The organism is Pseudomonas sp. TH07 (genome assembly GCF_016651285.1).
Classification (GTDB): domain Bacteria; phylum Pseudomonadota; class Gammaproteobacteria; order Pseudomonadales; family Pseudomonadaceae; genus Aquipseudomonas.
Genome location: NZ_JAEKED010000001.1, coordinates 3,457,084 through 3,513,543 on the forward strand (window position 1 = coordinate 3,457,084; position 56,460 = coordinate 3,513,543).

A 56,460-nucleotide genomic window follows, 5' to 3' on the forward strand; every position below is an offset into this window, starting at 1 on the left:
AGACGCCTGGTGCCTTCGAGTATCGAGAGTGCGATGTGCGTGAGACTGCTGCCGTGACGGCGTTGTTGGCCGAGATCGCCGAGCGCCATGGTCGTTTCGATATTCTGGTCAATGCGGCAGGCATCACCTTGCCAAGTGGCGTGGAAGGCGATGCGATGACCAGCTTCCAACGCACCTTGGAACTGAACCTGACAGCGGCCTACGGCTGTTGTCTCGCTGCTGTGCCGCATCTGCAACGCAACGGGCAAGGCTCGATCATCAATGTCACCAGCATCGGCGCTGGGCTGGGTTTTCCCGGCAACCCCGGCTACGTCGCCTCCAAGGGCGGTCTAGCGGCAATGACGCGTGCGCTGGCGCTCGACCTTGGCGGCCAGGGTATTAGGGTCAATAACATCGTGCCTGGCTACGTGCATACCGCGATGACTCAGGGCAGCTACAACAATCCTGAGCTGAATGCGGCCCGCGCCGGGCGCACGATGCTCGGTCGTTGGGGCCAGGCCGAGGAGTTGGCTGGTGCGGCGGTATTCCTCGCCTCGCGGGCCGGTAGTTATGTCACTGGCACAGACCTGCATGTCGATGGCGGCTGGTCCGCGAAGGGGTTGTGATGGACATCGGATTCATGCAAGGCCGCCTTTGCGATCGGGTGGATGGAAAGATCCAGGCATTTCCGTGGCGCGACTGGGCGTTGGAGTTCGAGGCTGCGCAACGCCTCGACGTACGGTTGATGGAATGGACTCTGGACCAGGAGCGGTTATACGAAAATCCGCTGATGACCAAGGCCGGGCGCGAGCGTATCGGCCAACTGAGCCAGACACACGGTGTGCGTATCCTGTCGCTGACCGGCGATTGCTTCATGCAGGCGCCTTTCTACAAGGCCGAGGGTGCAGAACGTGCCAGCCTGTTGAAAGACCTGAACGCGATTCTTGATGCTGCCCAGAACGTTGGCATCGGCTATGTGCTGATTCCTCTGGTCGACAATGGTTCGCTGACCAGTCCGGACGAAGAGGCTGCATTACTCGAAGGCCTGTTGCCCCTGCGCAAGCGCCTTGTCGAGGGTGGTTTGAAAATCGTCTTCGAGTCCGACTTTCCTGCCGAGCGCCTGGCGCAATTCATTGCCCGCTTTCCCGAAGATGCCTTCGGTATCAACTACGACATCGGCAACAGTGCTGCTCTGGGCTACCGCGCGGCGGAAGAAATCGCCGCTTATGGCTCGCGGATCGACAACGTGCACGTCAAGGATCGCCTGCTTGGCGGCACCACCGTGCCGCTAGGTTCGGGCAATGCCGACTTTGCGCAGGTGTTCGCGGCACTGCACAAGGCGGGCTATGCCGGACACTTCATTCTGCAGACGGCGCGCGCCGAAGACGACAACCATGCGGGTGCGGTCGCTCGATATCGAGATATGACCCTGGCGTGGTGGAACACCCATGAATCTTGAGCTTGGTGGCAAGGTTGCGCTGGTCACCGGTTCTTCTGCAGGGATTGGTCTGGCGATTGCCCGGCAGCTGGCTGACGAAGGCTGCAAGGTAGTCCTCAATGGCCGTGATCCAGAGCGCTTGCGCGCCGCTCAGGCGCAGTTGGCCGGTACACATTCGGTGCTGGCCGACGCCCGCGATCCGGTAGCCTGTCAGGCCATGATCGCGGAAGTCATCGCGGTTCACGGCCGGCTCGACATCCTGGTGTGCAATGTCGGCAGCGGTACTTCCGTACCTCCCGGTCAGGAACATCCGAGTGAATGGCAGCGCGTGATCGACATCAATCTGCATTCAACGACCAACGCTGTTTGGGCGGCTACCGAGGCACTGGTGGCCAGTCGAGGCAATGTCATCTGCATTTCTTCCATCTGTGGCATCGAGGCACTCGGCTGCCCTGTCCCATACGCCGCTGCCAAGGCCGCGCTGGAAAGCTACGTGCGTAATTCGGCGCGGGTGTTCGGGCGCCAGGGTGTGCGCATCAACAGCATCGCGCCGGGAAACATTCTCTTCGAAGGCTCCGTGTGGGATCGCAAGCTCAAGCAGGACCGTGCTGCGGTCGAGTCGATGCTGGCGAGAGATGTCGCCTTGGGTTGCCTGGGCACACCAGGTGACGTCGCACGGCTGGCAGCCTATCTGGCGTCGCCGCTAGCGAACTTCATTACAGGGGCCACGCACGTGGTCGACGGAGGACAACTGAGATCATGAATAACACAACGGCCAACCTGTTCGACCTGAAGGGCCGAGTAGCCATCATTACCGGTGGTGGTGGAATGCTGGGCTATCAGCATGCAGTGACGATCGCTGATCTCGGTGGAATTGCTGTGTTGTTGGACATCAATGCTCAGGCCCTGGAAAGCAACAAAGCGCGGCTACAGGATGAAGTCGGTGTCGAGCCGCTCTGCCTGACGGTCGACATCACCGATGTGGACGCGGTGAGTGCCGCCTGCAGCGCAGTGCTGGCGAAGCATGGCAGGGTCGACATTCTGATCAACAACGCGGCGCGTAACCCGAAAGTCGAGGGCAATGACGGCAAGGAGTTCTCGCGGCTGGAAAATTTTCCGTGGGAACAGTGGCGCCTCGACCTTGATGTGGGTCTTGGTGGTGCTTTCAATTGCGCGAAGGTCTTCGGTCCACACATGGCTGCGCAGGGCCATGGCGTGATCATCAATATCGCTTCGGACCTGGGGGTCATTGCGCCTGATCAGCGGCTGTATCAAGTAGAGGGCAAGGCTGCGGATGAGCAGCCGGTCAAGCCGGTGACTTACTCGGTGGTTAAGCATGGCCTGATCGGGCTGACCAAGTACTTGGCGACCTACTGGTGCGAGCAAGGCGTTCGCTGCAACGCGCTGTCGCCGGGTGGTGTGTACGCCGGGCAGAACGATGTTTTCCTCGGCAAGCTGACCCAATTGATCCCATTGGGGCGCATGGCCAAGGTCGATGAATATCGCGGTGCGCTGGCGTTTCTCTGTTCTGACGCATCAAGTTATATGAATGGTGCCAACCTTATTGCCGATGGCGGGCGCAGCACCTGGTGACGCCCAACCTTCAAGCTGGAGAGTCTGATGAATTTTGAATTGCGATCGACAAGCGAATTGGTGGCAGGACGTACCGCTGCATATGTGCTGTCCTCAGGAGTGTCTGTCCCCGTGTGCTTGAGCCAGGCGCCCTTGGCAGAGGCGATTGACGCTGTGTTGCTGCGCAGGCCGGAAGATTTGGAGGTGCTGGCTAGGTTGCCGGAGTTTGCTGCGTTGCACCGGCTGCTGGAGAGCCATGATGAGGCCGTGCGCCTGGCTGAGCGCAAGGGTGATTTGCTGGCCGCGATGAGCAAGGGTATCCATGTGTTCGGTGCCCATCGGATTGGGCAGTCGGTCGTCAACGATGCCCGACGCGTCGGTATTACCGTGTCGGGCCTGCTAGACAACGATCCGGCCAAGTCCGGGCAGCGCCTGGACGGCATTGAGGTGTTCAATCCTGCTGCTATCGATCTGTCTGACTCAGTGGTGGTAGTTGCCAGTGGCCGCCACAGTAATGAGATCATCCGGCAAATAAAGGGCCGTTGCGGTCGGGTGATTAATTTCCATGAATTCCTTTATGCAACGGATTCGGCGCATGGCCCGGAATCTACTTTCGCTAATCTGACCAAGGATATTCTGGCTGGGCCTTACCGGTACTTATCGGCGTTCTTGCGGCTGAATGATGAGCAGTCCAGGTGGGCGTTCAACGGGTTGATCGATATGCGCATGTCGCTGTCGATCGAGCCTGCTGATGTTCACAAATCACCTTTCGCTGATGAGTACTTCGACAAGGCGTTTGTCAGCGCCGAGCGGGCTCGCCACTTTGTGGATGCCGGTGCATTCAATGGCGACACCTTGGCTTCTCTGGAGCGTCACTTCGGTCCGGTCGAGCGTGCGTACCTGTTCGAGCCGGAGATGGCACCTTATTACGCGGCCCTCAAACGCTTTTCAGAACGGCCCGAAGTGCTGTTGTTCAATATGGGGTTGGACAGCGACTACAGTCGTTTCGAATACGACCCGGTGCTGTCATGTAACCTCGCCGGTGAGGTCACCGGACCGATTCCAAGCAATATCACTTCTTATATTCAGGGCGTGCCATTGGAACAACTGGTGGCTGGCAAAGTAGGGTTGTTCAAGCTAGACATCGAGGGCATGGAAGAGAAAGCGTTGCTTGGCGCCACGGCCGTCATTCGGCGTGAAAAACCGGTATTAGCCGTATGTGCTTACCATCGTGCAGATGACTATTGGAAGTTGATTGATACAGTGACTGCGATTCGCCCGGATTATCGCGTGGCGATTCGGCACTACGCAGATATTCTTCACGATATTACTCTATATTTTTATTGAAGCTTATAGACATCCTGTTCAGGTTGTAGATTTCGAAGACGGTATTTTACGTAGTATCCAGCATTGGGTGTCTCCATGATTCGTTCGTTATATGCTCCTCGGCCTAACCCTTATTATGTTCTTGCTCCGGATTACCGCCGGAACTCCGCGGGTATCAGGGTGATGCACATGCTGTGCGATGCGTTAAATCGCTCTGGGCAGGAAGCTTATATGGTGGCAAATGTCCTGAACCCAGAACTGATGACACCACTGCTGACGAATAATGTAATCGCTCTGCATAAACAACAGGGGATGGAACCTATTGTTGTTTATCCCGAGGTCACCAGTGGTAACCCGTTACGCGGTGAGGTTGTCGCCCGTTATCTATTGAATACACCTGGGTTTCTCGACGGTGGCAAAGATTATGGTGAAGACGACATCTTGTTCGCATTCACGAAGGGTTTGTTATTGCCAGGTATGCCCGAAGAGAACGTAATGTTTCTTCAGCCTATCGATCTCAATGTATTCAAACTACCAGATAATCCGGCTCGGCGTATACCGGGCAAGATTTGTTACTATCAGGGGCGAACAGGCACTGGTCTTGATAGAAATATGTTGCCTGTCGATGCCGTCGAGATTACAGGCAGTTATCCGGCTACATGGGAAGGCCTGGTTGATATTTTTCAAACTTGCGAGTTTTTTTACTCATCGGCGACGACTGCGTTATCGGCTGAAGCTGCACTGTGTGGATGCATAGGTGTTGTTGTTCCCGGTGATGGTGCTCCGTTGAATTTTTCAGCTGAAGAAACTGGAAATTACGGGGTTGCTTGGGGGACGTCACCGCAAGAGATAGAGCGTGCCCGTCGAACGTTACCCTTGCTAAGGGAGAGCCTTGAGGCACAAGAGGTTTCGTTCTGGAGCTCGCTAGACTTGTTTATCAATACTACGCAGGGCGCTGCGTCGAAAATCAGATCGACTAAGCTTGAACTCGGCGTAGCCAAACGGCTCGAAACGCGAAACTTGGCGGCTCGCCAATTACAGGCTGGTTCATCCGCCGTTCAATGCTATATCCCCGCCATTGGGGTCGTTATTCTGGATCTGCATGGGAATAGCGATCAGTTAACTCGAACGCTTGATAGTCTGGCGGCTTGCGAGGGTGCGGGGGTTTCAGTCATTCCACTGATTGTGTCTCACTCGTCTGTACCGCATTTTGGAAATCCTGCTATTCGTGATGGTGATAATTTCGTAGAGGCGATTAACCAGGCTGTCCGTGCAAGCGCTTGCGAGTGGTTAATTGTCGTTCGTGCCGGAGACGAATTCACGCCTTCCGGTTTATTGATGACGTCGTTGAAGCTGGCGGAAATGGGTGACCATCAGGGCGTTTACACCGATGAAGTCGCGAGATTCGGAAATAACAGCGTCGAGGCATTACTCCGTCCTGATATAAATCTGGATCTTTTGCTCAGCTTCCCAGCAGGTTTTTCACGGCACTGGTTATTGCGTCGCGATCTTTGGCAGCAGATGGGCGGTTTTGCCACGGATCTTCATGAGGCATTCGAACTTCAGTTTGTTTTACGCCTGGTCGAATCGTTCGGTCTTCACGGCCTTGGGCATATCAGCGAACCGCTTCTGATTAGTGATGCTATATCACCTCAGGATATAGCCCAAGAACGAAATGTTATCGGGCATTATTTACAGCGCCGTGGCTACGATAATGCTCAAGTTAGCTCCTCTCGACCTGGTAACTATCAAATTGACTACGGTCATTCGCAAATTCCATTAGTCAGTGTTTTTGTTGTTGTTGATGGACAACTTCCTCAGGCGCAACTTTGTATGGATAGCCTGTTGGAAAATACGACTTATAGTCGCTTCGAAGTTTTGCTGCTGGATCGCGGTAACGAAGACTCATTGGTCGCAGATTGGCTCTTCGGTATCGAGCAGTTGGGTATTACCCAGTTACGCGTTCTGAGATTTACAAATGAGGCATCGCCGGCTGCGATTCGTAACCATGCGTGCACAGAAGCCAGTGGTGACTTTTTGTTGTTCCTCGACTCTTCTATTGGCGTAGTCGGTAAGGATTGGCTGCAGCAATTGCTCAATCATGCCATGCGCCCTGAAGTCGGGTGCGTGGGGGCCAAGTTGGTAGGCGGTGACGGCAGAATTCGCCACGCAATATCGTTGTTGGGGATGAACGCCATGGTAGGCGAACCATTCAAGAACAGCCCCGACGAGGCGGGTTACATGCAGCGCTTGCAGGTTGATCAAAGTTGCTCTGCCGTGGGTGAGCATTGTTTGATGGTCCATCGAGAACTGTTCATGTCAGTTGGCGGTTTCGATGAGTGTCTGTCGCCTTGGGCGGCCGCAGACTTTTGTCTGAAACTTTCTCAAGCGGGTTACATTAATATCTGGACGCCGAGGGTGAGGCTATTCATTAGTAATACGCAAGACTCTCCGTCGAGCACCGCTCAGGAAGATCTGATGTATGAGCGTTGGCTTCCGGTTTTGGCTCATGACCCTGCCTACAATACGAACCTGTCTCTGGCGGGCGATACTGCTTTCAACTTGGCTGATACAGCATGGCCCTTGCCGGTCTCAGTGGTTGAATCATCAACACCCAGGATCCTGGCGTATCCGGCGAGAAAAGCCGTTGATGGTCAGTCGAGGATTATTCAACCGTTTAATGCCTTGTGTAGAGGGGGGGTGATTGACGGCGCCCTTGCACGTGAGCTCATGTCGGTCACTGAACTGGCTCGCTTCGCCCCCGACAGCGTTCTATTTCAGCGGCAAATTGATAACTCACATATTGAGTCCATGCGACGCATGAAGAGTTTCTCCCAAGCCTTCAAGGTTTATGAGCTGGATCGATATCTGCCCGATACGCCAATACCCGGTTTTAACAGGGGGAATTATGGCTCGCAGGTGCTTGACACTATGCGGCAAGGTCTCGGACTTATGGATCGGCTGGTCGTTTCCTCAGAAATGCTTGCCGAGGTTTTTGAGGGCTTCAATCCCGATGTTCGGGTTCTCCAGAGTCGTCTCGACCCGAAAAGTTGGAGTGGATTGAGCAGTAAACGCCAAATTTGCGGCAAGCCTCGTATAGGACTGGTGGCACGTGGAACTCTGGCAAGTGACATTGAGCTGATCGCTGATGTTGTAGAGGTGCTGACGAATGAGGTTCATTGGGTGTTGATCGGCAGTTGTCCGGTACACCTGCGCGGTTTCGTCCATGAGGTACATGGGGAAGCTGACGAGGGATATCCGGCACGGCTTGCCTCCCTCAATCTCGATTTGGCCCTGGCTCCGCTGCAAAATACATTGTTGAATCGCTGTCGAAGTAATGAACGTTTATTGGAACTCGGATTTCTGGGCATCTCGGTGATTGGAAGTGACCTTGAGCCGCATCACGGTGATTTGCCGGTGACGCTGGTCAAAGATGGATTCGCGCCCTGGATGGAGGCGGTTCGCTCCTGCATGGCTGATCTGGATGCAGCACAACGCATGGGCGATACACTACAAGCCTGCGTTCGTAACAATTGGATGCTGGACGAACCGCATCTCAAGGTTTGGCGGGACATTTGGCTGCCCCGTTGAATTGCACCATCTTTGCGAGTCCGTAGGATATTGTCGCGGCGCGTGAGTCTGGAGCTACGCATATCAATCTTTTTCAATGCGAAGCCCGCATTCAGTCTGGAAGGGATGTACAAAGTATGAAAGTAACGTTGGACTCTCCGGTTGTTCTCCGCGATCTGCAACGGCTCAGCAAGCATCTGGATGCGTGCCGAGAGTTGGCTGGGAAGCATTTGCTGATTACCGGGAGCACGGGTTTTTTTGGAAAGTGGCTTCTGGCGTTGATTGCTTTCTTGAACAGTGAAGGTGCGGGCATTGAAGTCACGGCGGTTTCCAGATCGCCTGAGCGCTTTCTCGACGACTATCCGCAATACCGCCGATGCGGCTGGGTCACATGGTTGCAAGGCGATGTTCAGGCGTTGCATAACTTGCCTGAGCTGCGGCCGGTGGATATGGTTATTCACGCTGCTACCGATACCTTGGCGGGGGCTCATGGCGACCCATTGTGCATCTTCGATACGATACTTAACGGGGCGCGTAACGTACTGGACCTGGCGCTTGCTACAGGTGCCAAACGCGTGCTTTTCACTGGGACGGGCGCGCAGTACGGTGTTATTAGTCCTTCGCAGCCAGTCCCAGAAACACATACGTCGTCATGCAATAGCCTTCTAGCCAGCAGCGGTTATGCCGAAGCCAAGCGAGCTCAGGAAACGCTGGCTGCGTTATATGCAGATCGGCACGGACTGGAATCTATCCTGACACGGTGCTTTGCCTTTTCGGGGCCGGGTATTCCTTTGAATGCTCACTTTGCAATTGGTAATTTCATTAGGGATGCCATCGGTCATGAAGCGCTGGTGATGCAATCCACTGGTCAATCGGTACGCAGCTACCTGCATGGTGCCGATCTCGCAGTGTGGTTGTTGACGTTGCTGGTTCGAGGGCAGAGTGGGCAAGCTTATAACGTTGGGTCGGATCAGGGCCTGAGCATCGCTGAATTGGCCCAACGAGTGGTAGCCCGGGTGGCACCCGAAACACCCATCATAATGCCGAGGGCGCACGATGGGGAGGCTGCGGCTTCTTACTATGTACCTGATATTCAAAAGGCCCGCGCGTTGGGGTTGGATGACTGGACAACGCTGGACGAATCCATCGACAGCATGGTGGACTGGTACCTTGACCGCCCGTTGAGGTGATGAGTCTGTCAAGAAAGTATGGAGTTCGAAGGCCAAATTTCATCGAAATGCTGCGACTGCTGTAGCTTTGAAGGTTCGGTCTTGGTACCGAATCTGGCAGATCATCTGCACCGTCACTGAGCGGCAGCGCTGAGCTTGAGCACTTAACTCGAAGTGAAAAGTTGTACTCATATGCTTAGAGGCGTGACGCATAGGTCATAAAGTGCATCTTCACTGTATTGTGTTCCTCGTTGCGGGCGGTGAGTCTGCAGCGAGGATTCAACCATTTTGATGCGCCCTGACCTTTTCGGGGTGAACCTAGTAGCTGTTTATGATTGGGAAGCCATGATGATTGGCATAAAAAGCATAGCGAGTTACGTGCCGACCGCCGGTGTTGATAACTACGCTCAGGGTGCCAAATTCGCCAAGGATGAAGAGTTCATCCTGGGCAAGATCGGTTCGGCGTTCCTGCCGCGCAAAGATGCCGAGCAGGAGACTTCCGACCTGTGTGTTGAAGCAGTCAATGCCTTGTTCGCCAATAATCCGGATCTCAAGCGCGAGTCGATCGACGCGCTGATCGTGGTGACACAGAACGGTGATGAAGAGGGATTGCCCCACACCGCGGCGATCGTTCAGGACAAACTCGGCTTGCCGACGCACGTTGCCGCCTTCGATATTTCCCTGGGCTGTTCTGGGTATGTCTACGGTATCTATGCCCTCAAAGGCTTCATGGAGGCAGCAGGCCTGAAGAACGGCCTGTTGGTGACCGCCGATCCGTATTCGAAAATCGTCGATCCGGAAGATCGCAATACCACCATGCTCTTTGGTGATGCGGCCACCGCCACCTGGATGGCCGACGATGCGCCCTGGCAGTTGGGCAAGGCCAAGTTCGGAACTGATGGTTCCGGTGCGCCGCACCTGAAGGTCAGTGACGGGGTGTTCTTTATGAACGGCCGTCAGGTGTTCAACTTCGCCTTGTTGAAGGTGCCAGCGCACTTGCACGAGCTGCTGGATGAGTCGTCGCTGACAACCAGCGATATCGATGCCTTCTGTATTCACCAGGGCAGTGCTGCGATTGTCGACGCCGTAGCCCGTCGTTTTGAAGGCGAGCCTGAGAAGTTCATCAAGGATATGGTCGAGACTGGCAACACTGTCTCTTCCAGCATTCCTCTGCTGCTGGAAAAACACGTATTGCCCTCAAGCTGGAAACGCGTAGCCCTTAGTGGGTTCGGTGTCGGCTTGTCGTGGGGCTCGGCAATCATCTATCGCGCCTGATTTCAAAACGGTTTGTAAAGCGCTGCTGGCACCGCCAGTGGCGCTTTTTTTTGCATCAGACTTTTTACAGAAGCTTTTTTGACGTCATTTTTCAGCGTGACCCTGTGCCTAACCCCTTGTTTTATTGGGGATGGCCGTGTGCTAGTAATTTTTTTCAAAAAAGCCCTCAAGCAACCTGCTATGGCGACGATAACTATTACGAAGGTTCTCTAGGCCACACCCGGCGGTTGCCAGGGCCGGAAGCCGCAGTACCCAACCAACGAGGAATTCGTCATGGCTTTAACAGTAAACACTAACGTCACATCGTTGAACGTTCAGAAAAACCTGAACAAGGCTTCCGATGCTCTGTCGACTTCGATGACTCGTCTGTCTTCCGGCCTGAAAATCAACAGCGCCAAAGACGACGCCGCCGGCCTGCAAATTGCTACCCGTATGACTTCGCAGATCCGCGGTCAGACCATGGCGATCAAAAACGCCAACGACGGTATCTCCATCGCCCAGACTGCTGAAGGCGCGATGCAGGAACAAACCAACATTCTGCAACGTATGCGTGAACTGGCCGTCCAGTCGCGAAACGACAGCAACAGCTCCGACGACCGTGATGCTCTGAACAAAGAGTTCTCGCAGATGAGCGCTGAGCTGACTCGTATCTCTGCTTCCACCAACCTGAACGGCAAAAACCTGCTCGACGGTTCCGCCAGCACCATGACTTTCCAGGTTGGCTCCAACACTGGTAGCTCGAACCAGATTACTCTGGACCTGACTGGCAAGTTCGACGCCACCACTCTGGGTGTCGGTTCGGCAATCACCATCGCTGGTTCCGACAGTGCTACTGCCGAAACTAACTTCTCTGCCGCGGTTGTTGCGATCGACGCTGCACTGAAGACCATCAACACCAGCCGTGCTGACTTGGGTGCTGCCCAAAACCGTCTGACCAGCACCATCTCCAACCTGCAGAACATCAACGAAAACGCCAGTGCTGCACTGGGTCGCGTACAAGATACCGACTTCGCTGCTGAAACTGCACAGCTGACCAAGCAACAAACTCTGCAACAAGCTTCCACCGCAGTTCTGGCTCAGGCCAACCAACTGCCATCCGCTGTACTGAAACTGCTTCAGTAATAGCTGATGTGTTTTTGGCGGGGGAGTGCGCTAGTCGCACTCTCTCGCTTTTTCAATTCAAGAGGTGATGGACATGGATATGAGCGTTAAGCTGAACTTGTCTTATCCAGCTGCTAAGCCTGCAACGCCTGTTGCCGAGCCTGTGGCGGAGAAGCCTCAAGCCGCTGCTGCGGTTGCGGCGACGGTCAAGGATGAAGCAAAAGACACGACTAGCGAGCGAGACAAGCTTAAAATGGCCGTTCAGGAAATTGAAAAGTTTGTGCAGTCGGTCAAGCGAAACCTGGAGTTCTCGATTGATGAACCCTCAGGCAAAGTCGTCGTCAAAGTTATAGCCAGTGACTCCGGTGAGGTGATCCGTCAGATCCCCAACGAGGAAGTCCTGAAGTTGGCTAATAGTTTGAATGACGCAAGCAGTCTGCTGTTCAGCGCTCGAGTCTGACAGCTGGCACAAATTTTGTTGCTATGTTCTTTTGGGCGTTGTAGTGGTCAAAAGACCGGCGAGACACTAAAAGGGAGTTCCTCATGGCAAGTCCAATTCTACCAGGCACGGGTTTAGGCTCTGGTCTGGACACCGGTGCAATCGTCAAGGCTCTGGTCAATGCTGATAAAGCGGCCAAACAAGGGCAGATTGACCGTGGCACCACCGCCAATACCGCATCCATTTCCGGTATCGGTACTCTCAAGTCGCTGATGGCGACGTTCCAGACGACCTTGACGGCGCTGGGTAACACCTCTGAGCCTCAGTTCACTGGTTTTGTTGCGACTCCTTCCGATCCTAAAGTTCTTTCTGCCACGGCCAATAACTCGGCGATCAACGGTGTTTACAACATCAAGGTCGATCAGATTGCCACTGGCTCGAAAATTGCCTCGGCGGCATTCAAGGACGGTCCAAAGAGTACGATCACAGCTGGCACAATGGTGATCACTACGGGGGCTTCGAGTGCTAATACGGCCAAGACCTATAACTTGGAAATTCCGGATGGCGCGACTCTGGAGTCGGTCGCCAAGTCGATCAACGACAAGTATCAGTTCAGTGGCCTGAGTGCCAACATCGTGACCGACAGCTTTGGTTCGCGCCTGGTGGTCAGTTCGTCTAACACGGGTGCCGGTTCTGATATTTCGCTCAGTGGGATTCCTGAGCTGAAAGTCGATGGCACGAAGGTGATGGCGGGTACCGGTGGGAAAGATGATACCTCGGTGGCTTCGGCTGCATCGTCGGGCGCCGTCGGGGCTATAGCTCAGGACGCGAAGTTCAGCATCGATGGCATGCCGATTACCAGTGCGAACAACAAACTCGACAACACTGTTTCCGGGTTGTCGATGACTCTGTTTGCAGTGGGTGAGTCGCGGGTTGTGGTCAGTCCGAACAACGATGGCCTGAAGGCTTCGGTGCAGAAGTTCGTCGATGCGTACAATGCGGTAGTTAACGCCATTACTTCGCTGACCAAGCCTTCTCTGGATGACGATGGCAATCCGACCATTGCTGCTGCACTCACCGGCGACGCATTGCCGCGTTCGATCCTGGCAGCCATGCGGGGCCCCTTGGCCGAGACTGGTAATGGCGACAAGTTGACCGTGCTTTCACAGTTGGGTATCACTACCGACCAGAAAACCGGCGCATTGAACTTCAATACCACCAAGTTCGACGCCGCGATGAACGACAAGAAGCTGGGTGGTGAAGTGCAGACGCTGTTCTCGGGTGATAATGGCCTGATGAGTCGCATGACCAAGGCTATCAAGCCTTACACTGATACCGGTGGCATTCTGGCAACGCGCAGTGATGCGCTGACCAAGACCAAGACGAAGCTCGCCAACGATCAATTGGCGCTGGATCGTCGCATCGAATCCCTGACGGCCGTACTGACCAAAAAGTACAACGACATGGATACTCTGGTCGGCAAGCTCAAAGCCACTGCGAGCAACATCACCTCGATGTTTGAAGCGATGAACGCCCAGCAGAAAAGCTGATAGCCGCTAGTGCCAAAAGCCCGGCGGCGCCTTTTGGTGTTCCGGGCTTTTGTGTTTCAGGCCTAAAGATTTTTGACGCGTTGTCGATACACTGGTTATACGAACCACAGAATTTGCATGAGGTAGAGCATGAATCCAATGTTAGCCCTTCGCCAATATCAGAAAATTGGTGCCCAGGCGCAGACCTCCGAAGCCAGCCCGCACCGTCTGGTACAGATGCTGATGCAGGGTGGTCTGGACCGTATCGCTCAGGCCAAAGGCGCCCTGGAACGCAAGGACATTCCCAACAAAGGCATTCTGATCGGCAAGGCCATCGGCATTGTCGGTGGTCTGCGCGAGGGGCTGGATCTGGAAAACTCGCTCGACACCCTGGGCGAGCTGGATAGCCTCTACACCTACATGATGAAGCGTCTGGCAGAAGCCAACGTGAAAAGCGATCCCCGGATTCTCGATGAGGTCGCAGGTTTGCTCCGCACGGTCAAAGATGGCTGGGATGCCATCGCCGAGCCTGGTCCGCAGTTTTAAGGAGATCGCCATGAGTCTTGTATTGCAGCGAATCGAACACACCCGTGATGCCCTGGTCGGAGCCCTGGCCGAGCGTAATTGGGAAGCCATTGGTGAGTTGGACCTGGCGTGCCGTTCCTGCATGGAAGACGTCTTGAGTGAAGCTTCGGTGGACGAGGCGGCGTTGCGCAATAATCTTGAGGAGTTGCTTGGGGTCTACAAGCAATTACTGGAGGCGGCGAGTGGTGAGCGTCAGGCGATTGTCGACGAGATGTCGCAGATCCATCAAGCACAGAGCGCGGCAAAGGTTTACCATCTGTTCGGTTAATGTTGAGTTAATCCGAACCTGGCGCGCCATAAATTTGACTGTGCACGCTTTTTTGACTTAACTAGTGCTGTTTTCAGATTTCAGACGTCTATAAGGCAGATAATGCCTACAAGCGTCTAGCTTGCCCCTCATTCTGGGCATTGAGTTGACTAGGGAAGTTGCTATTGCATGTGGCGTGAAACCAAAATTCTGCTGATCGATGACGATAGCGTCCGCCGCCGCGACCTGGCGGTAATTTTAAATTTTCTCGGCGAAGAAAATTTACCCTGCGGCAGCCATGACTGGCAGCAGGCGGTCGGCTCTTTGTCATCAAGTCGTGAAGTCATTTGCGTACTGATCGGGACGGTGAGTGCTCCTGGCGCGCTTTTGGGCTTGTTAAAGACACTCTCAACCTGGGATGAGTTCCTTCCAGTTTTGTTAATGGGCGATAATTCTTCCATTGACCTGCCCGAAGACCAGCGTCGGCGAGTGCTTTCGACCCTGGAAATGCCCCCCAGCTACAGCAAACTGCTCGACTCCCTGCACCGTGCCCAGGTCTATCGTGAAATGTACGATCAGGCCCGCGAGCGCGGTCGTCATCGCGAGCCGAACCTGTTCCGCAGCCTGGTAGGCACTAGTCGCGCGATCCAGCATGTGCGGCAGATGATGCAGCAGGTGGCCGATACCGACGCCAGTGTGCTGATCCTTGGCGAGTCCGGCACGGGCAAGGAAGTGGTGGCGCGCAACCTGCACTATCATTCCAAACGCCGCGACGCGCCATTTGTGCCGGTCAACTGTGGGGCGATTCCTGCGGAACTGCTTGAAAGCGAATTGTTCGGCCATGAGAAGGGCGCCTTTACCGGGGCGATCACCAGCCGGGCTGGCCGTTTCGAGTTGGCTAACGGTGGCACCCTGTTCCTCGACGAAATCGGCGATATGCCTCTGCCGATGCAGGTCAAGCTGCTGCGGGTCTTGCAGGAACGTACCTTTGAGCGTGTGGGCAGCAACAAGACCCAGAGCGTCGACGTGCGGATCATTGCGGCGACCCACAAGAACCTTGAAAGCATGATCGAGGTCGGCAGCTTCCGCGAAGACCTGTACTACCGCCTGAACGTATTCCCGATCGAGATGGCCCCGCTGCGCGAGCGCGTCGAGGACATCCCGTTGCTGATGAACGAGCTCATCTCGCGCATGGAGCACGAGAAGCGCGGGTCGATACGCTTCAACTCCGCCGCCATCATGTCGCTGTGCCGCCATGGCTGGCCGGGCAACGTCCGCGAGCTGGCCAACCTGGTGGAGCGCATGGCGATCATGCATCCCTATGGGGTTATCGGCGTGGTCGAGTTGCCGAAGAAATTCCGCTATGTCGATGACGAAGACGAACAACTGGTCGACAGCCTGCGCAGTGAGCTGGAAGAGCGCGTGGCGATCAATGGCCATGCGCCGGACTTCGCGTCCACCGCCATGTTGCCGCCTGAAGGCCTGGATCTGAAGGACTACCTGGGCAGCCTTGAGCAGGGCTTGATTCAGCAGGCGCTGGACGATGCCAATGGCATTGTTGCGCGTGCAGCGGAGCGCTTGCGTATTCGTCGCACCACCCTGGTGGAGAAGATGCGCAAGTACGGCATGAGTCGTCGTGAGGGTGATGAACAGGCGGATGATTGACGCCTGTTTTTCAACTCGTTGAAATGGCTGTGGTTTTTTTTAGGCACGGGTATTGCTAAGTCTCTTGCAACGTTCCGTTTAACTGACGGTCAGCCAAGCGAGAGAGCACGATGCCCCAAGCCGCCCAGATGTCTCATGTCCCTGACGCTCCGGGGCAATCGTCGTCCGTAGAGCAGGCAAGCCGGCTTGGCCTTGAGCAGGCGTTTGCCTTGTTCAACCAGATGTCGAGCCAACTTACCGACTCCTACAGCATGCTTGAAGCGCGGGTCACCGAGCTCAAGGGTGAGTTGGCGGTGGTCAGCGCACAGCGCATGCAGGAATTGGCGGAAAAAGAACGCCTGGCCAATCGCCTGCAAAACCTCCTTGATCTGTTGCCGGGTGGCGTCATCGTCATCGACGGCCAGGGCATGGTCCGTGAGGCCAACCCGGCGGCCTGCGAATTGCTCGGTCTGCCGCTCGAAGGGCAACTGTGGCGCCAGGTCATTGCCCGCTGCTTTGCGCCTCGTGAAGACGATGGTCATGAAATCTCCCTCAAGGACGGGCGCCGCCTGTCGATTGCCACGCGCTCGCTGGATGCCGAGCCGGGGCAATTGGTGCTGCTTAACGACCTGACTGAAACCCGACACCTGCAAGACCAGCTGGCGCGCCACGAGCGCCTGTCCTCCCTCGGGCGCATGGTTGCCTCCCTGGCCCACCAGATTCGTACGCCGTTATCGGCGGCTTTGCTGTACGCCAGTCATTTGACTGAGCAGGAGTTGCCGCTGGCAACCCAGCAGCGTTTCGCCGGGCGCCTGAAGGAGCGTTTGCACGAGTTGGAGCATCAGGTGCGCGACATGTTGGTGTTCGCCCGGGGCGAGCTGCCGCTGACCGATCGCATCACCCCCAAATCCTTGTTGCAGTCGCTGCAGGCGGCCGCCTCGACCCAGGTCCAGGACGTGCCAGTCCGTTGGCAGTGCGACAGCCATGCCGGCGAGTTGCTGTGCAATCGCGACACCCTGGTCGGCGCAGTACTCAATCTGATTGAAAATGCGATCCAGGCCAGTGCCGGCCAGGCACGGCTCAAGGTGCACCTCTACACCCGCGATAACACCTTGCGCCTGTGCGTCAGTGACAGTGGCAGTGGAATCGAAGAAGCGGTGCTGGCGCGCCTTGGCGAGCCGTTTTTTACCACCAAGGCCAATGGAACCGGCCTTGGCCTGACGGTGGTCAAGGCGGTGGCCCGTGCCCATCAGGGAGAATTGCAGCTGCGCTCGCGTTCGGGGCGTGGAACCTGTGCGCTGGTGACCTTGCCGTTGTTCTCCAGCGCTCACGCAACGGAGTGAAAGTAATGGCGATCAAGGTGTTACTGGTTGAAGACGATCGTGCCCTGCGCGAGGCCCTGGCGGACACGCTGCTCCTGGCGGGTCATGACTACAAGGCGGTCGGCAGTGCCGAAGACGCTCTGGACGCGGTGGCCAGCGAATCGTTCAATCTGGTGGTCAGTGACGTCAACATGCCGGGTATGGACGGTCATCAGTTGCTCAATGTGTTGCGCTCGCGCCAACCGCAATTGCCGGTGTTGTTGATGACCGCCCACGGCGCCGTCGAGCGCGCGGTGGATGCCATGCGTCAAGGCGCCGCCGATTACCTGGTCAAGCCCTTCGAGCCCAAGGCTCTGCTCGACCTGGTGGCGCGTCATGCCCTGGGTTGTCTGGGCGCTGCGGAAGGCGAGGGGCCAGTGGCGTTCGAGCCGGCCAGTGCTCAGTTGCTGGAATTGGCGGCGCGGGTCGCCAGAAGTGACTCCACGGTGTTGATTTCCGGCGAGTCGGGCACGGGCAAGGAGGTGCTGGCGCGTTACATCCACCAGCATTCCGGCCGTGCCAGCCAGCCGTTTATCGCCATCAACTGTGCGGCGATTCCCGACAACATGCTCGAAGCAACTTTGTTCGGTCACGAGAAGGGCTCGTTTACCGGCGCCATCTCGGCCCAGGCCGGCAAGTTCGAGCAGGCCGATGGCGGCACGATCCTGCTCGATGAGATTTCCGAAATGCCCCTGGGCCTGCAGGCCAAGTTACTGCGTGTGCTGCAGGAGCGGGAAGTGGAGAGGGTCGGGGCGCGCAAGCCCATCACCCTGGATATCCGCGTGGTGGCCACCACCAACCGGGATCTGGCCGCTGAAGTGGCTGCCGGGCGTTTCCGTGAGGACCTGTACTATCGGTTGTCGGTCTTTCCTCTGGCCTGGCGCCCACTGCGCGAGCGCACCGCCGATATCCTGCCACTGGCCGAGCGTCTGCTGGCCAAGCACGTCAATAAAATGAAACACGCCGCGGCGCGGCTATCGCCCGAGGCCCAGGCCTGCCTGATCGGCTACCCGTGGCCGGGCAACGTGCGTGAGTTGGACAACGCCATTCAGCGTGCGCTGATCCTGCAGCAGGGCGGCCTGATTCAACCCCAGGACTTCTGTCTTGCCGGTCCTGTGGCCTGCGCTCCGCTGCCGTCACTGGCGCCCCGGACCCCGGTTGCGGAGCGGGCGCAGGTGAAAGAGGTCGAGGCGGGAGTGGGTGAATCGGCGGGTGCGCTGGGGGATGACCTGCGGCGGCGCGAGTTCCAGATGATCATCGATACCTTGCGCTCCGAGCGCGGGCGCCGCAAAGAAGCGGCCGAGCGCCTGGGCATCAGCCCGCGCACGCTGCGCTACAAGTTGGCGCAGATGCGTGATGCGGGAATGGATGTCGAGGCCTATCTGTTTGCAACATGAATCGTTTCACACTAGGCCCGGGATGGGCTTTTGTTCGGCGTGGCCATGGAGCTGGCACCCTTGTTGCTAACACCTCACTAACCGCTGAGTGAGTGTCAAAAAATTGCGGGTCGTCAGAGAGAGTAGAGCATGAGCCAGGGTATTGAATTTAATCGATTGATGTTGGATATGCGGGCCATGCAAATGGACGCCATGTCTCAGCCAAAATCGGCCGCCGTGCCACAAATCAGCGGCAGCAGCTTCTCCGACATGCTCGGGCAGGCAGTGAACAAGGTCAGCGATACCCAGCAGGCTTCCAACCAGTTGGCCAGCGCCTTCGAGATTGGCAAAAGCGGCGTGGATCTGACGGATGTGATGATTTCCTCACAGAAAGCCAGTGTGTCGTTCCAGGCGTTGACCCAGGTGCGCAACAAGCTGGTTCAGGCGTACCAAGACATCATGCAGATGCCGGTTTAAGGACGAGATTGAGTCATGGCAGAAGCAGTCGCCGATAACGTACCGGCCAAGGCCACCCCGATAGACGGCAAACCGCCGCTGTTCGGGCTGTCCTTCCTGGAAAACCTCTCCGAGATGACCATGCTGCGTCAGGTAGGCCTTCTGGTCGGTCTGGCGGCGAGCGTGGCGATTGGTTTTGCCGTGGTGCTGTGGTCTCAGCAGCCCGATTACCGTCCGTTGTACGGCAGCCTTGCCGGCATGGATGCCAAGCAGGTGATGGACACCCTGGCCTCCGCTGACATTCCCTACACCGTCGAGCCCAACTCCGGGGCTCTGCTGGTCAAGTCCGAAGACCTGTCCCGTGCGCGCCTGAAGCTGGCCGCTGCCGGCGTGGCTCCGGGTGACGGCAATATCGGCTTTGAAATCCTCGATAAGGAACAGGGCCTGGGTACCAGCCAGTTCATGGAAGCGACCCGTTATCGTCGCGGCCTGGAAGGCGAACTGGCGCGGACCATTTCCAGCCTGAACAACGTCAAGGGCGCCCGCGTGCACCTGGCGATTCCGAAAAGCTCGGTGTTTGTGCGCGACGAGCGCAAGCCCAGCGCCTCGGTATTGGTCGAGCTGTATTCCGGTCGCTCCCTGGAGCCCGGCCAGGTGCTGGCGATCATCAACCTGGTGGCCACCAGTGTTCCCGAGCTGAGCAAGTCGCAGATCACCGTGGTCGACCAGAAGGGCAATCTGCTCTCCGATCTCGCGGAAAACTCCGAACTGACCATGGCCGGCAAGCAATTCGATTACAGCCGCCGCATGGAAAGCATGCTGACGCAGCGGGTGCACAACATCCTGCAACCGGTGCTGGGTAACGATCGCTACAAGGCTGAAGTGTCCGCCGACGTGGACTTCAGTGCGGTCGAATCGACTTCCGAGCAGTTCAACCCTGATCAGCCTGCGTTGCGCAGCGAGCAGTCGGTCAACGAACAACGTACCGCCAGCAATGGCCCGCAAGGTGTGCCGGGTGCCTTGAGCAACCAGCCGCCGGCGCCCGCTTCGGCGCCGCAAACCACCGGCGGCGCCACCGCTTCGGCCGGCATGGTGCAGCCAGGCCAGCCACTGCTCGACGCCAACGGTCAACAGATCATGGATCCGGCCACCGGCCAGCCGATGCTGGCACCGTACCCGGCCGACAAGCGTCAACAATCGACCAAGAATTTCGAGCTCGACCGTTCCATCAGCCACACCAAGCAGCAGCAGGGTCGCCTCAATCGCCTGTCGGTCGCCGTCGTGGTCGACGATCAGGTCAAGGTCAACGCTGCCAACGGCGAAACCAGCCGTGCGCCGTGGAGCGCCGATGAATTGGCGCGCTTCACGCGCCTGGTGCAGGACGCGGTGGGCTTCGATGCCAGTCGTGGTGACAGTGTCAGCGTGATCAACGTGCCGTTCTCGGCTGAACGCGCTGAAGTGATTGCCGATATTCCGTTCTATTCGCAGCCGTGGTTCTGGGACATTGTCAAACAGGTGTTGGGCGTACTCTTCATCCTGCTGTTGGTGTTCGGTGTCCTGCGTCCGGTGCTCAACAACATCACCGGCGGCGGCAAAGGCAAGCAATTGGCAGGCCTGGGCAGCGATGTCGAGCTGGGTGGCATGGGCGGTCTGGATGGCGAGTTGGCCAACGACCGTGTCAGCCTCGGTGGTCCGCAAAGCATCCTGCTGCCTAGCCCGAGCGAAGGCTATGACGCTCAATTGAACGCGATCAAGAGTCTGGTGGCTGAAGACCCGGGTCGTGTGGCTCAGGTCGTGAAAGAGTGGATTAACGCAGATGAGTGATAACCGAGTCGCTACCGCCAAACTGACCCGGGTCGACAAAGCCGCGATTCTGCTGCTGTCCCTGGGGTCCACCGATGCTGCGCAAGTGCTGCGCCATATGGGGCCCAAGGAGGTCCAGCGGGTGGGTGTGGCCATGGCCCAGATGGGCAACGTGCACCGTGAGCAGGTCGAACAGGTGATGAGCGAGTTTGTCGACATCGTCGGCGATCAGACCAGCCTCGGCGTCGGTTCCGATGACTACGTGCGCAAAATGCTCACCCAGGCACTGGGCGAAGACAAGGCCAACGGCCTGATCGACCGCATCCTCCTGGGCGGCAACACCAGCGGCCTGGACAGTCTGAAGTGGATGGAGCCGCGTGCCGTGGCGGACGTGATCCGTTACGAGCACCCGCAGATCCAGGCCATCGTCGTGGCGTACCTCGACCCCGACCAGGCCGGTGAAGTGCTGGGCAACTTCGACCATAAGGCGCGCCTGGACATCATTTTGCGGGTTTCCTCGCTCAATACCGTGCAGCCTGCCGCCCTGAAAGAGCTGAACCAGATTCTCGAGAAGCAGTTCTCCGGCAACTCCAATGCCTCGCGCACCACACTGGGTGGCATCAAGCGCGCGGCCGACATCATGAACTTCCTCGACAGCTCGATCGAAGGTCAGTTGATGGATTCGATTCGCGAAGTCGACGAAGACCTGTCCGGTCAGATCGAAGACCTCATGTTCGTCTTCAACAACCTGTCCGATGTCGACGACCGTGGAATCCAGGCGCTGTTGCGCGAAGTTTCTTCCGATGTGTTGGTGCTGGCCCTCAAGGGGTCGGACGAAGGCGTCAAGGAAAAGATCTTCAAGAACATGTCCAAGCGGGCTGCCGAACTGTTGCGCGACGACCTCGAGGCCAAGGGCCCGGTGCGCGTCAGCGATGTGGAAACCGCGCAGAAGGAAATCCTCACCATTGCCCGCCGTATGGCCGAAGCCGGAGAAATCGTTCTCGGCGGGAAGGGCGGCGAAGAAATGATCTAAGGTCGCTTTATGTCGTCCAGCAGTGATGAATCCCCCAGCGACCTGATTCGCGCCCGGGACGTCGGAGGTTTCGACGTCTGGTCGCTGCCCAGCTTCGACCCGCATCAACCTGAGCCCGAGCCTGAGCCGGAGGAAGAACTGCCGGCGCAGATGGAAGAAGTGCCGCTGGATGAAGTCCAGCCACTGACCCTGGAAGAGCTCGAAAGCATTCGTCAGGAAGCCTACAACGAAGGTTTTGCCACCGGCGAAAAAGAGGGCTTTCACAGCACCACGCTGAAAGTCCGCCAGGAAGCCGACACGGCTCTGGGCGCCAAGCTGCAAAGCCTTGAGCTGCTGATGAGCAACCTGTTCGAGCCTATCGCCGAGCAGGACGCGCAGATCGAGAAGTCCCTGGTGGGCCTGGTCAAGCATGTCGCCCGGCAAGTGATCCAGCGTGAGCTGGCGATGGACTCGACGCAGATCGAACACGTCATGCGCGAAGCCCTCAAGCTGCTGCCCCTGGGTGTGGGCAATGTGCGCCTGTATATCAACCCGCAGGATTTCGAGCAGGTCAAAAGCCTGCGCGAGCGCCATGAGGAAACCTGGCGCATCGTCGAGGACGAAGCGATGTTGCCGGGCGGGTGCCGGGTCGAGACCGAGCACAGCCGGATCGATGCGACCATTGAGACGCGTATTTCCAAAATCATGGACCAGCTCGATGACCAGTTGCACGAGCAGGTCCTGCATCCGGCGCCGGCCGACCTGAGCCTTGAGCTGGGGGCGGCCGCAACGCGGGTCCCTGAGGCCGAGCCGGCCACCGAGGGCGCGCCAGAGGCGCCGTCGGAGCCAGGCTCGGAGCCGGATTCGGAGCCTGCCAATGCGCCTTGAGCGCACCAGCTTCGGCAAGCGCCTCGGCAGTTATGCCGAGGCCAGCGAATTGCCTGGCCAACCCATTCTCGAAGGGCGCCTGTTGCGCATGGTGGGCCTGACCCTCGAAGCCGAGGGCCTGCGCGCCGCCATGGGCACCCGCTGCCTGGTGATCAACGACGACAGCTACCACCCGGTGCAGGTCGAGGCCGAGGTCATGGGCTTCTCCGGCGCGAAGGTGTTCCTGATGCCGGTGGGCAGCGTCGCTGGCATCGCCCCGGGAGCCCGCGTGGTGCCCCTGGCGGATACCGGGCGCCTGCCGATGGGCATGAGCATGCTCGGGCGGGTGCTTGACGGTGCCGGTCGCGCCCTGGATGGCAAGGGCGGGATGAAGGCCGAAGACTGGGTGCCCATGGATGGCCCGACCATCAACCCACTCAAGCGCGACCCCATCAGCCAGCCCCTTGACGTTGGCATTCGTTCGATCAACGGTTTATTGACGGTCGGCCGCGGCCAGCGCCTGGGTCTGTTCGCCGGTACCGGCGTGGGCAAGAGTGTGCTGCTGGGCATGATGACCCGCTTCACCGAGGCCGACATTATCGTGGTCGGTTTGATCGGCGAGCGGGGTCGTGAGGTCAAGGAGTTCATCGAGCACATCCTCGGTGAAGAAGGGCTCAAGCGTTCGGTGGTAGTGGCTTCGCCCGCCGACGATGCGCCGCTGATGCGCCTGCGTGCCGCCATGTACTGCACGCGGATCGCCGAATATTTTCGCGACAAGGGCAAGAATGTCCTGTTGCTGATGGACTCCCTGACCCGTTTCGCCCAGGCCCAGCGGGAAATCGCCCTGGCCATCGGCGAGCCGCCGGCGACCAAGGGTTATCCGCCTTCGGTGTTCGCCAAGCTGCCGAAGTTGGTGGAACGCGCCGGTAATGCCGAGGCCGGAGGCGGTTCGATCACCGCGTTCTATACCGTGCTGTCCGAAGGCGATGACCAGCAGGACCCGATCGCCGACGCGGCGCGGGGCGTGCTCGACGGCCATATCGTGCTGTCGCGGCGCCTGGCCGAAGAAGGTCATTACCCGGCAATCGATATCGAGGCCTCTATCAGCCGGGTCATGCCAGCGGTGGTGACCCCCGAGCACATGAATCGGGCCCAGTACTTCAAGCAGTTGTGGTCGCGCTACCAGCAGGCGCGCGACCTGATCAGCGTCGGCGCCTATGTGCCGGGCGGCGATCGGGAAACCGATACCGCGATCGCCTTGCAGCCGTCGATGGTGGTGTACCTGCGCCAGGGCCTGAACGACAGCATCAGCCTGGGCGAAAGCGAGGCCCATCTGGAGATGGTCTTCGCTCCCGCGCCCGGGGGTTGATAGGCCATGGCTAACAGTCGCGCCGCGCGCCTGGCGCCGGTGGTCGACATGGCGCAAAGCGCCGAACGCACCGCCGCCCAGCGCCTGGGGCACTTCCAGGGCCAGGTGCGCCTGGCGGAAAGCAAGCTCGGCGACCTTGAGCGCTTCCGTGGCGAATATCAGCAGCAATGGATTGACCGTGGCAGCCACGGTGTGTCCGGGCAGTGGCTGATGAACTACCAGCACTTCCTCAACCAGCTGGAAACAGCCGTGGCCCAGCAGCGCCAGAGCCTGGTCTGGCACCAGACCAACCTCAATCGTGCGCGGGAGACCTGGCAGCAGGCCTATGCCCGGGTCGAAGGGCTGCGCAAGCTGGTGCAGCGCTATGTCGATGAGGCCAGGCAGTTGGAAGACAAGCGTGAGCAGAAGCTGCTCGATGAACTTTCCCAGCGCCTGCCCCGTCAAGATCAGTACTGATCCGCGCATTTTGCTACTGCGGGTTGTCCATGTGCCGTGGGGGTGCTAAACCTTCTGCACGTTGCCAATGACAAGGAAGCAGTCTTATGTCAGTCGTTACTGAAGTGTCCCCGGATGGGCAAACGCTTACGATCTCGATCAAGGGCCGGTTCGATTTCGGTCGGCATCAAGAGTTTCGCGAGTCCTACGAACGCCTGAATCAGAAGCCCGACTCCATCGTGGTCGACCTCAAGGACGCCACCTACCTCGACAGCTCGGCCCTGGGCATGTTGTTGCTGCTGCGCGATCACGCCGGGGGCGACGATTCCGATGTACGGGTGATCAACAGCAATTCGGATGTACGCAAGATCCTGGCAATTTCCAACTTCGACAAACTCTTCGATATCAGTTGATCGATATGCGTTCGATGGCGCGGCCGTTGTGTGTCTTGATTGCCGAGGACGGCGCTGCCGATCGCCTGTTGCTATCGAGCATCGTCCGCCGCCAGGGGCATGAAGTGCTGACCGCCGCCAATGGCGCCGAAGCGGTGGCGCTGTTCGAGCGCGAGCGGCCGCAGTTGGTGCTGATGGACGCGATCATGCCGGTGATGGACGGTTTCGAAGCGGCCCGGCAGATCAAGCAGTTGGCAGGCGAAGCGCTGGTGCCGATTATTTTCCTGACCTCGATGACCGAGAGTGAAGGCCTGGCCCGCTGCCTGGAGGCGGGCGGCGACGACTTTCTGGCAAAGCCCTACAACCCGGTAATCCTGGCGGCCAAGATCAAGGCCATGGATCGCCTGCGCCGTTTGCAGGACACGGTGCTGCAGCAGCGCGACCAGATCATCCGTCACCACGACTACCTGCTCAACGAGCAGCGGGTGGCCAAGGCAGTGTTCGACAAGGTGGCGCACTCCGGCTGCCTCGACGCGCCGAATATCCGCTATCTGCAATCGCCCTACGCGCTATTCAATGGCGACCTGCTGCTGGCGGCGTTCACCCCGGCCGGCGACATGCATATCCTGCTCGGGGATTTCACCGGGCACGGCTTGCCCGCGGCGGTTGGCGCCATGCCCCTGGCCGAAGTGTTCTATGGCATGACGGCCAAGGGCTATGGCCTGGCGGAAACCCTGCGCGAGATGAATGCCAAGCTCAAGCGCATCCTGCCGGTGGACATGTTCTGTTGCGCGACCCTGCTCAGCCTGAGTTTTCAGCGGCGCGCAGTGGAGGTCTGGAACGGCGGCATGCCCGATGGCTACCTGCACTGCCTGGAAAGCGGGGTGCGCACGCCGCTGGTGTCCCGGCATCTACCCCTGGGCGTACTCGGGGCGGAAGCCTTTGACGATCGCACCGAGGTCTGGCCCATGGCTCGGGGGGATCGGGTGTTCCTGTTGTCCGACGGGGTCATCGATACCGGCGATGCCGACGATCAATTATTTGGCGCCGAGCGCTTGCAGCAGGTGTTTGCCGCCAACCGGCACGTCGACAGCCTGTTCGAGGAAATCCAGCAGGCCCTGGCCGATTTTGGCGGCCAGGTGCGTGATGATGTGAGCATGGTCGAAGTCGGCCTGCTGGAGTCGACGCAACTGCGGCCGCCGAGCCTGGTGTATTCCGACAGCGGCCAGTCGTGTCCCCTGGACTGGTCGCTGAGTTTCGAATTTCGCGCGGCCACTCTCAAGCGCTACAACCCGTTGCCGTACCTGTTGCAATTGCTGTTGGAGGTGCATGGGCTGCGGGCCCAGAGCGGGGCGCTCTACAGTGTGCTGGCCGAGTTGTATTCCAATGCCCTGGAGCACGGGGTACTGGGCCTGGACTCGAGCCTCAAGCGAGACGCCCAGGGGTTTGCCCATTACTACCGTGAGCGTGGCGCGCGTCTGGCCGAGTTGCAGGAAGGCTTTGTCCGGGTGCATCTGCAAGTGGTTCCACAAGCGACCGGCGGTTGCCTGACCATCCGGGTCGAGGACAGTGGCAAGGGGTTTGATATCGAACGGGTCATGGCCAGGCCTCACGACACCGACCGGCTTTCCGGGCGTGGGGTGAGCCTGGTCCGGCAACTGAGCCGCCGGGCCAGTTGGTCAGACGATGGTCGCAGTGCCTGCGTGGAGTTTTCCTGGGAGGCTCAGGCATAATTCGTCGATTCTTGATCAAGGAGTGAACAAGTGGCTGAGATTCATCTGGACCACAACGTATTGAGCGCCTTGCAGGAGGTCATGGAGGAGGAGTATCCGGTGCTGCTGGAGACCTTCCTGTGTGATTCCGAGGAGCGCCTGCGCGTGCTGCGCCACGCCGACGATGCCGGCGAACTGGTCGCCACCGCCCACAGCTTCAAGGGCAGCAGCAGCAATATGGGCGCGATTCGCCTGGCGCGGTTGTGCCATGAGCTGGAGCAGCGCGCCAAACAGCCGTCGCTTTCCGGGATCGAAAAACTGGTCGGCGAAATCGACGGTGAGTTCGCCATTGTCCGCAGCCTGTGCGAGCAGGAGCGGCAGCGCTTTCACTGCTGAAGGCTTCGTGGCTGGGGAATTTATCGGGGTAAGGCAAAAGCTGGCTCGACCTTTGCAGTCTTGTCTTCTACCTGTACCTACGATCCCAGTGCAGCGGAGACCGTGTTATGCCACTTGCCCCCAATCTGCTTCTTCAGGCCGCTACGCAGGCCAAGACTCAAGCCGCGTCCGCCAATACTGTGGCGAATGCTCCTGAGCCCGGGGATAAGGCCTCAAGCTTCGCCCAGGTGTACGCCAACCAGTCCCCAAGCAAGGCCCAGAGCGCCAGTGATGGCCCGCTCAAGTCGGCGCGCGACAAGGGCGCGGACACCAGCGCCAAGAAGGATGTCGCCAGCGACAAGGCTGCCGCCCCCGAGCCTGCGGTTGCCGATAGCGGCAAATCCTTGCCTGCCGACAAGGCTGCCAGCAGTGACGACAAAACCGCCAGCGACGATTCGAGCGCCAGCGATACGCCGGTGGCCGATGCGCTGCCCGTGGATCCGACCCTCGACCCGGCCCTGCTGCAAGCCGCGCAAGCCGTGCCTCCGGTAGTGGTGGCTGAAGCGGCGCCGGCTCCGGTGGCCACACCGCCAGAGGTTGAAGTGACGCCTCTGGTGGCGGCGACGGTGAACAATGCCGCGCCCGCGGTGGCGGCCGAGCCTGCGTTCGATCCCGAAGCCGATCCGCTCGATGCCTTGCCGGCCGTGCGCCTGGCCATGGAGCAGGGTGGGCATGTGTCGGCGAGCAGCCAGGCGCAACCTAAAAACGCACCGGCGACGCCTACCGATGCCGAGCCGACTTCGGCACAGAACTTCGCCAATGGCATGGCGGGCATGCTTGACCTGCAGTCGGCCAAGGACAGTACCGAGCAAGGCGGCGACAAGGCCTTCAGCGGCCTGATCGACGATGGCCTGAAAGACCTGAAAAGCGCCTCCAGCGACACCCGGGTCGACGATTTCGCCAACCGCCTGGCGGCACTGACTCAGGCGGCCACGCCCAAGACTGCCAATGCCATCCCGGTGAATCAACCATTGGCCATGCACCAGAGCGGCTGGACCGAAGAAGTGGTGAACCGGGTCATGTACCTCTCCGCCACCAACCTCAAGTCGGCGGAGATTCAGTTGCAACCGGCTGAGTTGGGGCGCCTGGACATCCGGGTCAACATGATTCCGGACCAGCAGACTCAGGTCAGCTTCATGAGTGCCCATGCCGGTGTGCGTGAGGCTCTGGAAGGGCAGATGCACCGCCTGCGGGATATGTTCAGCCAGCAGGGCATGGGGCAGGTTGACGTCAACGTGTCTGATCAGTCCCGTGGCTGGCAGGGTCAGGAGCAGCAGGCCCAGCAAGGCCAGAACCGCAGCAGTGGCAGCAGTGCCAATGGTGGGCGCCTGGACGCCATGGATGATGAAACGCCCCAGGGCATCGCGGAAATCGCCGCCAGCACCACGTCGGTGGTTGGCTCCAGTGCCGTGGACTATTACGCCTGACGCCCAGCGCGCCACCTTGTTCGCCGTGCGGGTCGCCCTGACCCGCGCGAGCGGCGTTGCCTCCCGAATATCACGACCGTTGTAGCCGCTGCCGAAGGCTGCGCTGTCCGCCCAAGGCGCCATCTCCCCCCGGGGCACACCGTCTTTCATCACGGCTATCGCCAGCTACTGGCGGCCGCGACGGCCTGGCGTGTAGCGGGGCAATGACCGTTCAGACAAATCTGGCATAACACTTGCTCTTGCCTAGGCGTGCAACTGTGAAAACCCGAATAGTGACGGATTATTGGCATGGCGAAGAGCGAAGCAGCAGAGAAACCCCCCGCAGGGAAAAGCAAACTCAAGCTTATCCTCTTGATTGTTGTCGCTTTGTTGTTGGCGATCGGCTTGTCCGTCGGGGCAACCTGGTACTTCATGCACAGTGCCCAGAGCAAGCCTGCACCGACCCCGGAAGCGGCCAGCAACGTCAAGCCGGCGGCGATCTACGAGCCCATGGCGCCAGCCTTTGTGGCCAACTACAACCAGAACGGTCGGCAGCGTTACATGCAGGTGAGCATTACCCTGCTGGCGCGTAACCAGGCCGATCTGGATGCGCTCAAAGTCCACATGCCGGTGATCCGCAATAATTTAGTGATGCTGTTCTCTGGGCAGAGCTTTGACACCCTTGCGACCCCGGTCGGCCAGGAAATGCTGCGCCAGAAGGCCACCGCCAGCGTGCAGGAAGTGGCGCAGAAAGAGGTCGGCAAAGTGGTGGTCGAACAGTTGCTCTTCACTAACTTCGTACTGCAGTAGGAACTCGACATGGCCGTGCAGGACCTGCTGTCCCAGGATGAGATCGATGCGCTGTTGCATGGTGTCGATGATGGTCTGGTACAGACCGATAGTGCTGCCGAGCCCGGCAGCATCAAAAGCTACGACCTGACCAGCCAGGATCGCATCGTCCGTGGACGCATGCCGACCCTGGAAATGATCAACGAGCGTTTTGCCCGTTACACCCGTATCAGCATGTTCAACATGCTGCGCCGTTCGGCGGATGTGGCGGTAGGCGGTGTGCAGGTGATGAAGTTCGGCGAGTACGTGCATTCGCTGTACGTGCCTACCAGCCTCAACCTGGTGAAGATCAAGCCCTTGCGCGGCACCGCCTTGTTCATCCTTGACGCCAAGCTGGTGTTCAAGCTGGTGGACAACTTCTTCGGCGGTGACGGCCGTCACGCCAAGATCGAAGGTCGCGAGTTCACCCCGACCGAGTTGCGTGTGGTGCGGATGGTGCTGGAGCAGGCCTTCATCGACTTGAAGGAGGCCTGGCAGGCGATCATGGAAGTCAATTTCGAGTACATCAACTCGGAAGTGAACCCGGCCATGGCCAACATCGTCGGCCCGAGTGAAGCCATTGTGGTTTCGACCTTCCATATCGAACTCGACGGCGGTGGCGGCGACCTGCACGTGACCATGCCGTACTCGATGATCGAGCCGGTGCGCGAGATGCTCGACGCCGGCTTCCAGTCCGACCTCGATGACCAGGACGAGCGCTGGAGCAAGGCGCTGCGTGAAGACGTGCTGGATGTCGATGTGCCGCTGAGCGCTACCGTGGCCCGCCGCCAATTGCGCCTGCGGGACATTCTGCACATGCAGCCGGGTGATGTGATCCCGGTTGAATTGCCGGACGAAATGATCATGCGCGCCAATGGCGTGCCGGCCTTCAAGGTCAAGCTGGGCTCCCACAAGGGCAATCTGGCCTTGCAAGTGGTCGAGCCGATCGGGCGCCGTTAATCGGCGCCTCACTCTTTTGCTTTTAAACGACTGCTTCTGATTGAAGAGTTGCCCGCCGAGGACAAATGATGGCTAACGATATGAATTCCCAAGACGACCAGGCCCTGGCCGATGAGTGGGCTGCGGCCCTGGAAGAAACCGGTGACGCTGGCCAGGACGATATCGATGCCTTGCTGGCCGCCGATGCCGGCAACGCGTCGGCCCCCGGTCGCCTGCCAATGGAAGAGTTCGGCAGCGTGCCGAAGAACCACGAGCCCGTGACCCTGGAAGGCCCGAACCTGGACGTGATCCTGGATATTCCAGTGTCGATCTCCATGGAAGTGGGCAGCACCGATATCAATATTCGCAACCTGTTGCAGCTCAACCAGGGGTCGGTGATCGAGCTCGATCGTCTGGCCGGCGAGCCGCTGGATGTGCTGGTCAATGGCACCCTGATCGCCCATGGCGAAGTGGTCGTGGTCAACGAGAAGTTCGGCATCCGCCTGACCGACGTGATCAGCCCCAGCGAACGCATCAAGAAGCTGCGCTAAGTGAAAAGGTTTCTCGGTGTGTTGCTGGCCCTGCCGGCCATGGTCATGGCGGCTGAGCCCGTAGCGTCGACCGCGGCGCCTTTGCCTGTCGGCAGTGGCAGCGTGGCCGGGCAATTGAGTCAGCTGGTGCTGGGTCTATTGCTGGTGCTGGGGCTGATTTTCTTCCTGGCCTGGTTGCTGCGCCGTGTGCAACGGGCTGGGCCTGCGGGCAAGGGCCAGGTGATCGACCTGATCGGCTCCCGAGCCCTGGGGCCACGTGATCGGCTGCTGCTGGTGCAGATCGGCAACGAGCAGATCCTGCTTGGCCTGACGCCGGGCAGCATCACCGCCTTGCACGTGATGAAAGAGCCGGTGCAGGTGCCCAGTACCGAGCAGGCGACACCCGAGTTTGCCCAGCGCCTGATGGAGCTGTTGGGCAAGGATCAGAAGGATAGGAAGTAATGGCATTGTCAGGCCCCGTGATAACTACTCCAGGCTGCGCTCCTTCGTCGCACGTGCGAAATTCTGCGTTAAAAACAGGCTCGGACTGCTCATTTACCGCCTGTAAACTCCGCGTGCTCGCCTGTTTTTGCCTTGTCTTTCCTTCGCTCGCTACGTTCTCACGCGGCCTGCCGCGCATCCTCTTGACCCTGGCGCTGATGCTGGCCGCGCCGTTGGTGTTTGCGGCCGACCCGCTGTCGATTCCGGCCATTACCCTGGGTACCGGGGCCAACGGCCAGCAGGAGTACTCGGTCAGCCTGCAGATCCTGCTGATCATGACCGCGCTGAGTTTTATCCCGGCGTTCGTCATGCTGATGACCAGTTTCACCCGGATCATCATCGTCTTCTCGATTCTGCGTCAGGCCCTGGGCTTGCAGCAGACGCCGTCGAACCAGATTCTCACCGGCATGGCGCTGTTCTTGACCATGTTCATCATGGCCCCGGTATTTGACCGGGTGAACCAGGATGCGCTGCAGCCTTACCTCGCGGAAAAGCTCTCGGCTCAGGATGCGGTGGCCAAGGCCCAGGTGCCGATCAAGGACTTCATGCTGGCGCAGACCCGTAGCAGCGACCTGGAGCTGTTCATGCGCCTGTCCAAGCGCACGGACATTGCATCCCCCGATCAGGCGCCGCTGACCATCCTGGTGCCGGCCTTTGTCACCTCGGAGCTGAAGACCGCGTTCCAGATCGGTTTCATGATTTTCATCCCGTTCCTGATCATCGACCTGGTGGTGGCCAGTGTGCTGATGGCCATGGGCATGATGATGCTGTCGCCGCTGATCATTTCCCTGCCGTTCAAGATCATGCTGTTCGTCCTGGTGGATGGCTGGGCCCTGATCATCGGCACCTTGGCGGGCAGTTTCGGTGGTGTCTAAACCTTGTTTTCGGGTAATGCACAATGACTCCTGAAGTTGCGGTAGACCTGTTTCGCGAAGCGCTGTGGCTGACCACCATGATGGTTGCGGTGCTGGTGATCCCCAGTCTGCTGGTGGGGCTGGTGGTGGCGATGTTCCAGGCTGCGACCCAGATCAACGAGCAGACCTTGAGCTTTCTGCCGCGCCTGATCGTGATGCTGATCACGCTGATCGTCGCCGGCCCCTGGCTGGTGCAGACTTTCATGGAATACATCCTGCAGCTGTACGGCAGTATTCCGCAGTTGATCGGCTGACCCATGTCCTTGCTGGCGTTGACCGACACCCAGATCAGTACCTGGGTCGCGACCTTCATGCTGCCGCTGTTTCGCATCACGGCGGTGCTGATGACCATGCCGATCTTCGGTACGACTCTGGTGCCGCGGCGGGTGCGCCTGTATTTCGCGGTGGCAATCACTGTGGTGTTGGTGCCTGGCTTGCCGCCGATGCCCGAGGTCCGCGCGCTGGACTTGAGCGCGCTGTTGTTGATCGGCGAACAGGTGATTATCGGCGCGCTGCTGGGTTTTTCCCTGCAGCTGTTCTTCCAGGCCTTTGTGGTGGCCGGGCAGATCATTTCGATTCAGATGGGTATGGGTTTCGCCTCGATGGTCGACCCTACCAACGGCGTCTCGGCGGCGGTGATCGGACAGTTCCTGACCATGCTCGTGACCTTGCTGTTCCTGGGCATGAACGGCCATCTGGTGGTGTTCGAGGTGTTGACCGAAAGCTTCACCACCTTGCCGGTGGGCAGCGGCATGCTGGTCAATCATTTCTGGGAGCTGGCAGGCAAGCTCGGCTGGGTGCTGGGAGCGGCGATGTTGCTGGTATTACCGGCGATCACCGCACTACTGGTGGTAAACATCGCCTTTGGCATCATGACCCGCGCCGCGCCGCAACTGAACATCTTCTCTATCGGCTTTCCCTTGACCCTGGTGCTGGGGTTGGTGATTTTCTGGGTCACCCTTGGCGATATCCTCAATCAGTACCAGCCGCTGGCCGTTGAAGCCTTGCAGCTGTTACGCAGTCTGGCTCAGGCGCGTTAGCCATGGCGGAAAGCGAGAGCGGTCAGGACAAGACAGAAGACCCCACGGATAAGCGCAAGAAGGACTCCCGTGAGAAGGGGGAGATTGCCCGTTCCAAGGAGCTCAACACCCTCGCGATCATGCTCGCGGGAACTGGTGCGCTGCTGGTCTACGGCGGCGGCCTGGCGTTGGATCTGCAAGAAATCATGCGCCTGAATTTTTCCCTGCCGCGCGAAGTGGTACTCGACACCGGAGCCATGGCTCGCTACCTGCTGCATTCGGGCAAGATCGCGATTCTGGCGGTGCAGCCGGTGCTGCTGACCTTGGTTCTGGCGGCGGTGATCGGTCCGATTTCCCTCGGCGGCTGGTTGTTTGCCGGCAAGAGCCTGGCACCGAAGTTCAGTCGCATGAATCCTGCCAGTGGCCTGAAGCGGATGTTCTCCTCGACGGCGCTGATCGAGTTGCTCAAGGCCTTGGCCAAATTTCTGCTGGTGCTGTTTGTGGCGTTGTCAGTGCTCTCGTCGGACATCGACGACCTGCTGCAAATTGCTCACGAGCCTTTGGAGCGGGCGTTGGTCCACAGCCTGCAACTGGTGGGCTGGAGCGCGTTGTGGATGGCCTGCGGGCTGATCCTGATTGCCGCGGTCGATGTGCCGGTGCAGCTCTACCAGAGCCACAAGAAACTGCTGATGACCAAGCAGGAAGTGCGCGACGAACACAAGGACAACGAGGGGCGGCCGGAGGTCAAGCAGCGCATTCGCCAGTTGCAGCGCGAGATGTCTCAGCGGCGGATGATGGCGGCGATTCCCGACGCCGACGTGGTCATTACCAACCCGACTCACTACGCCGTGGCGCTCAAGTACGACGCCGAGAAGGGCGGGGCGCCGGTGCTGCTGGCCAAGGGCAGCGATTTCCTGGCGCTGAAGATCCGCGAGATTGCGGTGGCCAACGAGGTGCTGCTGTTGGAGTCGCCGGCTCTTGCGCGTTCGATCTTCTATTCCACCGAGCTTGAGGAAGAGATCCCGGCCGGCCTGTACCTGGCGGTGGCTCAGGTACTGGCGTACGTCTACCAGATCCGCCAGCACCGCGCGGGCAAGGGCAAGCGCCCGGATCCGCTCAAGGATCTGCCGATTCCGCCGGATTTGCGGCGCGACTCCTGACGTCAGAGGTGATTGGCGGCACGGCCCGCCAAATGGCATATGGCCTGTATCTGCCCCTTCGCCGTTCCCGGCGCCCTTCATTAGCTCTTCGGCCCGCGACTTAGCGGGCCTTTTGTCGCATGGGCAAAAGTTGGAAGGCTTCTTGCAATACCCGTCCTGCGGCGCTTTCAGGCGTCAAAAGTTTGCTTAAGGAACGGGGAAAACCGGTGGATCGTACTCAGTTATTCAACAGCGCTCGCAGCAACCTGACTGACCTCGGACGGGGCAATCTGGGTGTGCCGGTGTTGCTGTTGGTCATGCTGGCGATGATGATGTTGCCCGTCCCGCCGTTTCTGCTGGACGTGTTCTTCACCTTCAACATCGCGCTGTCGATTGTGGTCCTGCTGGTCTGCGTGTACGCCCTGCGTCCGCTGGACTTCGCCGTGTTCCCGACCATCCTGCTGGTGGCCACGCTGCTGCGCCTGGCGCTCAACGTGGCGTCGACCCGGGTGGTGATGCTCCACGGCCAGGACGGCCATGCCGCGGCCGGCAAGGTGATCCAGGCCTTCGGTGAGGTGGTGATCGGCGGTAACTACGTGGTCGGTATCGTGGTGTTCGCGATCCTGATGATCATCAACTTCGTCGTGGTGACCAAGGGTGCCGGGCGGATTTCCGAGGTGAGCGCACGCTTCACCCTCGATGCGATGCCCGGCAAGCAGATGGCGATCGACGCCGACCTCAACGCCGGCCTGATCGACCAGCCCCAGGCCAAGCTGCGCCGCCAGGAAGTGGCGCAAGAGGCCGAGTTCTACGGTTCGATGGACGGTGCCAGCAAATTCGTGCGCGGCGACGCCATTGCCGGCCTGCTGATTCTGTTTATCAACCTGATCGGCGGCATGGCGGTCGGTATCTTCCAGCACGGCATGAGCTTCGGTGACGCCGGTCGGGTCTACGCCTTGCTGACCATTGGTGACGGTTTGGTGGCGCAATTGCCATCACTGCTGCTGTCGACTGCGGCGGCGATCATGGTGACCCGTGCTTCGGGCTCCGAAGACATGGGCAAGCAGATCACCCGCCAGATGTTCACCTCGCCCAAGGCCCTGGCAGTCGCTGCCGGCCTGATGGCGGTGATGGGCCTGGTGCCCGGCATGCCGCACTTTTCATTCCTGACCATGGCGGCGGTGGCTGGTGGCGCCGCTTACCTGCTGTGGCGCAAGCACAACGTGGTCAAGGTCCAGGCTTTGCAAGAGGTCAAGCGCCAGCAGGAACTGCTGCCGTCGCCGGCTCGGGCCATGGAAACCAAGGAGCTTGGCTGGGATGACGTGACGCCGATTGACATGATTGGCCTGGAAGTCGGTTACCGCCTGATCCCCCTGGTGGATCGCAATCAGGGTGGACAGTTGCTGGCGCGGATCAAGGGCGTGCGCAAGAAGCTGTCCCAGGACCTGGGCTTCCTTATGCCGACCGTGCACATCCGCGACAACCTTGACCTGGCGCCTAGCGCTTACCGTTTGACGCTGATGGGGGTGATCCTGGCCGAGGCCGAGATCTACCCTGATCGCGAGCTGGCGATCAACCCGGGGCAGGTCTATGGCTCGCTCAATGGCATCACCGCCAGGGATCCGGCTTTTGGCCTGGAGGCGGTGTGGATCGAGATCAGCCAACGGGCCCAGGCGCAGTCCCTCGGTTACACCGTGGTCGACGCCAGTACCGTGGTCGCCACTCACCTCAACCAGATTCTGTACAAGCACTCCAGCGAGCTGATCGGCCACGAGGAAGTCCAGCAGTTGATGCAATTGCTGGCCAAGAGCTCGCCGAAACTCGCCGAGGAGCTGGTGCCGGGCGTGCTGTCGCTGTCGCAGTTGCTCAAGGTGCTGCAGGCGTTGCTCGCCGAACAGGTGCCGGTACGGGACATTCGCAGCATTGCCGAGGCCATCGCGAACAATGCCGCCAAGAGTCAAGATACTGCCGCTCTGGTGGCCGCAGTCCGCGTCGGATTGTCGCGTGCCATCGTCCAAAGCATTGTAGGCACTGAGTCCGAGCTGCCTGTGATCACCTTGGAACCAAGGTTGGAACAAATATTGCTCAATAGTCTGCAGAAGGCAGGACAAGGCCAGGAAGAAGGCGTTCTGCTGGAGCCAAGCATGGCTGAAAAGCTGCAACGTTCGCTGATCGATGCGGCGCAGCGTCAAGAGATGCAAGGTCAACCGGTGATTCTGTTGGTGGCAGGTCCGGTACGCGCAATGCTTTCACGGTTTGGACGTTTGGCAGTCCCCGGTTTGCATGTGTTGGCGTACCAGGAAATCCCTGACAACAAACAAGTGACCATCGTTGCGACAGTAGGGCCCAACGGCTGAGGTAACGGGTTATGCAAGTTAAGCGTTTTTTCGCCGCCGATATGCGTCAGGCCATGAAACTGGTTCGTGATGAGCTGGGCGCAGAGGCCGCCATTATCGGCAACCGCCGTATTGCTGGCGGTGTCGAGCTGACGGCTGCCCTCGACTACAAGCTGTCGGCGCTGGCGCCGCGCGTGCCGAACATGGAGCTCGAGGATGAGCTGCGCAAGACCCAGTCGCGGATCGTGACCGCCCAGGCGGAATTGAGCCTGCGTGGCGACAGCGATGCCATGACCAATCGTCAGCTGTTCGCCGGCCTGCCACTGACGGCAGCCGAGCCGCTGATCGAGCCGACTTTTTCCGAGCCGCACCGTCCGGCGCCGGCCCCTGTCGCGGCAGACGGCATTGACCAGCGGGCGTTCGATTCGATGCGGTTCGAACTCAATGGCCTGCGCGAACTGCTGGAAGTCCAGCTCGGTTCCCTGGCCTGGAGTCAGCTGCAAGGCAGTCGTCCGGAGCAGGCCAACCTCTGGCGTCGCCTGCAGCGCATTGGCTTGTCCGGCCCCCTGGCCCGTGACCTGCTGGCGCTGGTGACTGAAATCGACGAACCCCGGCAGGCCTGGCGCATGCTGTTGGCGCACCTGGCGCGGATGATCGTGACCCCTGAGGTCGAGCCTTTGGAAGAGGGCGGTGTGATCGCCATGGTCGGCCCTGCCGGCATGGGCAAGACCACCACCCTGGCCAAGCTGGCGGCGCGTTATGTGCTCAAGTACGGCGCGCACAACATCGCGCTGGTGAGCATGGACAGCTTCCGTATCGGTGCCCAGGAACAGCTCAAGACCCTGGGGCGGATTCTCAATGTGTCGGTGACCCATGTCGACCCGGGCCAGTCCCTGGCGCAGGCGCTCGACCCACTGTTGCGCAAGCGCGTGGTGCTGATCGATACCGCCGGCCTGCAAGCCAGCGACCCGGCCCTGCGCATGCAGCTCGAAAGCCTGGCCGGTCGCGGGATCAAATCGAAGAATTATCTGGTCCTGGCCACCACCAGCCAGAAACAGGTGCTCACCGCCGCCTATCACAGCTACAAGCGCTGCGGGTTGGCCGGTTGCATCCTGACTAAACTGGATGAAACGGCCAGCCTCGGTGAAGTGTTGAGCCTGGCGATCAGTCATGAGTTGCCCGTTGCCTATCTGACCGATGGGCCACGGATTCCTGACGATCTGCACCTGCCGCGTCGGCACCAGTTGGTCAGCCGCGCAGTGAGCGTGCAGATGCAGGAAGAACCCAGCGAAGAAGCCATGGCCGATATGTTCGCGGACCTCTATCACAACCCCGCAAAACGGGTTGGATGAGGGTGGTCATGAAGAGATTGCACCGTATCTACATCGATGGTCTGCCATGCATTGTTCCAACGGTGAACGCGCAGCCAGTTATGTGGCCCCGTCTAAGTAAGACAAGGTAAAGAAAGAACATGGGCAGCATGCATCCCGTACAGGTGATTGCGGTGACCGGCGGCAAGGGTGGCGTCGGCAAGACTAACGTGTCAGTGAACTTGTCACTGGCCCTGGCTGAGCTCGGCCGGCGCGTCATGCTGCTGGACGCCGACCTGGGCCTGGCCAATGTCGACGTCCTGCTGGGCCTGACCCCCAAACGTACCCTGGCTGACGTCATCGAGGGCCGCTGCGAGCTGCGCGACGTGCTGCTCCAGGGCCCGGGCGGGATCCGTATCGTGCCTGCCGCCTCCGGCACCCAGAGCATGGTGCACCTGAGCCCGGCCCAGCATGCCGGCCTGATCCAGGCTTTCAGTGATATCGGCGACAACCTCGATGTGCTGGTCATCGACACCGCTGCGGGTATTGGTGACTCGGTAGTCAGTTTTGTCCGCGCGGCCCAGGAAGTGCTGCTGGTGGTCTGCGACGAACCGACCTCGATCACTGACGCCTACGCGCTGATCAAACTGCTCAATCGCGACTACGGCATGAACCGTTTCCGGGTCCTGGCCAACATGGCGCAAAGCCCGCAGGAGGGTCGCAATCTGTTCGCTAAGTTGACCAAGGTCACGGATCGCTTCCTGGACGTGGCCTTACAATACGTCGGTGCAGTTCCTTACGACGAATGCGTACGCAAGGCCGTGCAAAAGCAGCGTGCGGTCTATGAAGCCTTTCCTCGTTCGAAGTGCTCGCTGGCGTTCAAGGCCATTGCGCAAAAAGTCGATACCTGGCCGTTGCCTGCCAACCCACGTGGGCATCTGGAGTTTTTTGTCGAGCGGCTAGTGCAGCAAACAGCAGGACCGGTGCTATGACAGCCAGCGGCTACAACCTGTACAAGAAGTCGGCGCGTGACAGCCAATATGAATTGATCGAGCGCTATGCGCCTCTGGTCAAGCGTATCGCCTACCACCTGCTGGCACGGCTGCCGGCCAGTGTTCAGGTCGAAGACCTGATCCAGGCCGGGATGATCGGTTTGCTCGAAGTGTCGACCAAGTACGATGCGAGCAAGGGCGCAAGTTTCGAGACTTATGCCGGGATTCGTATTCGTGGGGCGATGCTCGACGAAGTGCGCAAGGGCGATTGGGCGCCACGTTCAGTACACCGCAATACACGGATGGTGAGTGATGCCATTCGCTCAATTGAAGCTAAAACCGGTCGTGACGCTAAAGATCACGAAGTTGCGGCCGAACTTGAATTGAGCCTCGACGATTATTACGGGATTTTGAACGACACCTTGGGCAGCCGCCTGTTCAGCTTCGACGACCTTTTGCAGGACGGCGAGCATGAAGGGCTGCATGAGGATGGCGCGAGTGCTCATCTCGAGCCGTCACGCGATCTGGAAGATGAACGCTTCCAGGCGGCGCTGGCGGACGCGATTGCCAATTTGCCGGAGCGTGAGCGACTGGTCTTGGCGCTGTACTACGACGAAGAGCTGAACCTCAAGGAAATCGGTGAGGTCCTGGGGGTCAGCGAATCGCGGGTCAGCCAGTTACACAGCCAGTGCGCGGCCCGCTTGCGGGGGCGTTTGGGGGAGTGGCGAGCGCGCTGACAGGCAGTGTGGGGACACTGCGAACGGGACCGGTAAGGCGTGATGCCGCACCGGTCTTGCAGTGTGTATTCCATGCAGTCGTTGAGTGTTACGTCGTATTGATTGAATGGCGCGTTCAGGTGCTGGGCGCGTTTAAGACTGCTTGGAGGTCGAATTGGACAAGAACATGAAAATCCTCATCGTTGATGACTTCTCAACGATGCGGCGGATCATAAAAAACCTGTTGCGTGACCTGGGTTTCACCAACACGGTCGAGGCCGATGACGGTACTACCGCCATTCCGGTCCTCAACAGCGGGAGCATCGACTTTCTGGTAACGGACTGGAACATGCCTGGCATGACCGGTATCGATTTGCTGCGCCACGTGCGCGCCGACGAGAAGCTCAAGCACCTGCCGGTGCTGATGGTGACTGCCGAGGCCAAGCGTGAACAGATCATTGAAGCGGCTCAGGCCGGCGTCAATGGCTACGTAGTGAAACCATTCACGGCTCAGGCGTTGAAAGAGAAGATCGAAAAAATCTTCGAACGCATCGGTTGATGCGCGAAGACATTGCGCCACGGGGGAGCTATGGAGCATAACGAATCTTCATTGGGCGATTTTGAATCGACCCTGAAAAAACATGCCCACGAACTGGTCGAGAGCCTTGAAAAAGGCAAGTTTGGCGAGGCTGTGCAACTGATCCATGAGCTCAATCAGACCCGTGACCGCGGCCTGTATCAGGAAGTCGGCAAGCTCACCCGCGAGCTGCATAGCGCGATCGTCAATTTTCAGATTGACCCGCATATGCCGCAAGCCGAGGAAGTTTCACAGATCACGGATGCCACCGAGCGCCTGTCCTATGTGGTCAGGCTGACCGAGGCTGCGGCCAATCGCACCATGGATTTGGTGGAAAGCAGCACCCCGCTGGTCAACGGCCTGAGCAACGATGCCCAGGCCTTGAGCGCTGACTGGGGGCGCTTCATGCGTCGCGAAGTCGGGGCTGAAGAGTTTCGCGAGTTGGCACGGCGCGTCGACAGTTTCCTGACGCGTAGCGAACAGGAGACCCGGACCGTTTCCGGCCATCTCAACGACATTCTGTTGGCGCAGGATTACCAGGACCTCACGGGCCAGGTGATCAAGCGCGTGACCCAGTTGGTCACGGAAGTCGAAAGCAATCTGCTCAAACTCGTCTTGATGGCCAGCCAGGTCGACCGTTTTGCGGGCATCGAACATGACCGCGAATCGATCCTGGCTGAAAAAGATCCGCAAAAACATCTCGCCAAGGGTGAAGGTCCGCAGATTCATGCCGATAAACGTGAAGACGTTGTGTCCGGTCAGGACGATGTAGACGATTTGCTTTCCAGCCTTGGATTCTAGGAGCACCCATTAATGAGCTTCGGCGCCGATGAAGAGATCCTTCAGGATTTCCTGGTTGAGGCCGGCGAGATTCTAGAGCAACTGTCCGAACAACTGGTCGAGCTGGAAAGCCGACCGGATGATGCGGATCTGCTCAATGCAATTTTTCGCGGTTTTCACACTGTTAAAGGGGGCGCCGGCTTCCTCCAGCTCAATGAGCTGGTGGAGTGCTGCCACATCGCCGAGAACGTCTTCGACATCCTGCGCAAGGGTGAGCGTCGTGTCGACTCGGAGCTGATGGATGTGGTGCTCGAAGCGCTGGACGCGGTGAACGGCATGTTCGGCCAGGTCCGCGAACGGACCCAGGTCACGGCAGCGACTCCGGAGCTGCTCGCGGCTCTGGCGCGTCTGGCAGAGCCTGCGGCTGCGGTAGAGGTGGCAGCGGAGCCCGAAGTGGCTGAAGCGGTGGCCGAGCCGGTGGCTGAAAGCGAATCGGGCGATATCACCGATAACGAATTCGAGCTGCTGCTGGACTCGCTCAACGCCGCCAAGGCCGAAGCCGAGGCGCCTGCGGCTGCTCCGGTGGCCAGCAGCGATGCGGCCAGCGACGAAATCACCGATGCCGAGTTCGAGTCCTTGCTCGACCAGTTGCATGGCAAGGGCCAGTTCGCCCCGGATGCCGTTGCAGCGAGCGAACCTGCCGCGGCGAAAGCAGCGACGCCGGGTGCCAGCGACAGCAACGAAATTACCGATGATGAATTCGAAGCACTGCTCGATCAGTTGCATGGCAAGGGCAACTTTGCCGTGGACGCGCTCGAGTCTGCCGTCGCTTCGGTACCGGCAGCTGCCGCGCCCGTCGCGGCTGCAGCCGGCAGCGACCTGATCAGCGATCACGAATTCGAATCACTGCTCGACGAATTGCACGGCAAGGGCAAATTTTCCGAGGTGGCGGGTGCCGCTTCTGCCGCTCCAGCCGCTGCAACCGCGGCTGCGGTGGCGGCCAAGCCCGTGGCGAAAAAGCCCGAGCCCAAGGCCGAAGCTCCCAAGGCTGCGGCTCCAGCGGCCGCTGCAGCACCTGCTCCGGCACGTGCCGCCGCAGCGCCACCGCCAGAAAAACCCGCCAGTGAAGCCGAGACCACCGTACGGGTTGATACCGCACGCCTGGACGAGATCATGAACATGGTCGGCGAACTGGTGCTGGTGCGTAACCGCCTGGTGCGCCTGGGCCTCAACAGCGGCGATGAAGCCATGCAAAAGGCCGTGTCGAACCTCGACGTGGTCACGGCTGACCTGCAGACCGCGGTGATGAAGACCCGGATGCAGCCGATCAAGAAAGTGTTCGGGCGCTTCCCGCGCCTGGTTCGCGACCTTGCGCGGCAGCTGAAGAAAGAGATCAACCTGGAGCTGGTCGGCGAAGAAACCGACCTCGACAAGAACCTGGTGGAGGCCCTGGCCGACCCGCTGGTCCACTTGGTGCGCAACGCGGTCGACCACGGTATCGAGTCACCGGAAGAGCGCGAAGCCTCGGGCAAGGCGCGCGGTGGCAAGGTGATCCTGGCCGCTGAGCAAGAGGGCGACCATATCCTGCTGTCGATCTCCGATGACGGCAAAGGCATGGACCCGAATGTGCTGCGCGCCATTGCCGTCAAGCGTGGGGTGATGGACAAGGATGCCGCTGATCGCCTGAGCGACACCGAGTGCTACAACCTGATTTTCGCCCCGGGGTTCTCGACCAAGACCGAGATCTCCGACGTCTCCGGACGCGGCGTGGGCATGGACGTGGTGAAAACCAAGATTTCCCAGCTCAACGGTTCGATCAATATTTACTCGACCAAGGGCCAGGGCTCGAAGATCGTGATCAAGGTGCCGTTGACCTTGGCGATCATGCCGACCCTGATGGTCATGCTGGGCAACCAGGCGTTTGCGTTCCCTCTGGTCAACGTCAACGAGATCTTCCACCTGGACCTGTCGCGCACCAACGTGGTCGACGGCCAGGAAGTGGTGATCGTGCGCGACAAGGCGTTGCCACTGTTTTACCTCAAGCGCTGGCTGGTCCGTTCCGCCGCTCATGAAGAGCAGCGTGAAGGCCATGTGGTGATCCTTTCGGTGGGCACCCAGCGGATCGGCTTTGTCGTCGATCAACTGGTCGGCCAGGAAGAAGTGGTCATCAAGCCATTGGGCAAGATGCTGCAAGGGACCCCGGGCATGTCCGGCGCCACCATTACCGGTGACGGCCGCATTGCACTGATCCTCGATGTTCCAAGCATGCTCAAGCGTTACGCCGCACGGCGTATTTGATTCGGGGTGGCGGGGCGATTTGCCTCGCCCCGCCTAACGGAGTGTTTATGGCAGTCAAAGTCCTGGTGGTGGACGATTCGGGGTTTTTCCGCCGCCGCGTCTCGGAAATTCTTTCAGCGGATGCGAACATCCAGGTCGTCGGTACGGCGACCAATGGCAAAGAGGCGATCGATCAGGCCCTGGCACTCAAGCCGGACGTGATCACCATGGACTACGAGATGCCGATGATGGATGGCATCACGGCGGTGCGGCACATCATGCAGCGCTGTCCGACCCCGGTATTGATGTTTTCCTCGCTGACCCATGAAGGCGCCCGGGTAACCCTCGATGCGCTGGATGCCGGTGCGGTCGACTTCCTGCCCAAGAACTTCGAAGACATCTCGCGCAATCCCGAGAAGGTCAAGCAGCTGCTGTGCGAGAAAGTCCACAGCATCTCGCGCAGTAACCGTCGTTTCAGCAGCTACAGCACTCCGGCTCCGCAGCCGGCTGCCGCCCCGGCGCCTGCGCCATCGGGCATCAGCAGCTTCGGCAGCAGCAGTGCTGCGCCGCGTCCGTCCGCACCGGCTCCTGCGCCTGCCCGGGCTCCGGCGGCCAGCGCTTCGTCGCCGGCACCGAAGCGCAAAGCCTACAAACTGGTGGCCATCGGTACCTCTACTGGCGGTCCGGTTGCCTTGCAGCGGGTCTTGACCCAGTTGCCGGCCAACTTCCCGGCACCGATCGTCTTGATCCAGCACATGCCAGCGGCCTTCACCAAGGCTTTTGCCGAGCGTCTGGACAAGCTGTGCCGGATCAGCGTCAAGGAAGCCGAGGATGGCGACATCCTGCGTCCGGGCCTGGCCCTGCTGGCACCCGGTGGCAAGCAGATGATGATCGACGGCCGCGGCGCGGTGAAAATCCTCCCCGGCGACGAGCGTCTGAACTACAAGCCTTGCGTGGATATCACCTTCGGTTCGGCGGCCAAGTCCTACGGTGACAAAGTTCTGGCGGTGGTGCTCACCGGCATGGGCGCCGACGGTCGCGAAGGCGCACGCCTGCTCAAGCAGGGCGGCAGCGCGATCTGGGCCCAGGATGAAGCCAGCTGCGTGATCTACGGCATGCCAATGGCCATCGTCAAAGCCGACCTCGCAGACGCGGTGTACGGCTTGGACGACATCGGCAGGCATCTGGTCGAGGCCTGTATCTGATGGATGTCTTGAGCCTTATCGGGATCATCATGGCGTTTGTCGCCATCATTGGCGGCAATTACCTGGAAGGTGGTCACCTGTCGGCCCTGGCCAACGGTCCGGCGGCGCTGATTGTGCTGGGTGGCACCATCGGTGCGGCCTTGCTGCAGTCGCCGATGAGCGCATTCAAGCGTGCCGTGCAGATTCTGGGCTGGATCCTCTTCCCGCCCCGGGTCGATCTGCCCGGCGGCATCGATCGGGTCGTCAACTGGAGCCTGACCGCGCGCAAGGAGGGCCTGCTGGGCCTGGAGGGCGTGGCCGATGCCGAGCCCGACGCTTATTCGCGCAAGGGCCTGCAACTGCTGGTGGACGGCGCCGAGCCGGAAGCCATCCGCAGCATCCTGGAGGTGGACTTCTACACCCAGGAAAGCCGCGACATCGAAGCGGCCAAAGTCTTTGAAAGCATGGGCGGCTATGCGCCGACCATTGGCATCATCGGTGCGGTGATGGGCCTGATCCACGTGATGGGCAACCTCGCCGATCCGTCCCAGCTCGGCAGCGGCATTGCCGTGGCCTTTGTCGCCACCATCTACGGCGTGGCCAGTGCCAACCTGGTGCTGCTGCCGGTGGCGGCCAAGCTCAAGTCGATTGCCTTGCGGCAGGCGCGTTATCGCGAAATGTTGCTGGAAGGGATCCTGTCGATTGCCGAAGGTGAGAACCCTCGTTCCATCGAGTTGAAGCTGCAAGGCTTCATGGATTGATGGGAGGAATGGAGCATGGCCCGTCGCCGCAAGCCTGAAGAACACGTCAACCACGAACGCTGGCTGGTGTCCTACGCCGACTTCATCACCTTACTTTTCGCGTTTTTCGTGGTCATGTACTCGATCTCGTCGATCAACGAAGGCAAGTACAAGGTGATTTCCGAAGCGCTGGTCGGCGTATTCACCGACTCCGACCGGGCCCTCAAGCCGATCCCCATCGGCGATGAGCGGCCCAAGACCGTGACCCCGGCCAAGCCGCTGGTCAAGGACAGCGACGAGACCGATGCTGGTATTTCCGGGGGCAGCGACCCGCTCAAGAGCATCGCCGACGATATCAGCGCAGCCTTTGGCGACCTGATCAGCTCCAACCAGATGACCGTGCGCGGCAATGAGTTGTGGGTCGAGATCGAACTCAATTCCAGCCTGTTGTTCGGCAGCGGCGACGCCATGCCCAGCGACCTGGCGTTCAACATCATCGACAAGGTGGCGGCGATTCTGAAGCCGTTCGACAACCCGATCCACGTCGAAGGCTTTACCGATAACCAGCCGATTCAGACCGCCCAATACCCGACCAACTGGGAGCTTTCCTCGGCCCGTTCGGCGAGTATCGTGCGCATGCTGGCCATGCAGGGGGTCAACCCCGCACGCATGGCATCGGTCGGCTATGGTGAGTTCCAGCCGGTGGCCAACAATGCCACCGCCGAAGGCCGGGCGCGCAATCGCCGGGTGGTGCTGGTGGTGTCGCGCAACCTCGATGTACGGCGCAGCCTGACCGGTACCGGCACCGCCAATGCGACACCCGATGCCGCATTGAAGCGGGCTGGCACACAAACTGCACCAACCCCGGTCAAGACGCCGGTACGACAGAGCGCCGTCAATTCTCCGTCACCCGCTTTATAACTAGTGCTATTTCTCGGCCGGTCTTCTGGCTTGTCGAGAGGAACAATCCGAATGAGAGTCTGGGCAGTCGCCAATCAAAAGGGTGGTGTCGGTAAAACCACCAGTTCCATCGCTTTAGCCGGCTTGCTGGCCGAGGCGGGCAAGCGCGTGGTCGTGGTTGACCTCGACCCCCACGGCTCGATGACCAGTTACTTCGGTTACGACCCTGACACCCTGGAACACAGCAGCTACGACCTGTTCCTGCACCGGGGCAGCGTGCCCCAGGATCTGCCGGGCCAGCTCCTGCTGCCCACCAGCGATGAGCGTATTTCCCTGCTGCCATCGAGCACCGCGCTGGCGACCCTTGAGCGCCAGTCGCCGGGGCAGAGCGGTCTGGGCCTGGTGATTGCCAAGAGCCTGGCGCAGCTGTGGCAGGATTTTGATTACGCCGTGATCGACAGCCCGCCGCTGCTCGGGGTGTTGATGGTCAATGCCCTGGCGGCCAGCCAGCAGTTGGTGATCCCGGTGCAGACCGAGCATCTGGCGGTCAAGGGCCTGGAACGCATGGTCAATACCCTGGCGATGATCAATCGTTCGCGCAAGCAGGCGCTGCCATTCACCATCGTGCCGACCCTGTTCGACCGTCGTACCCAGGCTTCCCTGGGCACTCTGCGGGTGTTGCGTGACAAGTTTCCCGACGACATCTGGCAGGGCTACATTCCGGTCGATACCCGCCTGCGCGATGCCAGCCGGGCCGGCCTGACGCCTTCGCAGTTCGACGGCAAGAGCCGTGGCGTCCTGGCCTACCGGGCGCTGCTCAAGCACCTGCTGGCGCAACAGCTTGTCGCGCAGGTGGCCTGACGTGCGTCTTCATTCAAGCCGGACCCCGATCTTGCCGATAACCCCTACAGGTCACTGTGTCGGGGTCGCTCCATGGGCATTCATATGAACCGTCCTCTGGACATAAAAAGCCGACCGCAACTGGCGCTGCAGTCCTATCTGGACGCGTTGTTGCAGGACGCGACCGAAGAAGAAGCGGCACCGCTGGCGCCCCCTGTGGCCGTGATCGAAGAGCCCGTCGCGGAGTTGGACGAGTTCCAGCTGGCGGTGCTCGAAGAGCAGGCCCATGACGCCAAGGTGATCAAGGCCGCGCCGCCGGTGGCGCGTACCGAAGTTCAGGTCAAGGCGGCTCCTGTGGTGGCGCCTGTGCTGGACGCGCCGGCGCCGGTCCTGCCGTCGATTTCACCGGTCGCGCCGATGCTCCAGGCATTGGTGGCGCCGGTGGTCGAAGTGCATTTGCCGCCCAGCAATACGCCGCCACCCGTGGTGGGTGACGACCGCCCCAGCTGGGCCGCCGAGCCGTTCGAATGCCTGCTGTTCGACGTTGCCGGTTTGACCCTGGCAGTGCCGCTGGTGTGCCTGGGTTCGATCTACTCCCTGGCTGGCCAGGAGTTGACGCCGCTGTTCGGCCAGCCGGAATGGTTCCTGGGCATCCTGCCGAGCCAGGCTGGCAACCTGAAGGTGCTGGACACTGCGCGTTGGGTGATGCCTGATCGCTATCGCGATGATTTCCGCCAGGGCCTGCAATACGTGATCTCGGTGCAGGGCTACGAGTGGGGGCTGGCGGTGCATCAAGTCAGCCGCTCGTTGCGCCTGGACCCCAATGAAATCAAATGGCGCAGCCATCGCGGCCAACGTCCGTGGCTGGCCGGTACGGTGATCGAGCACATGTGTGCCTTGCTCGACGTCGCCGCATTGGCAGAACTGATCGCCAGCGGCGGCGCCAAGCAGATGGCCTTCAACAAACCGGCCAACAAGCCGACATAGACAAATAACAGGCGGCGCCGGTGGCGTTGCCCGATAGAACACACACCGTTTTCAACGGTTTTTTGAGGGGTCAGGGGTATGAATAAGTCGTCGTCTGCACAGAGTTCCGAAGATCCGATCCTGCAATGGGTAACCTTCAAGCTGGATAACGAGTCCTACGGCATCAATGTGATGCGTGTCCAGGAAGTCCTGCGCTACACCGAAATCGCCCCTGTGCCGGGTGCGCCGAGCTATGTGCTGGGCATCATCAACCTGCGCGGCAATGTGGTCACCGTGATCGATACCCGCCAGCGCTTCGGCCTGGTGCCGACCGAGGTCAACGACAACACCCGTATCGTCATCATCGAAGCCGACAAACAAGTGGTCGGGATCATGGTCGACAGCGTGGCGGAAGTGGTTTACCTGCGTCAGTCGGAAGTCGAAACCGCACCTAACGTCGGTAACGAAGAGTCGGCCAAGTTCATCCAGGGCGTGTGCAACAAGAACGGCGAACTGCTGATTCTGGTTGAGCTGGACAAGATGATGAGCGAAGAAGAATGGTCGGAACTGGAGAGTATCTGATTGATTCTTGAGGTTGCAGTGATTGTCCTGGCCATCCTCTGGATAGCCTCTGTGGCGCTGTTTGTGTCCTATACCCGCAACCAGCGGCAGATTGCCGCGCAGCAGGCCGAGGGCGATGCGCTGCGAGACCAGCGCATCAAGGAACTCTCCCGGCGCGTCGACAATTACCAGAACGGTACGGTGCGCATGGGCGAGGACTTGCACGAGTTGCGCGCCGTGGTCGGGCCGCTGCCGGACAAACTGGCGCAGCTGGAGCAGCGTGATCCTTCCAGCCTGTCGTTTGCCCAAGCCGCGCGCCTGGTGGGCATGGGGGCCAGCGTCGATGAGCTGACCCAGTCCTGCGGCCTGACCCAGGCCGAAGCCGAGCTGATGAGCAAGTTGCATAAAAACTAGCTGCAAGCCGCAAGCTGCCAGTTTTTAGCTTGAAGCTTGTGGCTTACAGCTGGCGGCTGCTGTCCGGTGTTACATCCTTCTCCTGCGCCACCGCATCCGGATCATGCCCCGCCGGGAACTTGCCCTTGAGGTTCCAGGCGAAGGCAATGATCTCGGCGATGGTCCGATACAACTCCTCGGGGATACTGTCCCCCAACTCCATCCGTGCCAGCAGCTTCACCAACTCGGCGTTTTCGTAGATCGGCACTTCATAGTCGCGGGCGATTTTCAGGATTGCTTCGGCCAGGGCATCGTCACCTTTGGCGGTCAGGGTCGGGGCTTGCCGGCCGTCGTACTTGAGGGCGATGGCTTGGCGGGGAGTGTTGGGGTTTTTCATGCGGTTTCGTCGACCCAGCGTTGTTCCAATCGGGTTTTCGTGCCCTGGGGCGGGGTGCCGAGGTGGCAGTCCAGATCGCCCACCGTCAGGCCTGAAGCCAGCAGGCGCTCACGCAGGCTGCCCAGGTGGCTCTCGATCAGGCTCGCGGTATAGGCCCGTTCAGCCCACAGCTGGCTGGATAGCCGGCCCTGAATCAATTGCGCCTGCACGTGCAGCGGCCCCAATGGCTCAAGATCGAACGCCAGTTCGACCCGCCACAGTGCCTGCTTGGGTTCGCGTTCTTCGCGTTTTTCGTTGGGTTCCGGCTCTACGGGCTCTTCGCGCTGGAACTTGACCTGCAACGGCACGATGTCTTGCAGGGTGCGCATGGGGATTTCCAGTTGCCAGGTGGTTTGCAGGCGTCCGTCATCGGTCAGGCCGGTTTGCTCCAGGCTGGACAGTTGATGGCTTTGCAGGCGCGACACGGCTGCCGCGGCCAGGCGCAGCAGGTGTTCCAGGTCGCCTTCGCCCTCCAGGCTCTGCAGCAGCCGCGAGGGCAGGGGGAAGCCGCCTGGCTGGGGCTTGGCGCTGACTTGACCGAGGGTGCCCAGGGCGCTGCGCACAAAACTCGGCAAGACCTGGGCCAGGGTGTTGGCGGCAATGATCGCGTTGAAGTTGCTGCCGGTGGGGAGCGCCGGGGCCAGTTGCGCGATCAGGCGCAGCAGGTTGCCCTTGAGGTCCGGAGGCTGGACCGGGTTGTCCCCGGCCAGCAGCTTGGCTTCCAGGAACATGCCGCTATTGGCCAGCGCCAGTGCCAGGCCCTTGGGATTGCTCAGTTGTTGCAGGTCGGGGAGCCCGGCCAGGAGTTTGTCCACGGCCAGGCGCAGGTCATTGGAGGTGGCATCGTCGGCCGGCAGATTCTGCAGGGCGCTGAGCAGACCGGTCAGCGAGGCCTGGCGGCTTTGCTGGGTGCTCAGTTGCTGGGCGATTGCCAATTGCTCCTGGCGTCCGCTCAGGGGCACGAAATTCAACGTCTGGGCATCCTGGACCATGGCGCTCAACAGGCTGCCGATGCGCAGCGGCTGAGGGCTGTCGATGCTCAGGGTGCTGCCGCTCAGGGCGGTGTTGAGCAGGCTCACCAGGGAGCGGTAGACCGCCGGTTGGCCGGCGGCCTGGGGCAGCATCTGGCTGGTCAGGACCTTGCCTTGCAGCAGGGTGCCGACCGGCAGTTGCGCGGTATCGAGGCGGGTCAGGGTGGCGACGCTGGACGCCAGGGCCTGCTGCACGCTGATCGCCAGGTTGCCGGCGGACGGCTGGCTGATGGCAAGGCTGGTGCCCTGGGGCAATGGCTGGTTGCTGGTGGCCTGAATCGTGGTCTGCTTGCCGCTGTCGAGGGTGACCTTGAGCAACAGCTCGAAGGTCTGGTCCGCCTGCTTCAGTGACAGGACTTCGGCGCGGGCAGTCTGGCCGGCGGCGATCAGGCCTTCCATGGGCTGCAACAGCTTGAGCAGCTCACTGCCGACCCCCGGCGCACGCGTGGCGGAGGGCGTCGCCTGGGGCAGCGGGAGGATGTTGATTTCACCTGACATCTGGACACAACCTGAGGAAATTAGCCCTCTTTAGAGTAGGGCATCACATGTATAATGCCGCCCGTCTTTGGATGCGCGGTAAAAACATGGCAAATGTTTGACGCAGCTCTCTAGAACCGGCTGCCAATGCATTTATTCTGCACCTCTTTAACGGCCGCTCGACAGCCGACTTGAACCGTAAAGGCCTGCTATCTCTTGACCAGCCCTCTTCTAGAAGCCGTCGCCCTTGCCTGTGAGCGAGACTTGCGTCTGCTGTTTGAAAACCTCGAATTGCGTGTGCAGGCGGGCGACATGCTGCAGATCAGCGGCCCCAATGGCAGTGGCAAGACCAGCCTGCTGCGCTTGCTGGCCGGGCTGATGCAGCCCACCGACGGCAAGGTGCTGCTCAATGGCCAGCCATTGGCCTCCCAGCGCATCGAACTGGCGCGCAATCTGTTGTGGATCGGCCATGCCGCCGGGATCAAGGATGTGCTGAGCCCGGAAGAGAACCTCTCCTGGCTCTGTGCCCTGCACCAACCGGCGCAGCGCGAGGCCATCTGGCAGGCGCTGGCGGCGGTCGGGCTGCGAGGCTTCGAGGATGTGCCGTGCCACACCTTGTCGGCCGGTCAGCAGCGCCGCGTGGCCCTGGCCCGTTTGTACCTCGACGGGCCGCCGCTGTGGGTGCTCGATGAACCTTTCACCGCCCTCGACAAACAGGGCGTGGCCCAACTTGAAGAACACCTGGCCGGGCATTGCGAGCGGGGCGGCATGGTGGTCCTGACCACTCACCATACGTTGGCGCGGGTACCGGCCGGTTATCGCGACATCGACCTGGGGCAGTGGGCGGTATGAGTGTGTTTGCGCTATTGGTGGCCCGCGAGGCCCGACTGTTGTTTCGCCGTCCGGCGGAGTTGGCCAACCCGTTGGTGTTCTTCGCCATCGTTGTCGCATTATTCCCATTGGCGGTGGGACCTGAGTCTCAATTGTTGCAAACCTTGTCTCCGGGACTGGTCTGGGTCGCGGCACTTTTGTCAGTCCTGCTCTCGCTGGACGGGCTGTTTCGCAGTGATTTCGAGGACGGATCCCTGGAGCAGTGGGTCCTTTCGCCGCACCCCCTGGCTCTTCTGGTATTGGCCAAGGTGCTGGCACACTGGGCGTTTTCCGGCCTGGCACTGGTATTGCTTGCGCCCCTGTTGGCCTTGATGCTCGGATTGCCTACGGCGGCCATTCCGGTGCTGCTGTTGTCATTGTTGCTCGGCACCCCTGTACTGAGCCTGCTCGGCGCAGTGGGCGCCGCGCTGACAGTGGGGTTGAAACGCGGCGGGCTGTTGCTGGCGCTGCTGATTCTGCCCCTGTACATCCCGGTACTGATTCTCGGCAGCGGCGCCTTGCAGGCGGCGTTGCAGGGCATGCCGGCAACCGGTTTTCTGCTGTGGCTTGGGAGCCTGACCGCCCTTGCAGTAACCCTGACACCCTTTGCAATAGCGGCTGGCCTGAAGATCAGCGTCGGCGAATAATAATGCGGTCTGATCGTTTTTTGATCACTTCTTGGTACAAGAACAGACCCTGACTTTTCGTGATAACGAAGAGCAACCGTGATGGAAACAGTATGAACTGGACCTGGTTTCATAAGCTCGGCTCACCCAAATGGTTTTATGGCATCAGCGGCAAGCTGCTGCCCTGGCTGAGCGTCGCCGCCTTGTTGCTGATCGGTATCGGCGTGGTCTGGGGCCTGGTCTTCGCGCCGCCGGATTACCAGCAAGGCAATAGCTTTCGGATCATCTATATCCATGTGCCGATGGCGATGCTGGCCCAGTCCTGCTACGTGATGCTGGCGGTGTGCGGGGTGGTCAGCCTGGTATGGAAGATGAAACTGGCCGATGTCGCCCTGCAGTGCGCGGCGCCCATCGGGCATTCGATGACCGTGATTGCGCTGTTGACCGGAGCGATCTGGGGCAAGCCGACCTGGGGCTCGTGGTGGGTCTGGGATGCACGACTGACGTCGATGCTTATCCTCCTGTTTCTGTACGCAGGTCTTATTGCGCTGAACCAGGCCATCAGCAATCGTGAGAGCGCCGCCAAGGCCTGCGCGGTGCTGGCCGTCGTCGGGGTGATCAACATCCCGATCATCAAATACTCGGTGGAGTGGTGGAACACCCTGCACCAGGGCGCGACCTTCACCCTGACCGAACGCCCGGCGATGCCTGCCGAGATGTGGCTGCCGCTGCTGCTGACGGTGCTGGGTTTCTATTGCCTGTTCGGCGTGCTGCTGCTGTTGCGCATGCGCCTTGAGGTGCTCAAGCGTGAAGCCCGGACCAGCTGGGTCAAGGCCGAAATCCAACGCAGCCTGGAGGTGGCGCCATGAGTTTTGCATCCTTCGACGATTTTCTCGCCATGGGCCATCACGGCCTGTATGTCTGGTCGGCCTATGGCATCTGCCTGGTGATCCTGGCTCAGGAACTGGCGGTGCCGATCGTGGCCCGCAAGCGTTATCTGCAACAAGAGGCGCGTCGTTTGCGCCGGGAGAACGGCAAGTGAATCCGCTGCGTAAAAAGCGTCTTTTGATCATCCTGGCGATCCTGGCCGGTATCGGCATTGCCGTGGGCCTGGCCCTCAGCGCGCTGAAGGAAAACATTAACCTGTTCTACACCCCGACCCAGATCGCCAATGGCGAGGCGCCCCTGGACACGCGGATTCGCGCCGGCGGCATGGTCGAGCAGGGTTCGCTGCAACGCTCCGGCGATTCGCTGGACGTACGCTTTGTGGTCACCGACTTCAACAAGTCCGTGACTATCTCCTACCGCGGCATCCTCCCGGATCTGTTTCGCGAAGGGCAGGGCATCGTTGCCCTGGGCAAGCTCAATGCCGAGGGCGTGGTGGTGGCCGATGAAGTACTGGCCAAGCACGACGAGAAGTACATGCCCCCCGAGGTGACCAAGGCCCTGAAAGACAGCGGCCAATCGGCACCGACACCCGCGAAGGAGGGTTAACCCATGACTTCCGCACTTTTCATCCCTGAACTGGGGCATCTGGCGATGATCCTGGCCCTGTGCTTTGCCCTGGTCCAGGCGGTGATCCCGCTGCTCGGCGCCTGGCGCGGCGATCGGCTGTGGATGAGCCTGGCTCAGCCGGCGGCCTGGGGGCAGTTCGCCTTCCTGCTGTTCGCCTTCGGCTGCCTGACCTATGCCTTCATGAGCGACGACTTCTCGGTCGCCTATGTGGCCAGCAACTCCAATAGCGCCTTGCCCTGGTACTACAAGTTCAGCGCAGTATGGGGCGCCCACGAAGGCTCGCTGCTGCTCTGGGCGTTGATCCTGGGTGGCTGGACCTTTGCCGTGTCGGTGTTCTCGCGGCAGTTACCGCAAGTGATGCTGGCCCGGGTGCTGGCGGTGATGGGCATGATCAGCACCGGCTTCCTGCTGTTTCTGATCCTGACCTCCAACCCTTTCGCGCGGATCTTGCCGCAGATCCCGGCCGACGGCCGTGACCTCAACCCGTTGCTGCAGGACATCGGCCTGATCGTTCACCCGCCGATGCTGTACATGGGTTATGTCGGTTTCTCCGTGGCCTTCGCCTTCGCCATTGCCGCGCTGCTCGGCGGGCGTCTCGATGCCGCCTGGGCGCGCTGGTCGCGTCCCTGGACCATCGTCGCCTGGGCCTTCCTCGGCATCGGCATCACCCTGGGCTCCTGGTGGGCCTACTACGAACTCGGCTGGGGCGGCTGGTGGTTCTGGGACCCGGTGGAAAACGCCTCCTTCATGCCGTGGCTGGTGGGGACGGCCCTGATCCACTCCCTGGCCGTCACGGAAAAGCGCGGCGTGTTCAAGAGCTGGACCGTACTGCTGGCCATTGCCGCGTTTTCCCTGAGCCTGCTGGGAACCTTCCTGGTGCGTTCCGGGGTACTGACCTCGGTGCATGCCTTCGCCTCCGACCCAGAGCGCGGCGTGTTCATCCTGATCTTCCTGCTGTTTGTGGTGGGCGGTTCGCTGACCCTGTTTGCCCTGCGCGCGCCGGTGGTCAAGAGCCATGTCGGGTTCAACCTGTGGTCGCGGGAAACCCTGCTGCTGGGCAACAACCTGGTGTTGGTGGTGGCTGCGTCGATGATTCTGCTGGGTACCCTGTACCCGCTGGTGCTGGATGCACTGACCGGGGCCAAGCTGTCGGTCGGCCCGCCGTACTTCAATGCGCTGTTCATTCCGCTGATGGCGCTGCTGATGGTGGTGATGGCGGTCGGTGTGCTGGTGCGCTGGAAAGACACCCCGGTCAAGTGGCTGGTGAGCATGCTGACCCCGGTCCTGCTGGGCAGCGCGGCCTTGGCGGTGGTGGCTGGTATCGCTTACGGCGACTTCAACTGGGCGGTGCTGGCGACCTTTATGTTGGCGGCCTGGGTGCTGTTGGCCGGTGTGCGCGACATCGTCGACAAGACCCGCCACAAAGGCCTGATCAAAGGCCTGCCAAGCCTGACCCGCAGCTATTGGGGCATGCAGATTGCGCACCTGGGCATCGCGGTCTGCGCCCTGGGCGTGGTGCTGTCGAGCCAGAACAGCGCCGAGCGCGACCTGCGCCTGGCGCCGGGCGAATCCATGGACCTGGCCGGTTATCACTTCATTTTTGAAGGCGCCAAGCACTTCGAGGGGCCGAACTTCACCTCCGACAAAGGCACCGTGCGCGTGGTGCGCAACGGCAGGGAAGTCTCGGTGCTGCACCCGGAGAAGCGCCTGTACACCGTGCAGAACTCGATGATGACTGAAGCCGGGATCGACGCCGGCTTCACCCGCGACCTGTATGTGGCCCTCGGCGAACCGCTGGGCGATGGCGCCTGGGCTGTGCGGGTACACGTCAAGCCGTTTGTGCGCTGGATCTGGTTCGGCGGCCTGCTGACCGGCTTCGGTGGCTTGCTGGCGGCGCTGGACCGGCGTTACCGGGTCAAGGTGAAAAGCCGCGTGCGCGAAGCGCTGGGCATGACAGGAGTCACTGCATGAGACGTTGGATGATGTTGCTGCCGCTGGCACTGTTCCTGGTGATGGCGGTATTCCTCTACCGCGGGCTGTACCTGGACCCGGCCGAGTTGCCGTCGGCCATGATCGGCAAGCCGTTCCCGGAGTTCTCCCTGCCGGCGGTCGAGGGTGAAACAACCCTGACCCGCGCCGACCTGCTGGGCAAACCGGCACTGGTCAACGTCTGGGGCACCTGGTGCATTTCCTGCCGGGTCGAGCACCCGGTGCTGAACAAGCTGGCGCAGCAGGGCGTGGTGATCTATGGCGTCAACTACAAGGACGTCAACGCCGATGCCTTGAAGTGGCTGGCCGAATTCCACAACCCGTATCAGCTGGATATCCGCGACGAAGAGGGCACCCTGGGCCTGAACCTGGGGGTGTACGGTGCGCCGGAAACCTTCTTCATCGACGCCAAGGGCATCATCCGCGACAAATACGTCGGGGTGATCGACGAGGTGGTCTGGCGTGAAAAACTGGCGGCCAAGTATCAGTCGCTGGTGGACGAGGCCAAGCCATGAAGCGCTGGTTCGCCGCCCTCGTACTGGGTCTGGGCATGGCTTCCGTAGCCCAGGCCGCCAT

58 protein-coding genes (2 of these 58 cut by a window edge) are annotated in these 56,460 nt (G+C 60.1%); 56 read left to right on the forward strand and 2 right to left on the reverse strand.

Annotated elements, in window-relative coordinates:
• The 48 genes from JFU57_RS16075 to JFU57_RS16310 all read left to right on the forward strand — a co-directional run.
• Window positions 1–605 carry the 3' portion of an SDR family NAD(P)-dependent oxidoreductase gene (locus JFU57_RS16075; protein ID WP_201130018.1) on the forward strand. Its footprint begins 142 nt before the window's first position, so only the last 605 of its 747 coding nucleotides appear in the window; the start codon falls outside the window, past its left edge; it ends in the stop codon at window positions 603–605.
• Between the two features lie 14 nt (window positions 606–619).
• The gene (locus JFU57_RS16080; protein WP_201130020.1) at window positions 620–1,438 is read left to right on the forward strand and encodes a sugar phosphate isomerase/epimerase family protein; all 819 of its coding nucleotides are present in this window, start codon (window positions 620–622) and stop codon (window positions 1,436–1,438) included.
• Complete coding sequence (locus JFU57_RS16085) at window positions 1,428–2,180, forward strand: SDR family NAD(P)-dependent oxidoreductase (protein ID WP_201130022.1); 753 nt, start codon at window positions 1,428–1,430, stop codon at window positions 2,178–2,180. The genes JFU57_RS16080 and JFU57_RS16085 overlap by 11 nt, the downstream gene beginning before the upstream one ends.
• Window positions 2,177–3,010 (forward strand): SDR family oxidoreductase, encoded by an 834-nt coding sequence (locus tag JFU57_RS16090; protein WP_242487379.1) that lies wholly within the window; start codon window positions 2,177–2,179, stop codon window positions 3,008–3,010. Before JFU57_RS16085 ends, JFU57_RS16090 begins: the two co-directional genes overlap by 4 nt.
• A gap of 27 nt (window positions 3,011–3,037) precedes the next feature.
• The gene (locus JFU57_RS16095; protein WP_201130024.1) at window positions 3,038–4,336 is read left to right on the forward strand and encodes a hypothetical protein; all 1,299 of its coding nucleotides are present in this window, start codon (window positions 3,038–3,040) and stop codon (window positions 4,334–4,336) included.
• Between the two features lie 75 nt (window positions 4,337–4,411).
• Complete coding sequence (locus tag JFU57_RS16100; protein WP_201130026.1) at window positions 4,412–7,906, forward strand: glycosyltransferase; 3,495 nt, start codon at window positions 4,412–4,414, stop codon at window positions 7,904–7,906.
• 116 nt (window positions 7,907–8,022) lie between these two features.
• Entirely contained in the window at window positions 8,023–9,075 is a 1,053-nt protein-coding gene (locus JFU57_RS16105; RefSeq protein WP_201130028.1) for an NAD-dependent epimerase/dehydratase family protein, read from the forward strand.
• A 327-nt stretch (window positions 9,076–9,402) separates the two neighbouring features.
• Window positions 9,403–10,329, forward strand: a complete 927-nt coding sequence (locus tag JFU57_RS16110; protein ID WP_201132129.1) for a ketoacyl-ACP synthase III — start codon at window positions 9,403–9,405, stop codon at window positions 10,327–10,329.
• 273 nt (window positions 10,330–10,602) lie between these two features.
• Entirely contained in the window at window positions 10,603–11,451 is an 849-nt protein-coding gene (locus tag JFU57_RS16115; protein ID WP_201130030.1) for a flagellin domain-containing protein, read from the forward strand.
• A 73-nt stretch (window positions 11,452–11,524) separates the two neighbouring features.
• Complete coding sequence (locus tag JFU57_RS16120) at window positions 11,525–11,890, forward strand: flagellar protein FlaG (RefSeq protein WP_078471272.1); 366 nt, start codon at window positions 11,525–11,527, stop codon at window positions 11,888–11,890.
• An 83-nt stretch (window positions 11,891–11,973) separates the two neighbouring features.
• A complete protein-coding gene (fliD, locus tag JFU57_RS16125) occupies window positions 11,974–13,419 on the forward strand; it encodes a flagellar filament capping protein FliD (protein ID WP_201130032.1) in 1,446 nt (481 codons plus the stop codon).
• A 129-nt stretch (window positions 13,420–13,548) separates the two neighbouring features.
• Window positions 13,549–13,944: a flagellar export chaperone FliS gene (gene fliS, locus JFU57_RS16130; protein WP_078470979.1), complete on the forward strand. Its 396-nt coding sequence runs from the start codon at window positions 13,549–13,551 to the stop codon at window positions 13,942–13,944.
• A gap of 10 nt (window positions 13,945–13,954) precedes the next feature.
• Complete coding sequence (locus tag JFU57_RS16135; protein ID WP_020299299.1) at window positions 13,955–14,251, forward strand: hypothetical protein; 297 nt, start codon at window positions 13,955–13,957, stop codon at window positions 14,249–14,251.
• 168 nt (window positions 14,252–14,419) lie between these two features.
• Window positions 14,420–15,895: a sigma-54 dependent transcriptional regulator gene (locus tag JFU57_RS16140; RefSeq protein WP_201130034.1), complete on the forward strand. Its 1,476-nt coding sequence runs from the start codon at window positions 14,420–14,422 to the stop codon at window positions 15,893–15,895.
• A 128-nt stretch (window positions 15,896–16,023) separates the two neighbouring features.
• On the forward strand, window positions 16,024–17,217 hold the full coding sequence (locus JFU57_RS16145; protein ID WP_201132130.1) for a sensor histidine kinase: 1,194 nt from the start codon (window positions 16,024–16,026) through the stop codon (window positions 17,215–17,217).
• Between the two features lie 5 nt (window positions 17,218–17,222).
• Complete coding sequence (gene fleR / locus JFU57_RS16150) at window positions 17,223–18,632, forward strand: sigma-54-dependent response regulator transcription factor FleR (protein ID WP_078470981.1); 1,410 nt, start codon at window positions 17,223–17,225, stop codon at window positions 18,630–18,632.
• 129 nt (window positions 18,633–18,761) lie between these two features.
• Window positions 18,762–19,088 carry a flagellar hook-basal body complex protein FliE gene (fliE, locus tag JFU57_RS16155; protein ID WP_020299295.1) on the forward strand — a complete coding sequence of 109 codons (327 nt, stop codon included), beginning with the start codon at window positions 18,762–18,764 and terminating at the stop codon, window positions 19,086–19,088.
• 15 nt (window positions 19,089–19,103) lie between these two features.
• Entirely contained in the window at window positions 19,104–20,891 is a 1,788-nt protein-coding gene (fliF, locus tag JFU57_RS16160; RefSeq protein ID WP_020299294.1) for a flagellar basal-body MS-ring/collar protein FliF, read from the forward strand.
• Complete coding sequence (gene fliG, locus JFU57_RS16165; RefSeq protein ID WP_020299293.1) at window positions 20,884–21,903, forward strand: flagellar motor switch protein FliG; 1,020 nt, start codon at window positions 20,884–20,886, stop codon at window positions 21,901–21,903. Before fliF ends, fliG begins: the two co-directional genes overlap by 8 nt.
• Before the next feature lie 9 nt (window positions 21,904–21,912).
• Window positions 21,913–22,770: a flagellar assembly protein FliH gene (gene fliH, locus JFU57_RS16170; protein ID WP_201130036.1), complete on the forward strand. Its 858-nt coding sequence runs from the start codon at window positions 21,913–21,915 to the stop codon at window positions 22,768–22,770.
• Window positions 22,760–24,118 (forward strand): flagellar protein export ATPase FliI, encoded by a 1,359-nt coding sequence (fliI, locus tag JFU57_RS16175; protein WP_201130039.1) that lies wholly within the window; start codon window positions 22,760–22,762, stop codon window positions 24,116–24,118. Before fliH ends, fliI begins: the two co-directional genes overlap by 11 nt.
• 6 nt (window positions 24,119–24,124) lie before the next feature.
• Window positions 24,125–24,574: a flagellar export protein FliJ gene (gene fliJ / locus JFU57_RS16180; RefSeq protein WP_078470984.1), complete on the forward strand. Its 450-nt coding sequence runs from the start codon at window positions 24,125–24,127 to the stop codon at window positions 24,572–24,574.
• Between the two features lie 86 nt (window positions 24,575–24,660).
• Window positions 24,661–24,966, forward strand: a complete 306-nt coding sequence (locus JFU57_RS16185) for an STAS domain-containing protein (RefSeq protein ID WP_020299289.1) — start codon at window positions 24,661–24,663, stop codon at window positions 24,964–24,966.
• A 5-nt stretch (window positions 24,967–24,971) separates the two neighbouring features.
• Window positions 24,972–26,678 carry a fused response regulator/phosphatase gene (locus JFU57_RS16190; protein WP_201132131.1) on the forward strand — a complete coding sequence of 569 codons (1,707 nt, stop codon included), beginning with the start codon at window positions 24,972–24,974 and terminating at the stop codon, window positions 26,676–26,678.
• A 30-nt stretch (window positions 26,679–26,708) separates the two neighbouring features.
• Window positions 26,709–27,053: an Hpt domain-containing protein gene (locus JFU57_RS16195; protein ID WP_078470985.1), complete on the forward strand. Its 345-nt coding sequence runs from the start codon at window positions 26,709–26,711 to the stop codon at window positions 27,051–27,053.
• A gap of 107 nt (window positions 27,054–27,160) precedes the next feature.
• A complete protein-coding gene (locus JFU57_RS16200; RefSeq protein ID WP_201130040.1) occupies window positions 27,161–28,519 on the forward strand; it encodes a flagellar hook-length control protein FliK in 1,359 nt (452 codons plus the stop codon).
• 288 nt (window positions 28,520–28,807) lie between these two features.
• Complete coding sequence (fliL, locus tag JFU57_RS16205; protein WP_078470987.1) at window positions 28,808–29,308, forward strand: flagellar basal body-associated protein FliL; 501 nt, start codon at window positions 28,808–28,810, stop codon at window positions 29,306–29,308.
• Window positions 29,309–29,317: 9 nt separating this feature from the next.
• Window positions 29,318–30,286 carry a flagellar motor switch protein FliM gene (gene fliM, locus JFU57_RS16210; RefSeq protein WP_020299284.1) on the forward strand — a complete coding sequence of 323 codons (969 nt, stop codon included), beginning with the start codon at window positions 29,318–29,320 and terminating at the stop codon, window positions 30,284–30,286.
• Between the two features lie 68 nt (window positions 30,287–30,354).
• Window positions 30,355–30,816 carry a flagellar motor switch protein FliN gene (fliN, locus tag JFU57_RS16215; protein ID WP_043230301.1) on the forward strand — a complete coding sequence of 154 codons (462 nt, stop codon included), beginning with the start codon at window positions 30,355–30,357 and terminating at the stop codon, window positions 30,814–30,816.
• Window positions 30,817–30,861: 45 nt separating this feature from the next.
• Entirely contained in the window at window positions 30,862–31,257 is a 396-nt protein-coding gene (gene fliO / locus JFU57_RS16220; RefSeq protein WP_207202405.1) for a flagellar biosynthetic protein FliO, read from the forward strand.
• Between the two features lie 197 nt (window positions 31,258–31,454).
• Window positions 31,455–32,171 carry a flagellar type III secretion system pore protein FliP gene (gene fliP, locus JFU57_RS16225; protein WP_078470989.1) on the forward strand — a complete coding sequence of 239 codons (717 nt, stop codon included), beginning with the start codon at window positions 31,455–31,457 and terminating at the stop codon, window positions 32,169–32,171.
• Window positions 32,172–32,194: 23 nt separating this feature from the next.
• Window positions 32,195–32,464: a flagellar biosynthesis protein FliQ gene (gene fliQ / locus JFU57_RS16230; RefSeq protein ID WP_078470990.1), complete on the forward strand. Its 270-nt coding sequence runs from the start codon at window positions 32,195–32,197 to the stop codon at window positions 32,462–32,464.
• Window positions 32,465–32,467: 3 nt separating this feature from the next.
• Window positions 32,468–33,250: a flagellar biosynthetic protein FliR gene (gene fliR / locus JFU57_RS16235; RefSeq protein ID WP_078470991.1), complete on the forward strand. Its 783-nt coding sequence runs from the start codon at window positions 32,468–32,470 to the stop codon at window positions 33,248–33,250.
• Between the two features lie 2 nt (window positions 33,251–33,252).
• Entirely contained in the window at window positions 33,253–34,389 is a 1,137-nt protein-coding gene (gene flhB / locus JFU57_RS16240) for a flagellar biosynthesis protein FlhB (protein ID WP_078470992.1), read from the forward strand.
• Window positions 34,390–34,595: 206 nt separating this feature from the next.
• Window positions 34,596–36,725 (forward strand): flagellar biosynthesis protein FlhA, encoded by a 2,130-nt coding sequence (flhA, locus tag JFU57_RS16245; protein ID WP_020299277.1) that lies wholly within the window; start codon window positions 34,596–34,598, stop codon window positions 36,723–36,725.
• An 11-nt stretch (window positions 36,726–36,736) separates the two neighbouring features.
• Window positions 36,737–38,056 carry a flagellar biosynthesis protein FlhF gene (flhF, locus tag JFU57_RS16250; protein WP_078470993.1) on the forward strand — a complete coding sequence of 440 codons (1,320 nt, stop codon included), beginning with the start codon at window positions 36,737–36,739 and terminating at the stop codon, window positions 38,054–38,056.
• A gap of 119 nt (window positions 38,057–38,175) precedes the next feature.
• Window positions 38,176–39,006: a flagellar synthesis regulator FleN gene (fleN, locus tag JFU57_RS16255; RefSeq protein ID WP_020299275.1), complete on the forward strand. Its 831-nt coding sequence runs from the start codon at window positions 38,176–38,178 to the stop codon at window positions 39,004–39,006.
• Entirely contained in the window at window positions 39,003–39,743 is a 741-nt protein-coding gene (gene fliA, locus JFU57_RS16260) for an RNA polymerase sigma factor FliA (protein ID WP_020299274.1), read from the forward strand. Before fleN ends, fliA begins: the two co-directional genes overlap by 4 nt.
• Window positions 39,744–39,909: 166 nt before the next feature.
• On the forward strand, window positions 39,910–40,281 hold the full coding sequence (locus JFU57_RS16265) for a chemotaxis response regulator CheY (RefSeq protein ID WP_003183998.1): 372 nt from the start codon (window positions 39,910–39,912) through the stop codon (window positions 40,279–40,281).
• A gap of 30 nt (window positions 40,282–40,311) precedes the next feature.
• Window positions 40,312–41,100 carry a protein phosphatase CheZ gene (locus JFU57_RS16270; protein ID WP_020299273.1) on the forward strand — a complete coding sequence of 263 codons (789 nt, stop codon included), beginning with the start codon at window positions 40,312–40,314 and terminating at the stop codon, window positions 41,098–41,100.
• Window positions 41,101–41,112: 12 nt separating this feature from the next.
• A complete protein-coding gene (locus JFU57_RS16275) occupies window positions 41,113–43,377 on the forward strand; it encodes a chemotaxis protein CheA (protein WP_201130042.1) in 2,265 nt (754 codons plus the stop codon).
• Between the two features lie 47 nt (window positions 43,378–43,424).
• Window positions 43,425–44,561 carry a protein-glutamate methylesterase/protein-glutamine glutaminase gene (locus JFU57_RS16280; RefSeq protein ID WP_020299271.1) on the forward strand — a complete coding sequence of 379 codons (1,137 nt, stop codon included), beginning with the start codon at window positions 43,425–43,427 and terminating at the stop codon, window positions 44,559–44,561.
• Entirely contained in the window at window positions 44,561–45,301 is a 741-nt protein-coding gene (locus tag JFU57_RS16285) for a flagellar motor protein (protein WP_201130043.1), read from the forward strand. The genes JFU57_RS16280 and JFU57_RS16285 overlap by 1 nt, the downstream gene beginning before the upstream one ends.
• A gap of 15 nt (window positions 45,302–45,316) precedes the next feature.
• A complete protein-coding gene (gene motD, locus JFU57_RS16290) occupies window positions 45,317–46,201 on the forward strand; it encodes a flagellar motor protein MotD (RefSeq protein ID WP_201130044.1) in 885 nt (294 codons plus the stop codon).
• A 51-nt stretch (window positions 46,202–46,252) separates the two neighbouring features.
• A complete protein-coding gene (locus JFU57_RS16295) occupies window positions 46,253–47,041 on the forward strand; it encodes a ParA family protein (protein ID WP_020299268.1) in 789 nt (262 codons plus the stop codon).
• 84 nt (window positions 47,042–47,125) lie between these two features.
• On the forward strand, window positions 47,126–48,007 hold the full coding sequence (locus tag JFU57_RS16300; RefSeq protein ID WP_078470996.1) for a CheW domain-containing protein: 882 nt from the start codon (window positions 47,126–47,128) through the stop codon (window positions 48,005–48,007).
• A gap of 78 nt (window positions 48,008–48,085) precedes the next feature.
• Window positions 48,086–48,568 (forward strand): chemotaxis protein CheW, encoded by a 483-nt coding sequence (locus JFU57_RS16305; RefSeq protein ID WP_007922496.1) that lies wholly within the window; start codon window positions 48,086–48,088, stop codon window positions 48,566–48,568.
• Window positions 48,569–48,961 carry a DUF2802 domain-containing protein gene (locus JFU57_RS16310; protein WP_020299266.1) on the forward strand — a complete coding sequence of 131 codons (393 nt, stop codon included), beginning with the start codon at window positions 48,569–48,571 and terminating at the stop codon, window positions 48,959–48,961.
• A gap of 43 nt (window positions 48,962–49,004) precedes the next feature.
• Here the strand turns inward: JFU57_RS16310 and JFU57_RS16315 are convergent, their stop codons facing one another.
• Both JFU57_RS16315 and fliK read right to left on the reverse strand, forming a co-directional pair.
• Window positions 49,005–49,337, reverse strand: coding sequence for an EscU/YscU/HrcU family type III secretion system export apparatus switch protein (locus tag JFU57_RS16315; protein WP_078470997.1), 333 nt, complete (start codon window positions 49,335–49,337; stop codon window positions 49,005–49,007).
• Window positions 49,334–50,905, reverse strand: coding sequence for a flagellar hook-length control protein FliK (gene fliK / locus JFU57_RS16320; protein ID WP_201130045.1), 1,572 nt, complete (start codon window positions 50,903–50,905; stop codon window positions 49,334–49,336). Before fliK ends, JFU57_RS16315 begins: the two co-directional genes overlap by 4 nt.
• Window positions 50,906–51,100: 195 nt before the next feature.
• Between fliK and ccmA the strand changes: the two genes are divergently transcribed.
• From ccmA to JFU57_RS16360, 8 genes are all read left to right on the forward strand, one after another.
• Window positions 51,101–51,736: a cytochrome c biogenesis heme-transporting ATPase CcmA gene (gene ccmA, locus JFU57_RS16325; protein ID WP_201130046.1), complete on the forward strand. Its 636-nt coding sequence runs from the start codon at window positions 51,101–51,103 to the stop codon at window positions 51,734–51,736.
• Window positions 51,733–52,401, forward strand: a complete 669-nt coding sequence (gene ccmB, locus JFU57_RS16330; RefSeq protein ID WP_201130047.1) for a heme exporter protein CcmB — start codon at window positions 51,733–51,735, stop codon at window positions 52,399–52,401. The genes ccmA and ccmB overlap by 4 nt, the downstream gene beginning before the upstream one ends.
• 92 nt (window positions 52,402–52,493) lie before the next feature.
• Window positions 52,494–53,249, forward strand: a complete 756-nt coding sequence (locus JFU57_RS16335) for a heme ABC transporter permease (RefSeq protein ID WP_078471001.1) — start codon at window positions 52,494–52,496, stop codon at window positions 53,247–53,249.
• Complete coding sequence (ccmD, locus tag JFU57_RS16340) at window positions 53,246–53,422, forward strand: heme exporter protein CcmD (RefSeq protein WP_020299260.1); 177 nt, start codon at window positions 53,246–53,248, stop codon at window positions 53,420–53,422. Before JFU57_RS16335 ends, ccmD begins: the two co-directional genes overlap by 4 nt.
• Window positions 53,419–53,874: a cytochrome c maturation protein CcmE gene (gene ccmE / locus JFU57_RS16345; RefSeq protein WP_020299259.1), complete on the forward strand. Its 456-nt coding sequence runs from the start codon at window positions 53,419–53,421 to the stop codon at window positions 53,872–53,874. The genes ccmD and ccmE overlap by 4 nt, the downstream gene beginning before the upstream one ends.
• Window positions 53,875–53,877: 3 nt before the next feature.
• Complete coding sequence (locus JFU57_RS16350; protein ID WP_201130049.1) at window positions 53,878–55,866, forward strand: heme lyase CcmF/NrfE family subunit; 1,989 nt, start codon at window positions 53,878–53,880, stop codon at window positions 55,864–55,866.
• A complete protein-coding gene (locus tag JFU57_RS16355; protein WP_078471003.1) occupies window positions 55,863–56,399 on the forward strand; it encodes a DsbE family thiol:disulfide interchange protein in 537 nt (178 codons plus the stop codon). Before JFU57_RS16350 ends, JFU57_RS16355 begins: the two co-directional genes overlap by 4 nt.
• A protein-coding gene (locus JFU57_RS16360) for a cytochrome c-type biogenesis protein (RefSeq protein WP_078471004.1) crosses the window boundary here: on the forward strand, window positions 56,396–56,460 show its 5' portion. 406 nt of this gene lie beyond the right edge of the window; only the first 65 of its 471 coding nucleotides appear in the window; its start codon is at window positions 56,396–56,398; the stop codon falls past the right edge of the window. Before JFU57_RS16355 ends, JFU57_RS16360 begins: the two co-directional genes overlap by 4 nt.

Bases quoted from the DNA above. Each gene is read 5' to 3' on its own strand.
- JFU57_RS16095 (WP_201130024.1), top strand. From the start codon at position 3,038: ATGAATTTTGAATTGCGATCGACAAGCGAATTGGTGGCAGGACGTACC.
- fliD (WP_201130032.1), top strand. From the start codon at position 11,974: ATGGCAAGTCCAATTCTACCAGGCACGGGTTTAGGCTCTGGTCTGGAC.
- JFU57_RS16080 (WP_201130020.1), top strand. From the start codon at position 620: ATGCAAGGCCGCCTTTGCGATCGGGTGGATGGAAAGATCCAGGCATTT.
- fliF (WP_020299294.1), top strand. From the start codon at position 19,104: ATGGCAGAAGCAGTCGCCGATAACGTACCGGCCAAGGCCACCCCGATA.
- JFU57_RS16105 (WP_201130028.1), top strand. From the start codon at position 8,023: ATGAAAGTAACGTTGGACTCTCCGGTTGTTCTCCGCGATCTGCAACGG.
- fliQ (WP_078470990.1), top strand. From the start codon at position 32,195: ATGACTCCTGAAGTTGCGGTAGACCTGTTTCGCGAAGCGCTGTGGCTG.
- fliM (WP_020299284.1), top strand. From the start codon at position 29,318: ATGGCCGTGCAGGACCTGCTGTCCCAGGATGAGATCGATGCGCTGTTG.
- fliS (WP_078470979.1), top strand. From the start codon at position 13,549: ATGAATCCAATGTTAGCCCTTCGCCAATATCAGAAAATTGGTGCCCAG.
- JFU57_RS16190 (WP_201132131.1), top strand. From the start codon at position 24,972: ATGCGTTCGATGGCGCGGCCGTTGTGTGTCTTGATTGCCGAGGACGGC.
- JFU57_RS16085 (WP_201130022.1), top strand. From the start codon at position 1,428: ATGAATCTTGAGCTTGGTGGCAAGGTTGCGCTGGTCACCGGTTCTTCT.
- JFU57_RS16185 (WP_020299289.1), top strand. From the start codon at position 24,661: ATGTCAGTCGTTACTGAAGTGTCCCCGGATGGGCAAACGCTTACGATC.
- JFU57_RS16335 (WP_078471001.1), top strand. From the start codon at position 52,494: ATGAACTGGACCTGGTTTCATAAGCTCGGCTCACCCAAATGGTTTTAT.
- JFU57_RS16350 (WP_201130049.1), top strand. From the start codon at position 53,878: ATGACTTCCGCACTTTTCATCCCTGAACTGGGGCATCTGGCGATGATC.
- JFU57_RS16315 (WP_078470997.1), bottom strand. From the start codon at position 49,337: ATGAAAAACCCCAACACTCCCCGCCAAGCCATCGCCCTCAAGTACGAC.
- motD (WP_201130044.1), top strand. From the start codon at position 45,317: ATGGCCCGTCGCCGCAAGCCTGAAGAACACGTCAACCACGAACGCTGG.
- JFU57_RS16265 (WP_003183998.1), top strand. From the start codon at position 39,910: ATGAAAATCCTCATCGTTGATGACTTCTCAACGATGCGGCGGATCATA.
- fliP (WP_078470989.1), top strand. From the start codon at position 31,455: ATGCTGGCCGCGCCGTTGGTGTTTGCGGCCGACCCGCTGTCGATTCCG.
- fliH (WP_201130036.1), top strand. From the start codon at position 21,913: ATGTCGTCCAGCAGTGATGAATCCCCCAGCGACCTGATTCGCGCCCGG.
- ccmD (WP_020299260.1), top strand. From the start codon at position 53,246: ATGAGTTTTGCATCCTTCGACGATTTTCTCGCCATGGGCCATCACGGC.
- fliO (WP_207202405.1), top strand. From the start codon at position 30,862: ATGGCGGCTGAGCCCGTAGCGTCGACCGCGGCGCCTTTGCCTGTCGGC.
- fliR (WP_078470991.1), top strand. From the start codon at position 32,468: ATGTCCTTGCTGGCGTTGACCGACACCCAGATCAGTACCTGGGTCGCG.
- ccmB (WP_201130047.1), top strand. From the start codon at position 51,733: ATGAGTGTGTTTGCGCTATTGGTGGCCCGCGAGGCCCGACTGTTGTTT.
- JFU57_RS16110 (WP_201132129.1), top strand. From the start codon at position 9,403: ATGATTGGCATAAAAAGCATAGCGAGTTACGTGCCGACCGCCGGTGTT.
- fliG (WP_020299293.1), top strand. From the start codon at position 20,884: ATGAGTGATAACCGAGTCGCTACCGCCAAACTGACCCGGGTCGACAAA.
- fliJ (WP_078470984.1), top strand. From the start codon at position 24,125: ATGGCTAACAGTCGCGCCGCGCGCCTGGCGCCGGTGGTCGACATGGCG.
- JFU57_RS16200 (WP_201130040.1), top strand. From the start codon at position 27,161: ATGCCACTTGCCCCCAATCTGCTTCTTCAGGCCGCTACGCAGGCCAAG.
- JFU57_RS16355 (WP_078471003.1), top strand. From the start codon at position 55,863: ATGAGACGTTGGATGATGTTGCTGCCGCTGGCACTGTTCCTGGTGATG.
- fliE (WP_020299295.1), top strand. From the start codon at position 18,762: ATGAGCCAGGGTATTGAATTTAATCGATTGATGTTGGATATGCGGGCC.
- JFU57_RS16300 (WP_078470996.1), top strand. From the start codon at position 47,126: ATGAACCGTCCTCTGGACATAAAAAGCCGACCGCAACTGGCGCTGCAG.
- JFU57_RS16305 (WP_007922496.1), top strand. From the start codon at position 48,086: ATGAATAAGTCGTCGTCTGCACAGAGTTCCGAAGATCCGATCCTGCAA.
- JFU57_RS16280 (WP_020299271.1), top strand. From the start codon at position 43,425: ATGGCAGTCAAAGTCCTGGTGGTGGACGATTCGGGGTTTTTCCGCCGC.
- fliK (WP_201130045.1), bottom strand. From the start codon at position 50,905: ATGTCAGGTGAAATCAACATCCTCCCGCTGCCCCAGGCGACGCCCTCC.
- JFU57_RS16285 (WP_201130043.1), top strand. From the start codon at position 44,561: ATGGATGTCTTGAGCCTTATCGGGATCATCATGGCGTTTGTCGCCATC.
- JFU57_RS16120 (WP_078471272.1), top strand. From the start codon at position 11,525: ATGGATATGAGCGTTAAGCTGAACTTGTCTTATCCAGCTGCTAAGCCT.
- fliA (WP_020299274.1), top strand. From the start codon at position 39,003: ATGACAGCCAGCGGCTACAACCTGTACAAGAAGTCGGCGCGTGACAGC.
- fliL (WP_078470987.1), top strand. From the start codon at position 28,808: ATGGCGAAGAGCGAAGCAGCAGAGAAACCCCCCGCAGGGAAAAGCAAA.
- JFU57_RS16140 (WP_201130034.1), top strand. From the start codon at position 14,420: ATGTGGCGTGAAACCAAAATTCTGCTGATCGATGACGATAGCGTCCGC.
- fleN (WP_020299275.1), top strand. From the start codon at position 38,176: ATGGGCAGCATGCATCCCGTACAGGTGATTGCGGTGACCGGCGGCAAG.
- flhF (WP_078470993.1), top strand. From the start codon at position 36,737: ATGCAAGTTAAGCGTTTTTTCGCCGCCGATATGCGTCAGGCCATGAAA.
- JFU57_RS16135 (WP_020299299.1), top strand. From the start codon at position 13,955: ATGAGTCTTGTATTGCAGCGAATCGAACACACCCGTGATGCCCTGGTC.
- JFU57_RS16115 (WP_201130030.1), top strand. From the start codon at position 10,603: ATGGCTTTAACAGTAAACACTAACGTCACATCGTTGAACGTTCAGAAA.
- fleR (WP_078470981.1), top strand. From the start codon at position 17,223: ATGGCGATCAAGGTGTTACTGGTTGAAGACGATCGTGCCCTGCGCGAG.
- fliI (WP_201130039.1), top strand. From the start codon at position 22,760: ATGCGCCTTGAGCGCACCAGCTTCGGCAAGCGCCTCGGCAGTTATGCC.
- fliN (WP_043230301.1), top strand. From the start codon at position 30,355: ATGGCTAACGATATGAATTCCCAAGACGACCAGGCCCTGGCCGATGAG.
- JFU57_RS16100 (WP_201130026.1), top strand. From the start codon at position 4,412: ATGATTCGTTCGTTATATGCTCCTCGGCCTAACCCTTATTATGTTCTT.
- JFU57_RS16275 (WP_201130042.1), top strand. From the start codon at position 41,113: ATGAGCTTCGGCGCCGATGAAGAGATCCTTCAGGATTTCCTGGTTGAG.
- flhB (WP_078470992.1), top strand. From the start codon at position 33,253: ATGGCGGAAAGCGAGAGCGGTCAGGACAAGACAGAAGACCCCACGGAT.
- JFU57_RS16090 (WP_242487379.1), top strand. From the start codon at position 2,177: ATGAATAACACAACGGCCAACCTGTTCGACCTGAAGGGCCGAGTAGCC.
- JFU57_RS16295 (WP_020299268.1), top strand. From the start codon at position 46,253: ATGAGAGTCTGGGCAGTCGCCAATCAAAAGGGTGGTGTCGGTAAAACC.
- JFU57_RS16270 (WP_020299273.1), top strand. From the start codon at position 40,312: ATGGAGCATAACGAATCTTCATTGGGCGATTTTGAATCGACCCTGAAA.
- JFU57_RS16145 (WP_201132130.1), top strand. From the start codon at position 16,024: ATGTCTCATGTCCCTGACGCTCCGGGGCAATCGTCGTCCGTAGAGCAG.